We start from the raw sequence: 56,855 nt of genomic DNA, 5'->3' as shown, positions 1-56,855 counted from the left end.
TAACTAGCTAACTAGCTAACTAGCTAACTAGCTAACTAGCTAACTAGCTAACTAGCTAACTAGTTAGATCATGGTTGAAGCGATCAGGCGTCACCGGGCTTCTCACGTTTGCTGTTCCACCCCATAAAGTTGTAAAGGTTGTAACGAGCAAAACCCAATTGTTCATGCAATGCAAAGTCTGTAACTGCGAAGTTGTACCATAATGGTAACCATGAAATTTGAGCAGCCATGTAGTCGGCTCGTACTGGGACGACGTTTAATCCAAAATGATTAAAGTAGAGTTCACTACGACGAATATGTAGGCCTGATGAAACAAGAACAATGTTGTCGAACTGGTGATGCTTCATTAGGTCACTGGTGAGCTGCGCGTTTTTCCAAGTGTTGACGCTATTCGATTCTTGAATGATATCGGCTAGTGGAACGCCGAGTCTAAGCAACTGCTGTTGATAAACTTCCGCTTCGGTTACACCATTATTTTGTGCATCTCCACCACTAACAATCACTTTGCATATGGTTTGAGCCTCCGCACAGTTTTTATATTGGCTTGCCGTTTCATTGATGCGACCGAACGAGAAAAAGGTCGGCTCAAATTCTTGTGTACTTGCGATGAGTTGAGTACCAGCACCAAGCAAGACAATGGCATTGTGAGAGGTCCACTGAATGTCAGGTTTGCGCTCATAATTGGCTTGCAGGTCGTTTAGTAGATAGCGAGGGATTAAACCCGAACCAATCAATATAAATAAAGAGATAAGAAGAAGTTTGATAAAACTAGAGGTTTTTCGCCACTGAAATAAACGTGTAACGCCAACGAATACTAGAAGAAGTAATAATATAATAAAGCTCATGAGGATCCTGTTATCGAACGTGTGCCAGAATGATAGGCATGTTTGAAGCGTCGCGTAATATATCAGCTTTACCGATATTTCACAGTCAACCTATAGCGCTATTGAACAAAGATAGTGTTTTGCGTTATAGAATGTGGATGCTCGTAAAATAACAAACAAAAACGCTTTATTATTGTTCGATTATTGATTTCTAAATACAGGCTTAAAAATAATAAGGACATTTACATCTTGTTCATCTTTTATTCTATACCTATGAGCTTCTTCTATTATTTTAATCGAATATTGAAAACCTTGTTCTATGCGATTAAACAAAACAAGTAAGCAATAAAAAACCGACGCATGTGCATCGGTTTTTGTGTAACGAGACTCAAGTTATTGGATCAATCGAACCCATTAAGCGTTCGCTTGTTCCAAATCTTGCTGTTTGTCCTTTTTAGCCAATAGGCGGCTTGTGATTGTACCAGCTGTCATTGCACCAGATACGTTAAGCGCAGTACGTGCCATATCGATAAGTGGCTCGATAGAGATAAGCAGTGCTGCGATAGTCACAGGAAGACCCATCGCGGGTAGTACGATAAGTGCAGCGAAAGTTGCACCGCCACCAACGCCGGCAATACCAAATGAGCTCACTGTGATAATAGCAATCAGAGACAGAATGAAGTTAATGTCCATTGGGTCGATACCAACCGTAGGCGCAACCATAACTGCAAGCATTGCAGGGTAAATACCCGCACAACCATTTTGACCAATTGTTGCACCGAAAGACGCAGACAGGTTAGCAATCGCTGGTGGTACGTTTAACTTAGTGATTTGAGCTTCAACGTTCAGGGGAATAGTTGCTGCAGAGCTACGAGACGTGAAAGCGAACGTCAGTACTGGCCAGATCTTTTGGAAGTACTCTTTCGGGTTGACACCAACAAAAGAAACCAACACACCGTGAACGACGAACATCAGGATAATAGCGACGTAAGAAGCAACGATGAAGCCCAATAGGCTTAGGATGTCAGAAGCACTTGACGTTGCGACTACCTTCGCCATTAATGCTGCGATGCCGTATGGCGTTAGTGCCATGATCATCTTAACTAAGCGCATAACGATAGATTGAGCCGCTTCAACGAACGTACGGATTGGAGATTCTAATTCTTCTTTCTCTGCCATCACCTTACGAGCAGCAATACCCGTTAGCACGCCAAAGATAACTACCGCGATGATAGAAGTAGAGCGAGCCCCTGTTAGGTCTGCAAATGGGTTAGTCGGAATAAAGCTAACCAGCATTTGTGGAATAGTTAGATCTGAAACGCTGCCGATGCGGCTTTCTAGTGTTGCGATACGTGCTGTTTCACGAGCGCCTTCAGTTAAACCTTCAGCCGACAAGCCGAATGCTTGTGTTACAACAATACCAACAATCGCAGAAATTGCCGTTGTTGCTAGCAACACAGAAATGGTGATGCCGGAAATCTTACCTAGTGAGCCGCCTTTCTCAAGCTTCACTACTGCCGCAATCATTGAAACTAACACTAATGGCATGATGACCATTTTTAGTAGGCCAACGTAACCACGACCCACAATGTTTACCCAGTCGAGCGTCTCTTTGATAATAGGATTGCCTTCACCAAATAGCAGTTGAAGACCAAGGCCAAAAGCACTACCGAAAACTAAACCGAGTAAAACGAGGCGAGAAAGTGTGTTTTCTTTTTTCTGCTGTCCGTAGAGAAAAAAGAGGATACCAGTGAATACCGCTAAGGCAGCGATAGCTGAAAATGACATTGTTTTTCCTTATGAATAACCATGAATCGATAGGGCGCTTAGATATATGGGCGCAAATACTGTTAGCTAAAATAGCGACCTGTAACAAAACGTAAAATAAGGAAAAGTAATTTATTAGAACGATTAGTAATATCCACCCAATGGGTTGGATGGATATTCAACATTGTGGTGAATAGATAGACGTTTTAATGATATTTCGCTAATAAATTAAGCATGTCAGTCGAGGTGTAGATTTCGATACTTTGGAAATTATTTTCGAACAATCGGAATAATATTGCTTTCGCTACATCTTCCGATTGGATAGGGCGTAGGTTTTTGAATTTTCCAAACATTAACGGAGATATTAAAGGGAAGACTCTTTGTAGGAGCTTTTCATCAGTTCTGGGTTCGGCACGTTCACCCACCAGCGGGCCTGGACGAGCGATGAAGAGCTGCTTGAAGCCAATACGTTTTAGGTTTTGCTCCATTTGTCCCTTACAGCGCAGATAGTGTGAATAGGAGTCTGGCGAAGCGCCATAGCTAGAAACGACTGCGACACGTTGAACTCCAAGGAATTTCATCGACTGTGCCACTTGGCTAACCAGTTCTACATCGATCTTTCGCAGCGCTTCTTTTGAACCTGCTTTTTTCTTGGTTGTGCCTAAGCAGATAATGCCTAAGTTGGGCGTCGCTTTGGTGTCGTCCCAACTCGTTACTTGTAGATCGTTGTGGATGAGTGTATCGAGTTTGTTGGAGTGAAATTCTTCACCTAATGCTCTTCGTGACAAAGCATAGATGTGTTCTACAGCGGGCTCGTTAATGAGCAGTCTCAGGACATGATGACCAATTAGCCCTGTCGCACCAGCTATAACAACCGATGTTTTATCTCCATTAATACTCATTCTATTCCTTACTCGCTCTACAAGTGCTTGTTTAATATAAACAGTGTTTGAATTTTAAGCGAACAAAAGTTTCATGAATGAGCGTTAGGAAGATGGGGTTTGATGATGGGCTTTTATACGGAAGGTATGTGCTTAGCTAGGTAAACCTCAATTAAGGTGTTAAAGATAACAAAGCCCGCTGGGCGACGGGCTTTGTTACTTACTTTGCTAGTTTGCTACTTTACTACTTTGTTGTCTTATTGCTTCGATAGCTATTAGGTGAAGGAGAGTGGGATTTTCCTTACCTTTTTACTGGTTTTCTTACTCGATTTATTTGGTTTTCTTTTACTTGTGTTTGGAATCATTTCACCTCCTAAATCATTGTTTGGTTTTGTCTTTCAATCGATTGTTTTCTTTTAAAGCAACTGCGATGTGGGTATTCACAGTATGGGCACTCATCAATGGAGAGATTAACAAGTACTTTAGATAAAGCATAAACGATGCCAAAATGTAAGTTATTGATAAATCTATTATCAGTATTGTAGGTGTTTCGGGTTCGTCAATTTGACTGTCAATTTGAGAAAATACCAGTGTGATCTGTTCAAATTAAGAACACTCTCTACCGTTTCTGTTGATTAGGCATAGATACAGCATTGCTTAACACGTAAACTGAACCGTAATTCACATAGACCAAGGACGTGCTATGAACCTCAAGCTTGATACTCTTGCTCCCACTCAGATTTATCACTTGATGACACAAACCGTTGTTCCTCGCCCTATTGCGTGGGCATTGACGGAATCTTCTGACCAAGAGTACAACCTCGCGCCTTTCTCTTATTTCACGCCTGTTTCTAGTAATCCGCCGTTACTGATGTTATCGGTTGGGAAGAAGCCGTCCGGCGAAATCAAAGATACCACTCGTAATGCCCTAGAAACGGGTAAGCTAGTGATTCACATTGCTTCTTCAAGTTCTGCCGAAACCATGACGGCGACAGCAGCTACCCTTGAACATGGTGATTCGGAAGTCACCGCGAATAACATTGACCTGGTTGAATTTGAAGGCTTCTCTTTACCGAGATTGAAAGAGTGCGCGGTCGCTTTTGGATGCACCTTGTACGAAGTAAAAGAGGTTGGAGAAGTGCCACAAAGCCTTATCTTTGCTCAAGTCGAAACCGTGTACATTTCCGAAGACGTGATCGACAAAGAGAGTGAACGTCTTAAGATTGACGCGTTGGCATTGGACCCTTTATCTCGACTTGGTGGCGGTGAATACGCGACGCTTTCCAATGTGTTCTCTGTTGCACGCCCTAAATAGTGTTATCGATTTAGCTTAAGCAGAATCGCAGCCCTAGAAATCCATTACCTTAAATTTAAGTGTTCCTAAACTTATGTTAGATACCCAATACTCTCAGTACATCCAACACCGAATTGACCAAAAAACCAAGCCGCTCGGTGCGCTTGGCTTACTAGAAAAAGTCGCTCATCAATTGGCATTGATTCAGAGCCAAGGCAAAGAAACTGCGGTTGAACACATCGAATTGAACAAGCCAAGTATCATCATATTTGCTGGTGACCATGGCATAGCCGATGAAGGTGTGAGTATTGCTCCAAGTGCCGTGACACAACAGATGGTGTTGAACTTCTTGAGCGGTGGTGCGGCGATAAATTGCTTTTGTGCGGTAAACAACGTCGAAATTACAGTCGTGGACACTGGGATTTTGTTGCCTGTTGAATCTGACAGCGACATGTTGATTTCTCAGCGCTTAGGTACGCGAACCAATAACTTTGCCAATGAAGCGGCAATGAGTTTAGAAACGGTTGAACGTGGGATTGAACTGGGAACTGGTCTTGTATCTAGAACCATTTCGAATGGCACCAATATCATCATGTTTGGTGAAATGGGCATCGGTAATACCAGCAGTGCATCAGCGATCTTAAGTGCATTATCGAATCGGTCTGCGGATGAGTGTGTCGGCCTAGGCACTGGCATCAACAATGAACAGCTTGCACGTAAAGTGGCTGTGGTTGAGCAAGGTGTAGCTCGCTGCAAAGGCTTGGATCTTAAAGAAGTTAAAGATATTAAAGAGGTACTAGCACAAGTCGGTGGCTATGAAATCGTTCAAATGGTGGGTGGTTTCCTTGGCGCTTACGAAAACAGAACACCAGTATTGGTCGATGGCTTTATCGTGTCGGTTGCGGCGTATGTCGCGACTTTAATTGAACCGAATTGCTGTGATTACATGATCTTTGCTCATCGCTCTGAAGAGTCTGGTCACAAAATTCTATTAGAGCTGCTAGACGCTGAGCCACTGCTCGATCTTGGTTTGAGATTAGGCGAGGGCACAGGTGCTGCGCTAGCTATGCCAATAATTCGTGCGGCGGCCGAGTTTTATAACAACATGGCGAGTTTTGAGAGTGCTGGAGTCACGGTTTAATGAGTGATGCATCAGAAAGATCGTTGAAAGATAGCATCACATACCAATGGGAACTTTTTTCGTTGGCGATGGGTTTCTTTTCTCGTTTGCCGATGCCGAAGAATACGCCTTATTCAGAAGAGCGAATGAACCGTTCTGGTCGCTACTTTTCAACGGTTGGTTTGTTACTTGGTGTTCTGTGTGGCGGTGTGTTCTTGCTACTCGATGCCATACTGCCGAGTGCAGTGGCCATCTTTTTGATGATGAGCTTTAGCTTGATGCTAACCGGTGCTTTCCATGAAGACGGCTTAACCGATATGGCGGATGGTATTGGCGGCGGTATGACCTTAGAACGCCGTTTGACCATCATGAAAGACAGTCGAATTGGTACTTATGGCGCGTCTGCACTGGTTATGGCTCTGCTTGGCAAGTGGGTTCTATTAAACGAACTAGCGAATATGACAAATTTGTTTATGGCTATCGTGACCAGTTATACGTTTAGCCGCGCGATTGCCGCATCACTTATTTTTGATATGCCTTATGTCAGTGATTTAGATACCAGTAAAAGTAAGCCATTGGCGAACAAGCAAACTAAAGGTGAACTTGTCTTTTTATTGTTTGTAGGTGTGTTGCCTAGCCTGTGGTTTGGTCTTGAGCTCGCTTTGGTTTTATCTTTCTTCGCCTATCTGTTCAGAGTAGGTTTCAAAAAATGGTTAACGGCTCGAATTGGTGGCTTTACTGGCGACTGTTTGGGTGCGGCTCAACAGTTGATGGAGTTACTGATTTACCTTGTGTTCATTACTGCTTTTTACAATGGTTTTTTATAACAGGTTCCTATGACAAACACGAATCAAGCTAATCAAATTAATCAAGTAAGTCAGCGAAATAGCCATCTGGTATTGGGTGGGGCTCGTTCTGGTAAGTCTAGTTTTGCAGAACAACAGGCATTATGTGCGCTTGAAGCATGTTCAAATGGACGCCTCAACTATATTGCGACGGCCACTTATTTGGACGACGAAATGCGTGAGAGAATTGCGCATCATCAACAACGTCGTGGTGAGCTGTGGATTGAGCATGAAGCCCCTGTTGAATTAGCCGAAAAACTGCAGTCTTTTGATCAAAACGATGTGGTGATGATTGACTGCTTAACTTTGTGGTTGAACAACATTATTTTTGAGTTGGGTGATGATGCGACCAATGAACAGGTTGAGGCCGTGGTCGAAGTTTTAGTGAAAAGCGTAGAGCAAAGCCCGGCGCAAATTATCATGGTGTCTAACGAAGTCGGTTTAGGTGTGGTGCCGTTAGGTAAAGTGTCGCGCCTATTTGTCGACAATGCGGGTCGCATGAACCAAGCGCTAGCTCGCGTAGTTGAACGCGTTACGCTGGTTGCTGCAGGATTACCATTGAGCTTAAAACCGTCGAGCCATTCGACTCAAAGCTCGACTCATAATTAGATTGGTATCAAAGGTTAGTTGAACAAATGGAAAATGGAACAACCAAAAACATCTATCTACTAAGACATGGCAAAGTCGAAGGCGAAGCGGCACTTAATGGTTCATCTGATGTGTTGGTTAATCCTGATCTTCAAGATCGGATATGTGGGGCGCTGATAAAACAAGATATTGCCTTTGATTGCGTGGTTTCCTCGCCACTCAGACGATGTGGTGATCTCGCGAGCTTGTTTGCACAACGCATGTCGGTGCCTCTGTCTGTTGCACCAGATTTCCAAGAAATGAATTTTGGTGAGGTTGACGGGGTCGCATTTGATGAACTTGAAGACAAGTGGGCGATGTTAGACACCTTCTGGCAAGATCCCGCAAACCATCAACTGACTGGCGCGGAAAGTTTACAGAGCTTCCATAACAGAGTAACTCAAGCTTGGTCGCAACTTTTGAATGATCCAAGTGACAATATATTGTTGGTTACCCATGGTGGTGTGATTCGCATTCTGTTAGCACATTGTCTTGATATTGATTGGAAAAATCCGAGTTTGTACTCGAAGCTATCGATAGAAAACGCGTCGATAACTCATATTCAAATCACTCAGTTTGCGCAGAGTTTTATCAGTGTCAAATCGATAGGGCTACCTGTTCTCTGAGTGTTCAAAAAACACAGTTTAAGAGTTAACAATCTATTGGACCTGTAAATTGAAACAAAAACAGAAACAGAAATAGAACCAGAAATAGAAGCATAAAGCGGCGTTTACAGCCGCTATACCAGATTGGTATTACTACCTACGTGAAAGGAATTTAGTCATGACAACACCGAGTTGGGATCTAAGCATTGCTTATCGCGATCTTAATGATGCAAAAATCGAACAGGACATTGAACTCATTCAACAATGTATTGAGCTGTTGTACCTACACGTTGAAAAGCGTCATATTATCCTAGCGATGCAAAACGCCATTCAAACTTCTGAAGCGGCAGGCACGTTACTGAGCACAATCAACACCTTCGCTAATTGCCACGCATCGGTAGACGCGACGCACACAGAAGCCAAAGCACTGCTTGGTCGAGTTGCGAAACTGAATTCTGAAATGTCTCAAGCGTTCAGCCCTTATGAAGACACGCTAATCCACGCAGAACCAGAGTTTATTGATGCAGTTTTAGAGCATGACAGCGCAGATGTAGCAGGACAACGCTTTGCGATTGAAAGCTCGCGTAAGTTATCAAGCAGCCGCCTTAGTGTTGCTGAAGAGCAGTTATTGGCCGCGATGAAGGTTGATGGCCGTGATGGATGGGGTCGTTTGTACGATAACTTAACCGGTTCTTTAAAACTGTCGCTAAAGCTGAACGGTGAAGACGAAGCGCTAGGTTTTTCACAAGCTGCGAGCTTGTTGTACGGCAGCGAATTCGACAAACAAGAACCGGCATGGCGCGCAGTCCAAGGCGCAATGAAGACGCACCAAGAGTCTTTTGCTTCAATTCTAAATGCGCTTGCGGGTTGGCGACTGACAGAGAACAAAAAGCGCTCGAAAATAAGCGACGTACATTTCCTTGATCCAAGCCTACACGCCAGCCGCATCGTACCTGAAACGCTAGACACCATGATGTCGGTAGCAAAGGCAAATCGCGAAGTAGGCCAGAAAGCAGGTCTGTTAATGGCAAGAGTTCACGGGCTTGATGAAATGAAGCCTTGGAACCATTTAGCCGCGATGCCTCCGCTGGGTGACAGCGAATCTAAGGTTTATTCATTTGATGAAGCGATTGAAGTGATCAAAACCGCTTTTGCTGAAGTCAATCCAGAGATGGCTGATTTTGTCGCATTAATGGTTGAGAACGGTTGGATTGATGCCGCTCCGGCTGCGAACAAACGTTTAGGCGCGTACTGCACCAAGTTTGCTGCGACACGTACACCTCTTGTGTTCATGACATGGAGCGGTAGCCGCTCAGACTTAATGACATTGGCACACGAACTAGGCCATGCGTTCCATAACTGGGTGATGAAAGACATGCCTTTGTGTCAGACGCGCTACCCAATGACGCTAGCAGAAACCGCTTCAATCTTTGCTGAAAACATCGTCCGTGACCACTTGTTAAAACAAGCACAAACACGCAATGAGAAACTTGAAATGTTGTGGGAAGAGCTTTCTTCTTCACTCGCTTTGATGGTAAACATTCCAGTACGTTTCGAGTTTGAGAAAGCCTTCTATGAGCAGCGTGAAAAAGGTGAGCTAACGGCTCAGCAGCTGTGTGACTTGATGGAAACCACTTGGAAGGAGTGGTATGGCGATGCAATGACAGAAGCCGACCCTTACTTCTGGGCAAGCAAACTGCACTTCAGCATCTCTCAAGTGAGCTTCTACAACTACCCATACCTGTTCGGTTACCTGTTCAGTAAAGGTGTTTACGCTCAGCGCGATGCTAAGGGCGAACAATTCTACGGTGATTACGTTTCCTTGCTTCGTGATACGGGCAGCATGATGGCGGAAGAAGTCGTTCAAAAACACTTGGGAATGGACCTGACTCAAGCTGACTTTTGGCAACAAAGCATCGACATGGTCAAAGTTCAAATCGATGAATTTGAAAGATTGCTCGATCAGGAAGATTAATTGATCTCAATCTGTTCATGGTAGGTAAGAGCTGTGTTAGCTTACGTGGCTCTTATCTTGCTGATATAAACAGAGATAACCAAAAGTTGTTCTAAATAGGTGAAATTATTTGGAACAGATGTCGGTTAGTAAAGTCAGCAGGTAATACAAAAATATATGGGTAGTATTTGTGAGTGATAACGGAGTTTCTATTGATAAGTGCGATCCTAGCAACACAATTTCTATGTACAATTTATTAACATACGGCCGTGCAATTAAGGAGTAGCGCATGACGAAGACCCTCTTTCGCCAATCATTTCTTTTTGACAGCCTAGATCTTGAGCAAGAAGTGGTTGCAGGACAGACCGTACTGAGTAACGGTGTTCAAATTAAGCTTCATCAACGCGGTGTATTGGAAGTGATTCCCGCAGAGTATAATCCTGAGACCAAGAACATCATATTTTCAACAGGTGTTCATGGCGACGAAACTTCACCAATGGAGCTGATTGATAAGCTCATTGAGGATATTGAAACCGGCTTCCAAGTCGTGACAGCAAGATGTTTGTTCATCATTGCTCACCCAGAAGCGACCAATGCGCATACGCGTTTTCTTGATGTGAATATGAACCGTCTGTTTGATGAAAAACAGTACGAGAGTAATCGAGAAGTGGACATCGCGAAGAACCTTAAGTTCTTGGTTACTGAGTTTTACAAGGAAACGGTGCCTGCCACTCGTTGGCACTTAGATCTGCACTGCGCGATCCGTTTGTCTAAGCATTACTCTTTCGCCGTAAGCCCTAAGGTTCGCCACGAAGTTCGCAGTAAAGCCTTGTTCGATTTCATTAACAGTGCTCACGTTGAAGCGGTGTTGTTATCCAATGCGCCAACGAGCACCTTCAGTTGGTACAGCGCTGAAAACTTTGAAGCCCAAGCACTGACAATGGAGCTAGGGCAGGTAGCAAGAATTGGTGAGAACCAGCTTGATAAGTTAACGGCTTTCGATTTGGCAATGCGCAATTTGATTGCTGAAATAGAACCAGAGCATTTGCCAAAGAAAACCATTACTTATCGCGTAAGCCGAACCATTGTTCGTTTGCATGATGATTTTGATTTCATGTTCTCTGATGCCGTTGAAAACTTTACGGCGTTCAAGCACGGTGAAGTGTTTGGTCATGATGGTGATAAGCCATTGATGGCGAAGAATGAAAACGAAGCGGTGGTATTTCCAAATCGTAACGTTGCTATCGGTCAACGAGCTGCCTTAATGGTGTGCGAAGTTGAAACGCGATTCGACCATGGTCAGCTTGTGTACGATTAATATCCAGTTAGGTTTAATCGACCAAAACAACCGCCCAACTGCTTGAAATATCAAGGTTCACATTACGGTGTGAGCCTTGAGTTTATTTGGGGATACAGGTAAGGTTACGCGAACAATTTCAAAGTAGCTTGATATGGATTTCCAACAACTTCTTCACCAAAAACAGCGAAAATGGACCCGAGCCATTTATCTGATGGCTGCACTGCTTGTCACGCTGAGTGCGATTTATCTAATGGTTGGCGATCTCTTCATTTCCCCTCTGGGCACATTGTCCACGTTAGAACAAAAACTACTGATTGATTTACGCTTACCTCGACTATTGGCGGCTATTGCTATCGGGGCAGGGTTAGCCGTATCTGGCGCAAGCTTACAAGTCTTATTGGGTAACGTATTAGCAGAGCCCGGTGTGCTCGGCATTTCTGGTGGTGCAAGCTTAGCGATGGTGATCGTGCTGTTCTTCTTACCGTTTGCTCCTACACCAGAACTGTTCATGATTGCCGCCGTTTTAGGGTCACTCTGTTTTACCGTGATTCTAGTGAGCATGGTTAAAACGATGCGACTGACTACGGCCAAGTTATTGCTGGTGGGTGTTGCGTTAGGCATTCTTTCTGGCGCGATGGTGACGTGGGCGTTCTATTTTAGTGATGACCTCAGCCTACGCTTATTGATGTATTGGCTGATGGGCAGCTTAGGTGGCGTCACTTGGTACCAACACTCGCTCACCTTAGTAATGATCCCCGTGATTATCTGGCTGTGCCTGCAAGGTAGCAAGCTAGACAAACTCATGATTGGCGAGACCCATGCTGCGCAGTTAGGCGTGAACGTTCCGAGATTACGTTGGCGTCTAATCTTCGCTGTGTCTATTTTAGTCGGCTGCGCAGTAGCGTTAGGTGGCGTGATCAGCTTTGTGGGTTTGGTGGTGCCACACTTACTCCGTTTAGCGATTGGTACCGACAACCGATACCTTCTTCCTTTGTCTGCCGTTGCAGGTGCCGCGTTACTGGTGTTTGCTGATATTTGCGCACGTACATTACTCGATTCTGCAGAATTACCCTTGGGTGTGATGACAACCAGTATCGGTGCACCAATCTTCATTTGGATGTTAATTAAAAATCATGATTCAAATTAAGAGCCTGAGCGTCGGCGCTCGCTTATTACCTCTATCGTTTGAGCTCAAGCAAGGACAGGTGACTCATGTCATCGGTCCTAATGGCAGTGGGAAAAGTACCTTATTAGAAGCGATATCTGGCGTTGGTGATGGCTACAAAGGTGATATAAAGCTCGACGGTCAAGACTTGTCAGCATTATCACTACAAGATCTATCATTGCATCGCGCTTATCTTTGTCAAAGTGCAAGACCCGCCTTCAACTTGGAAGTGTTCCAATACCTTGCGTTATCACTGCCAAGTTCATCGCATGGCCTTGATACTGAAATAAACACGGCTTTGGAAGATATAAGCCAGATGTTGGACATCACAGACAAACTTCATCGTTCAATTCAGACACTGTCTGGTGGTGAATGGCAACGCGTTCGTTTGGCGGGAATGTGCCTGCAAATTTGGCCGACGCTCAATCCTTACGCAAAGCTCCTGATCCTAGACGAACCTGCAGCGCCGTTGGATATTGCTCAAGAAGCGTTGCTGTATAAGCTTATCGAACGAGTGGCTGAGAAGGGCATTGCGGTTATTATGGCTAACCACGACCTGAACCGAACCTTGAGGCATGCCGACCAAGTACTGCTGCTCGAAAAGGGCGTACTACAAGCATCAGGCAGTGCAGAGCAAGTGCTTGTGCCTGAACAGCTAGAATCCGTATTTAACACGCAAGTAAAAAGCATCTCGGTCGACAATCAAACTTACCTGCTGTTTGGTTAACTTAGGCTCAACAATACAAGGCAATCTATATGTTTAGATATATTCAACGACGACGAATCAAGAAAGTAATCAAATCACTTTCTGCAAAGTTGGTGAAAGCGTACGGAAGCAGTGACTTTTTCTCTATTGGGCAAGTAGAAACGAGTTCATGTGAATTGAGTAAGCGCCAACAACTGGTTGCCTTAGCATTGTTTGCTGATCCACAAGACCTTGCTGCTGAAATTGCTCCAGCCATTCAACTGCTGCGTAATGATGTGTCTAATGACTTCTTCGGTGGTGAGGAATATAACGCGCGTGATGTACTTAATTTGTTGGGCGGTGGCGGTTGGAAGGGCGGTCGTATGGACGATGATATGTCGAATCGATTTGGCATGAATAGCCGCTATTAGTTTAGCTCGTTCAAATTAACGTTTAATGATTTATCCATTTATAAACGTATACGCTCAGTAGCTTAGTAACTTAGCGACTTTACAGCAGTCTCAACAACGTAATAATAATGAAGATAAAAAGCACTCAATATCATTATTTATGCGAGCGTTTCACTCCAATTAATTCAATGAAAAAATACCTTCCTAGCGATCTATTTTCTTAGGGAATGCGTAATTTTTGTCGGTAAAAATTGATAATTCGAACCAATATCATCTATCTCTAACGCATTTCTTTGAGTTGTGTGATTCTGATTCCTTTCAAAATAAATCCCACTTTTATTGATAGTTATGACGTATATATTTTCCGTGTTCTTTAAGTCAGAAACTATAAACCCTCGAACTGCAATATTGATTAGTAAATGTCCAATCAATATTTCATACGGGGGTAAAATAATAGAGAGTGGGAAAGTGAAAACAGCAAATAATAATATTCTAAAAATAGCAGTGGGGATGGCTATGCTATCCAGCGTACCATCAGTAGCAAACGCTCATGGCTGGTCTGAATTTCCAAGTGCACGTCAGAATACGTGCTATGAACAAGGCGGGGTTTGGTCGGGTACGCCACCAAATGCAGCATGTGCTCAAGCAAAAGAGATTTCAGGGTCATATCCTTTCGTTCAACGCAACGAGTATGCGAAAAACATTCAAGACTTCAACAACATCAATGCAGTGAAAGCGGCGATTCCAGACGGCACGTTATGTTACGCCAATGATTCGCAAAAACGTGGCATGGGCGCACCTCATACAGGTTGGACTCGCACCGAGTTAAGCACTGGTACATTTGAATATGTATTCAACGCGACTGCACCACACAACCCGTCATTCTGGGAGTTCTATCTAACAAAACCAAACGCCGACCTAAGCAAAGGCCTAGCGTGGGGTGATTTAGATCTTATCCAAGAAGTTGGGAATGTTCCTGTAAGTGGTGGCAAATACCGTATCAACGTAACGATTCCTTCAGACCGATCTGGCGACGCAATCTTATACGTTCGTTGGCAACGTGACGATGCCGCCGGTGAAGGTTTCTACAACTGTTCAGACATCACTATCGCGGGGGGAACAACTCCACCACCAGATCCTACACCTCAACCTGATCTAGTCCGTGGCGACCTGTTTGTTTCTGACCAGTTTGGTACGCCAGAAATTGGTGATACGGTTAAGTACGACATCATCAACAAGTACGGTGAAGTCGCGCGTAGCTTCGACATCGTTATCGACGCTTCAAACGTTAACGATTGGGCTCGCTTGTTGGCTTCAGAGATTAACGGCTGGCACGAAGAGTTTAAAGATGGCGCGATCTTCATTGGTGATTGGCACGCTGAAATGCAGCACTACATGTACTTCCAAAACGACCCTTCACGTAACTTCTTCAACTCAAAAGATAGCCGTGCTTCTGGTCAGTTAACGCTGATTGATGGTGGCGACGGTGGTGTTGAACCATTGAAAGGCGACATCTACGAGCTAGTGAAGAGTGACAACGTAGTGAATGCTGGCGACAAAGTTGTGATTGCAACAAGCGAAGCGGCGACATTGACTCAAACTCAAGGCTCTTCAGTAAGCATTCAAAATAACGGCACGGCTTCTATCGTAGTTGATACCACTGGCATCACTGCAAACGAAACTCTATCGTTTATGGCTAGCTCGATTGAAAGCGAAAGTGTTGAAAGCTTCACTTTTGAAGTAATTGCTGATGACGGTGGCGTGACACCAGACCCAGATCCAACGCCGGATCCTGATCCGACTCCTGACCCAGGCACATGGGATTCATCAGCGACTTACCTTGGTGGCGAAGTCGTGACTTACTCGAACCAGTCTTGGAAAGCACAGTGGTGGGTTCAAGGTGGTACAAACCCTAAAGCGACCTACGAAAATGATCAATGGGGCGTGTGGCGTCCAGCTAACTAGTCGGCTAGTTAATCTAAACTAAGTAGCTAAGCAGCTCAGTAATTAAGGCACCACACTCGATTGATGAGTGTGGTGTCTTTTCTTATGGGAGAGATAAACAAGTCGACCGTGAAGGTAATTGGGTTTAGGGTAGGGCTTTGTTATACCTGAATGTCTGAGTACTTTGAATATTCACGGTTTAGTAATATTTTACACATTAGATAGAAAAGACTTTTTGATGAAAAAATCTCAGATACTCGCCAATACAATCAAGAATCAGATAGAACAAAACATCTGGCTTAGTGGTGAGAAGATCCCATCAATAAGAGACGCGTGTAAGCGCTACAAACTCAGTATCGAGACGGTACTTCAGGCCTATCAACAGCTTGAAGACCAAGGCTATGTGCGCTCAAAGCCTAAGTCTGGCTATTTCGTGTTACCGCGTAGAAATGTATTCACCTCAGAACACACGCAACAAAAAGCCATCAAGCCGTATCCCGTTAAAATCAGTGACCTGCTTTACGATGTGCTTCAACGAGCCAAAGACCCTAGCATCATTCCACTCAGCTCGGCATTTCCAGACTCTGCCTTGTTTCCGCATCAAGCGTTGTCGCGCAGTTTAGCCAATGCCAGTCGCCAAATGCCCGATAACAGCATGCTTACTAATCTTCCTCCGGGCAGTGAAACACTTCGCAGGCAAATCGCTCAACGTTATCAAACTGGTGGGCTAGATGTATTGCCAGACGATATTGTGATCACATCTGGGGCAATGGAAGCACTTAACTTATGCCTGCAATCCTGTACCGAACCGGGTGACTTAGTCGCGATAGAGTACCCTGCGTTTTACGGTGTGTTACAGACCATTGAAAGGCTTAATCTTACCGCTGTTGAGATCCCGATCGATCCTGAAACCGGTATCGATTTAGATGTATTGGAGTCGGTGTTCGCTTCAATGGACATCAAAGCATGTTGGTTCATGACAGAATCGCAAAACCCTGTTGGCTATTCGATGAGTGATAACAACAAGCAGCGACTCGCCGAGTTAGTGAATGACCATAAGATCCCGATGATCGAAGACGATGTGTATCGAGAACTTCATGTCGGCAACCAAAGCTCATTGCCTGCTAAAGCCTATGACACCGGCGAGCAAATCATGCTGTGCGGTTCGTTTTCCAAATCATTGTCGCCCGGCTTTCGAATCGGTTGGGTAGTTGCAAGGAAACAAGCGTTAAAGATTCAGAGATTGCAGCACCTTTCGACGCTCTCAAGCAGTATTCCTATCCAACTTGGACTGTCTCATTACCTGACGTTTTATAGTTATGACAACCATCTTAAAAAACTTCGCAAGCTTTTGAATGAAAGGAAGAAGGCGCATATTGCATTGTTAGAATCTAGCTTACCTTCAAGTGCGATGGTGCATAAAAGCCAAGGTGGTTACTTCCTTTGGATAGAGTTGCCTCATTCTGTTTGTGTTGAGAAGCTTTATGAGCAAGCACTTGAACACAACATCTCTGTTGCGCCGGGCATCATCTTCAGCAGTGACAAACAGTTCTCCCATCATATTCGCCTGAATTGTTCATACGCTTGCGACGACAAAATCGCAGGCGCCATTCAAACGCTAGGCAATCTAATCAGAGCCACGGAATCGCAAGCTTAAACCGTTAGCTAATTACCGACTGGTTTTACTAAACTGAGTCATTTATTGACTGGGTAAACAATCTGTTCTGTTTTTTAACAGCTAATCTGTTCTAGTTTGGTTTGTTCGAACTGTGCTGAAATACGCTCCAATTCTTAATATGAAAGCCATCATTATGATGTTTGGAGCTTAAATGTTTGATGTAGTTGAATTGTCGCGTTTACAGTTTGCGCTAACCGCTATGTTTCACTTTCTCTTCGTCCCGTTAACTATTGGTATGTCTTGCTTACTGGCGATCATGGAGTCGATCTATGTGCTTACCGGTAAGCAAATCTATCAGGACATGACTCGCTTTTGGGGCAAACTTTTTGGTATTAACTTCGCCTTAGGTGTCACGACCGGTTTAACCATGGAGTTCCAGTTCGGTACTAACTGGTCTTACTATTCTCACTATGTCGGCGATATCTTTGGTGCTCCTCTTGCGATCGAAGCCCTTGTTGCATTCTTCCTAGAATCTACCTTTGTTGGACTGTTCTTCTTCGGTTGGGAAAGGCTATCCAAACGCCAACACCTTGTCGTGACTTGGTTGGTGGCGTTGGGCTCTAGCTTCTCTGCGTTATGGATTCTGGTTGCTAACGGTTGGATGCAAAATCCGATTGGATCGGAGTTTAATTACCAAACCATGCGTATGGAAATGACTAGCTTCGCCGAAGTGGTGCTCAACCCAGTTGCTCAGGTTAAGTTCTTACACACAGTCGCTTCAGCTTATACCTGCGGTGCGATGTTTATCCTTGGCGTGAGTTCATACTACTTGCTGAAAGGTCGAGATATTGCCTTTGCCAAGCGTTCTTTCGCTGTAGCGGCATCTTTTGGTATCGCATCGATTATCTCCGTAATCGTACTTGGCGATGAATCTGGTTATGAACTGGGTGACGTCCAGAAAGTGAAACTTGCGGCGATTGAAGCTGAATGGCACACCGAACCGGCACCTGCGGCGTTTACTTTGTTTGGATTACCAAATCAAGAAGAAGGCAAAACCGACTTTGCTGTGAAAATTCCCTATGTGATGGGGATTATTGCAACGCGATCTTTGGACGAGCAAGTGACAGGGCTTCATGACTTGCGTGACCAACATTTAGTGCGTATTCGAAACGGTATTATTGCTTATGAATTGCTAGAGCGTTTGCGATCTGGCGATACCTCACATGAGACAGAGCAAGCTTTCGATCAAACCAAGCACGATCTCGGCTATGGCTTATTACTTAAGCGTTACACCGATACAGTGACTGACGCGACTGAACAACAAATCCAACAAGCAGCCGATGATTCAATCCCAACTGTGTGGCCTCTGTTCTGGTCATTCAGAATCATGGTGGGTTGTGGCTTCGTTATGTTGTTTGTTTTTGGCGCGGCTTTCTTACAAACCTACCGTAAAAACATTACTCAAAAGCCTTGGTTATTGAAGGCGGCACTTTGGTCAATTCCATTACCTTGGGTGGCAATCGAAGCAGGTTGGTTTGTTGCGGAGTATGGTCGTCAGCCATGGGCGGTGGGTGAAATCCTCCCTGTTGCGGTCGCGGCATCGTCGCAAACCGTTGAGAACTTGCTGACGTCTCTCGCGCTAATTATTGGCCTCTACACGGTGTTCATCATTGTTGAAAGTTACTTGATGATTACCGTCGCTAAAAAAGGCCCAAGCAGTTTGAAAACGGGGCGTTATCACTATGAACAAACAACAACATCACTTGAAGCCAAATTGGCACAACAAGTTCAACAATAAGGTGACTGACTCATGTTTGAATATGACACATTGCGTTTAATTTGGTGGGTGCTAATCGGTGTACTGCTGATTGGTTTTATGATCACCGATGGTTTCGATATGGGAGTTGGAGCGTTGTTACCGTTTATCGGTAAAACCAATTCTGAAAGACGAGTGATGATTAACTCCATTGCACCCCATTGGGACGGAAACCAGGTGTGGTTAATTACCGCAGGTGGCGCGTTGTTTGCGGCTTGGCCTCTGGTTTATGCGACATCGTTTTCAAGCCTTTATGTGGCGATGTATTTGGTGCTTAATTCATTGTGGTTGCGTCCTTTGGCGCTTGAGTATCGAGCAAAGATCGACAGCGATCAGTGGCGACAAGTATGTGACTTAGCAATCTCGTTCTCAGGCTTCTTCCCTCCTATCTTGTTTGGGGTGGCGTTTGGCAATTTGATGCAAGGCTTACCTTTTACGCTCAATAGCTTCTTGATGGTTGAGTACCACGGATCGTTTGTTGATTTGCTTAATCCGTTTGCTCTGTTGTGTGGCTTCGTTGGTTTATTGATGGCGTTGTTGCAAGGCAGTGCTTGGCTGATGATGAAAACGACAGATGCGCTATACAACAAGGTAAGATTGGTTGCTCAGGTGAGTGCGGTACTTATCGCTTTCCTTATGGTGATTGGCTGTATGGCGATAAACCATATTGACGGGTATCTGATAGTCAGTGCGATGGATCATAGCTCGGCTTCGAATCCCTTGAACAAAGAAGTCGTCACACAAGCAGGCGCTTGGTTAACCAACTTCGATACGTACCCTTGGATGTGGTTTGCACCGATCGGCAGCGTGACCATTCCATTGCTGGCTTTGATTGGCGCAAGGTTGAAATGGGATGCGATTGCTTTTATTAGTTCAAGCCTGACTAACGCTTGCATCATCTTAACGGCGGGTTTCTCGATGTTCCCGTTCATTATCCCGTCGAGTGTTAATCCAAACCATAGCTTAACCCTTTGGGATTCAACCTCTAGCGAACTGACCTTGAACATCATGACAGGTGTCGCGTTTGTGATGGTGCCTATCATTCTTTGTTATACCGCGTTCAGCTACCGAACCATGTTTGGACGACTCGATAACGAGTATGTCGAACGCAACGGCCATTCACTGTATTAAGGAGTTTCTCATGTGGTATTTTATTTGGATATTAGGCTTATTTCTAGCCTCTGCATTTGCAGTTTTGAATGTCATCAGCCTAGAGAAAAGTGACTCAGAAACTGAGTTCTGATTGACCTTTGATTCATAAAGAGACCAGAAGCATGATGCTCTGGTCTTTTTTATGAGCCTTCCTAAAGCGTAAGGTTTGGTTCTTTCTTCGTGGTACAAGATGGTAAGACTTAAATCGAGTTAGCTGCATTCTTTTAAGTACACCTATATCTCAACTCTATATAAGATTTAATCAAAACAATTTCATCTAACCTATTGTTAAATATTTACTATTTGATAGTGTGTCTAGGTGCACATTAAGGATGTGTTTCATATTTAGCGATGAAAATAGTAGGAGTTGCGATGAGTATTATAGTGAGACGGTCTGAACCGTCAGATGCAAAGGGAATCAAAGAAGTTTACGAATGCACAAACGCTTATACCGGTACGCTGCAACTCCCAAATCCATCTCTGGAAAGCTGGCAGAAACGAATCTCAAATATGCCCGACAACGTGTACTCGTATGTCGCGATGATCGACGATGAGATTGTTGGTAATTTGGGGATGGAAGTGTGTGTAAACCCGAGAAGGCGTCATGTTGCTTCATTCGGTATGGGTGTTAAAGACGATGTATTAGGCAAAGGTGTCGGTAGTCAACTGCTCGCGACCGCGATCGACTTGTGTGATAACTGGATTAACATCAAACGACTGGAGCTAACGGTGTACACCGATAACGAAAGAGCGATCAGTCTCTACAAGAAATTCGGTTTTGTTATTGAAGGAGAGTCGGCTGGGTTCGCTTTCAGAAATGGCGAATATGTGGCGGCTTATCACATGGCACGACTGGTATAGTGTTCTGCTTCTAATACAAGGCTCCAATTACCACAGCTAGGGTTTTCTAATAGATAATAAAACGCCACGTTAAAATAACGTGGCGTTTTCGATTTCAGTCAACTGCGGCTTTAAAGAGTGCTTCAGTTGTAGCCTTACTTAAGCCGTTAGAGACTCAAGGTTCGCAGGGCGGTAATGTACTGATTTTAGTACTTTACCTTGGCGAACTGTCTTGCCTTCCGATACGAAATCTTCCGCACACTTAGCGATGATGTATTCACCTTTTTGAACAGCCATCAGTTTGATTTTCTGCTCAGCATAGAAAGCTTCAGTTTCTGCGTATTCTGTTTCGTTACGGCACACTTTACTCATGTTGCTTGAGTGTACTTCGTCCCAACAAGGCAGAAAGTCGATTGAGCGGTTTTTAGAAACATTCAACAGTAGGTCGATCAGGTAGCTGATTGCTAGGTTGTCTTCTACCTTAGCTTGGCCAAGGTGAACTAAACGTCCCATCAAAACATAAACGCTGTCTACAATAGCGTCCGCTTGTTCGATTTTAGAGTCAGCTTCTGCAAGTTCTGTTAGTTCTTCGATCGCTAGAGATGTGTGTAGCGTATCGCCTTTTTCGTCCATTGTTTCAGGAGCAGCAACAGGCAGATCAAAAGTACTGCGGAACTCTTCAATGTCGCGGTAAAGGTGATCGTAGATTTCTTGGCTTAGTTGAGAAAGGTTCATTTTCCTATCCATTCTGTTTCGTTAATGGGGTATTTTACCAAAGCTGGGAATAGGGTGCTAACGCAAAGTCGACTTTTATTCATTGGTTTAATGAGGTATCTTGCATAAAAACTAATTGATTAATATATAATTTACAGTAGGCCACACGTAATATTGCCAATCAGTTCTCCGTCGTAGGATCACAGTTATGCACCAAGCTAATGAAAGTGAAGTTGTTATACGTCGTTTGTATCAAATCACCAATGATTATCGAAAAGGGTTCGATATTCAGATCGCTCAGCTGCTTATCATGGGGCTTGAACGCTTCAACCTTGATATTGGTATCTTATCTAAAGTCGAGGGTAATACTTACTTAGTTGAACACTCTGTCACACCTGAAGGGGTTGAGCTCAATAGTGGCGATATCTTCGACTATAGTTCGACCTATTGTGAGATTACGTGCAAATCTGTTAGCCCTATTTGTATTGAGCATTGCGGTAAACATGATAAGTATGCGACACATCCTGCCTACCAATCTTTTGGGCTAGAGTCTTATATTGGTATCCCGATTTTCGTCAATGATGAGCTTTATGGCACCTTAAACTTTTCAAGCCCAGCTCCCTATCATCGCGAGTTTAAAGAGTTCGATATCGACGTTATGCGGTTAATGGCCTCATGGATCGAAGTGGAACTGGTTAGAAGACAGCAAGAACGAAAACTCAAAGAGCTGAATGAGAAGTTAGAGTACCAAGCTATGTACGATCCTCTGACCCATTTGCCAAATAGACGTTGCTTGTTCAAAACGTTGAATGCAGAAGTGGAGCAGTTAAAAGGCTCTCTAGGTAAAGGGACACTAGCCGTCGTAGACATCGATTTCTTTAAGGTCGTTAATGACACTTACGGTCACCAAATGGGTGACGTTGTTTTAAAGAAAGTGGCAAACGTTCTGCGCAATAATATTCAAGATGGAGAGTTTGTAGCTCGCTTTGGTGGTGAAGAGTTCATTCTTTGGTATCCAAATAGTACACCAAGTGGTGTTGAAGATAAGTTCATGACTCTTTTACAAGAAATGAAGAAAATCACACTAGATAGTAAGCCTATCACCATATCAATTGGTGCGTGTCATTTTGAGTTGAGCACTGGAGATAGCAAAGGGGAGAGAATGTCGGCATTAGACTCGCTAATCAAAGTTGCCGATGAATGCCTGTACATTGCTAAACAAAATGGACGAGATCAGTTTATATCTCGCCCATATCATCAAGAACACTCAGACTCGTAAGTTGAAGCTGTCAGCTCTTAAAGCTCAAAGGTTAGTTCTTAACTGAATAGATAAGGGAACAACTTACGACGCTCTTCGGGTGTTAAAGATTCAACTCTCGCGATGTTGGTATCAGGAATCGTTTCAGGGTTGGGGTAGTGCTTCAACACTTTTTCCATACTCGCTTCACGAATCAAATGGTAAACCGGATACGGAGAGCGGTTAGTAAGATTTTCATCGTCTTCTGGATCCGCACCACCAAAGCAATAGTCTGGATGGAAGGTTGCCACTTGATAAACGCCTTCCCAATCTTCTTGCTTGATCAAGGCTTCAATCCAATCAATGAACATGTTGTAGTCGAAGAAATCTTGCAGCATGTTAGGCACAACCACCAAAGTCGTCTCTAATTCTGCGACTGGCGTGTTATCTAATTCTACAAAGTGCGTCATGATGTCTTCTAGTAACGCTTCTTCCGTTTTCGCTTCACTCACAAAGATCTTAATCTGTTTATTACGTTGTGGCTTAGCTGCAAATGGACACAGGTTTAGGCCAATAACGACATCGTCTAACCACTGTTTTACTTGGTCATGGATGGTTTGAAGATCTGAGCTTTGAGTGTTCGACATAACAGGTTCCGAAATGAAATTTTGCGTAGGATATCAGAACGGACGTTAATCAAAAGCAATAATTGAGTTACAACCTCAGTCGTACTTATGCTTGTGCGAGTTTAGAGGCTGACACTTGAAGTTGTTTTAACTGGTAGACCCAAGCAAATATCGCAACATAGAAGATAGAACCACCGGCGATAACACCATTCCAACCGAACAACTGCCAGCAATATAAGAGTAAGAAACCACCCAAGCTCCCGCCTATGTAATAGTGAACTAAGTAAAGTGCGGTTGCTGTCGCTTTCGCGCTCGATGCTTTTTGACTTACCCAAGAATAGGCTAGGGTATGGGCGAAAAAAGCTCCGCCACTGATCAATAACAACCCAGCTAACATGAATGGGACTTTGTCGACGGCAGAAACCAACATTCCGATTAAGCTAATACACACGCCCATCAATATACCGTTTAACGGATCAAAGCGAAGTGTCCATTTGTTGGAGAGCTTAGAGCTTACCGTACCGGCCAAGTAACATAGGAATATCAGTGAAGCTAAGCCCACTGGCACTGAGTGAGGTTCGGATACCAACCTAAAGCCCATTACTGAATACAGGTTAACGAATAGCGCGAAGTTAGCGCCACCAATCAACATCGCGAGCCACAAGGTACGGTTTCTTAAGTGCATCACAACCGAGCGGTTATGATGAAAGAACAACCCTTTTTGAGGTTTGAAGTTTTGTTGGTCAGGCAGACGATACGCAATATAGAGAGCGCCGATTAAGGAGCCGACCACGAAAAACAAAACCGTTGCGTGCCAGTCAAAATAATCCGTAATCAAGCCACCCAATACACGTCCGAAAATTCCACCCAATGAGTTGGCTGCAATATAACCACCGATCGCGACTGCAAATGCTTTGGGTGATAACTCTTCGACCATATAGGCAACCGCCACGCCTGCCAAAGCAGCGACTGCGATTCCCATTAATGCTCTGGCAATAACAAGTTGCAGTAGAGTGGTTGTGAACACCATGCTCAATCCAATCAAAGGAATAGCGAACAGACTCAATAGGATAATAGGTTTTCGACCAAAGGTTTCAGAAGCGATTGCCCAAGGCACCAAGCTGATGGAAAGCCCAAGTGTTGTCGCGGCAAACAGCCAGTTGATCTGAGTTTCAGATACTTGGAAGTGCTCCGCCATGTGCGGCAAGATAGGCTGAAAGAGGTAAAGGTTACAGAAAATGATAAATGAACCAATCGCCAATGATTGGGTGATGCGTTTGTATTGAGGACTGCCTTTATCAAACATTTACGTTGTGCCTGCGCGAGTAAGTAAGCTATTTGTGAACAAGTTATCAGCACAAGTGTGATTAAAGAAATATATTAAAAATATCACCTCTATATATTAAATATATCGCCATGCTTGAATCAAAACCTCTTCGACATTTTCTGGCCGTTGCTCAGTTTGGTAATTTTACCCAGGCTGCAAAAGCGCTGCATATCGCACAGCCTGCATTGAGTATCTCCATTAAAAAACTAGAACAGACGCTTGAGTTGATTCTATTTCGTCGAGGAGATAAATCCGTCACCTTAACGGAAGAGGGAAAGGTACTGTTTGAGCATGCAAAGCGAATCGCCCAGCAGTTTGATGATGCTCAACTCGCAATGAATGAGCTAAAGGGACTAGAAAAAGGCGAGGTTCGTTTAGGCGCTCCAAGCATGATGGGGAGCTACTTTTTCCCCCAAGTCGTGATGGCATTTAAAAGCCAATACCCAAACCTAAAGTTGACCTTGATTGATGCTGGCACCGCTTCGATTCGTGAAATGTTGTTAAACGGCGAACTCGATATTGGCGTAATCAACCATGAAAACGTGCCTGATGATTTGGAAACTGACCACCTGTTAAGCTCAGAAATGTTAGCGGTCGTTGGCAAAGATCACCCACTCGCAACGCAACCATCCATCACCTTTGAAGAATTTTTTGCTCAAGAGCTGATCATGTTCAAATCGGGCTATTTCCACCGCGATTTTATTGATGCGACCTGTAAGAAGTACGATCTTGATATGACCATTGCGTTTGAAACCAACTTGCTCCCGATGATTCTTTCTATCGTTAAACGAGAGTTTGCCATTACTGCGCTGCTTAGCTTGGTGACAGAATACGAGGAAGACGTAGTAGGCGTGCCATTTAAAGACCCTGTGAAACTCAATCTATCTTTGGCTTGGAGAAAGGAAGGGTACTTGTCGAAGGCGGACCGAACCTTTATTGATTTCGTTAAGCGGTATGTGTGATTTAGTAAGATCTAAATAAACAAAGCCCGAGTATCCTAGATTGGATATTCGGGCTTTGTTGTATAGAAGTATGACTGGCTCAGAGCACGTTAGGTGTTCTTTGAGTTATACATCTTATCGAAGTTTTTCTGATTCCAGCCGACCATCACTTGGTCACCGATCTTAAGCACAGGGATAGAGCGAGCACCCATCGCCTGTAATTCTTTACGGCCACGCTGCATTTTTGCATTCGTTAGGCGATATTCAATTTTCTTCGAATCCAAATAGCGTTGTGCATCTTTACAGTGCGGGCATTTGTCTGCGACGTACAATACAACACGTTTCATTTTTACAATCTCTTTTTGAGTGTAGCTCTTGATGAATCTCGCTAAAGTGTAACGAATCCTAGGTGATTAGAAAAGTGTGATCAGTTACACTATGCGGCTCAATTTTCAAGACCACAACATATTGTCGTGGTGTAACTTGTACGGTCTTTCAGCATGCATCCTTCTTTACGCTATATTCAAGGCTACCCGAAGCACATTCTCGACCCGGTAACTCAACTTGTTGAATCAGGTAAATTGGTGCCGTGGTTTGAAGCTCGCTACCCAAAGAATCATGAAATCAAAAGCGAGAAAGCCCTGTTTGACTATGCGATTGAGATTAAAAATCGCTACATGAAAAAAACGCCACCGATCAGTAAAGTGATTTATGACGGCAAGATACACCTAATTAATAATGCATTAGGTCTGCACTCTTACGTCGCGAAGAATCACGGTGGAAAGATCAAATCGAAGAACGAGATTCGCATCGCCAGTGTTTTTAAAAATGCACCAGAACCTTTGCTGAGAATGCTGGTGGTGCATGAACTGGCGCACATCAAAGAGAAAGAACACGACAAAGCCTTTTACCAACTATGCTGTCACATGGAGCCGGAATATCATCAACTTGAGTTAGATGCCCGTTTATTCATGATGTATTTAGACTTAAAGAAGTAGCCCAATGAGCCAATCACAAAATAGAACTACGCTAAGCCTGTCGAAAAACAGTACCTCATCAACAAAAACAAAAGACAACCAAGCTGATCAAGGTAACCGTAAGCACGGTGATATTAAGCCAAATGCAGGCAAGCCAAGCAGCGACAAGCGTATTTCTACAAAGAACACATCAGACCGCAAAAACAGTGCTCCCAAAGGTGCTGACAACAACAAAGCAAAGCGACCTTTTGCAAAAGATAGCAAAGGTAAACCGGGTGCGAATAAAGGGTCATCGAATAAGGGTTCTTTCAATAAAACTGCTTTTAACAAAAACGCAGCCCAGAAAAGACGCTCGACTGAAAAGCCTCAAAGTGGATTGCACCCAAGAAACCAACATACAGGTCGTTATGACTTCGAGTTATTGGTTGCAGCCTTGCCTGAGCTAAAAGAACACTTGATCAAGAACCCGGTGGGCGAAGACACCATTAATTTCTCTGATCCATTAGCCGTTAAGCTACTTAATAAGGCTTTACTGGCGCATCACTATGGCGTTAAGCATTGGGATATTCCTGCTGGTTACTTGTGCCCGCCAATTCCTGGCCGTGCAGATTATATTCACAGAGTGGCAGACATCCTTAATAGCGATGGCCAAGGTGAACCTTATAATCATGCTTCTGTGAAAGCATTAGATATCGGTGTTGGTGCAAACTGTATTTATCCAATCATTGGTGCGACAGAGTATAAGTGGCGCTGGACAGGTACTGATGTCGATTCAGTCTCCATCAAAACAGCGAACTTCATTGCGGAAAGTAACCCTAATCTAAAAGGTAAGATTCGAGCTCGCCTGCAAGCCGACTCAGAATCTATCTTTAAGGGCGTGATTAAGGATAATGAACGTTACGATGTCACAATTTGTAACCCTCCATTCCATAGCTCTCTAGAAGAGGCGGAAAAGGGATCACAACGTAAACTGGATAACCTAGCGGCAAACCGAGCTAAGAAAGCCGGTCAGTCATTCAAGCCAGAAACGAATAAGAAGCCAGCTAAGTTAGACAAATTAACCACGCAAAATAAACCAACTAAGCAAGATAAACCAACCTTAAACTTTGGTGGCCAAAAGTCTGAACTTTGGTGTCCGGGTGGTGAAGCAGCTTTCATCATGAAGATGGCGAGAGAGAGCCAGCTTTTTGCTACTCAAGTATTGTGGTTTACGACATTGATCTCTAAGAAAGACAACGTTGATATGGTTCGTTCAGAGCTTGGCAAGCTGAGAGCTAAACAAGTAAAAGTGGTTGAGATGTCACAAGGCCAGAAGGTGAGTCGCTTTATCGCATGGACCTTTATGGACGACGAACAAAGACAAGAGTGGATTGCGCTTAAATAACAGACTGTACTTAGTTAAGATATTAAGCTGAAATTACGAACGGGCTTGTTGTTAACGCAACAAGCCCGTTTTTATATTTATCGCAACGACTCTAAGCTCAGTTAGCCTTAAACGGAGAGCAGTTCGTCTAATTTACTTTGGTATTTCTGTTGAAGTGCTCGGTTACCCGCTTTCTTTTCGAGTTCGACCAAGATTTGAAGCGATGGAATTTGATAGCCATAACGTTGGTGGAATTTGAATAAGCGGAGCCTAGCGTCATTGTATTCGGCCTCACTGACTTCAATTTTAGAAAGCTGTAGTACGGATCTAGCTCGATTCGGGTCGTGGTCAATCGCACGAGAGAAGTAGTATTTTGCTTGCTCGACCTCTCCGGCTTTAAACGCGCAGAATGCCGCATTTTCATAACTGGCAGAGACGAGATAATAATAGGGTTGGTCGATGGCACGGTTAAAGTATTTATCGGCTTGCTCGTATTCGCCCTGTTTACACAAGAATGTACCGTAGTTGTTCAATACGTTGCCGTTTCTTGCGTCTAACCTCAGCGCTTTTTTATAGGCATCTCTTGCTTCGTCAACTTCCCCAACTTGTTCGTAATAGTGCGCAATGGAAAGGCGAGCTCGATAGTAGCTAGGTGCGTGTTTGATGGCGATCTCTAGGTTCTCACGTGCTCTCACCATATTCCCTTGCCCCATATAACCCAAACCTAATTCAATACGAGATTCAGACATCGCAATAGGGTCACTTTCAATCTTTGGCGGTCCTTCAGTGACAGAAACGCAACCGACCAACGAAAGAGAGGCGAGTAGTATCAGACTCGATAACGAAAGGGGGCGGGATAATGAAATAGGTTTAGATAATAACGACTTGGCGGGCATGTGAAGCTCCTTATGAACACCAACCCATCATATGAAATCAAACCCATTGAAGTGGTAAATCTATTATGGAATGCGACTCAAACACCATAAAAAAACCGCGTCCAATTTGGCGTTTTATCAACAACCTACTGAACACGGCTTTATGTGTTTGTGAATCGGAAGAAAGAACTTAATCGTCTTTGGTAAAGTTGTCTTCGCTGAAGTGATCCAAATCGTAAGGCGTTTGTTGGTAAACGCAGTAGTTCAACCAGTTTGAGAATAACAAGTGCCCATGACTACGCCAGCTTGCGACAGGCTTATTATCTGGATTGTTGTTCGGGTAGTAGTTGATTGGAATCACGGGTTCCATGCCTTCGCCTAAATCACGAACGTACTCACCGTGTAATGTATGCGCATCGTATTCAGGGTGACCCGTTACAAACACGTTTCGCTTATCTTTGGTCGCCGCCAGATATACGCCAGCCACATCAGAAGTCGCAAGAACATCAAGGTCGGTATGCTCGGCTAAGTATTCCTGAGAGAAATCTGCGTAGCGAGAGTGCGGTGCTAAAAAGGTATCGTCAAAACCACGCAGAAGCGGGTGGTAAGGGTGATGAATCTCGTGATTATAAACACCAGAAAGCTTCTCTTTGCGAGTGCGCTTTGGCAAATCATACAGTAATTTCAAACCCGCCTGAGCCGCCCAACACACATACAAGGTTGAGGTCACGTGCTTGTTTGCCCATTCCATGATGGTTTTTAGGTGGTCCCAGTAGATCACATCTTCAAATTGAACCAAGCCAAGCGGTGCACCAGTAATGATCAATCCATCAAAGTTTCTCCCTTTGACCATTTCAAATTGGCGGTAGAAGTTATCAAGGTGTTCAGTCGGTGTGTTTTTGCTTGGTCGGTCATCAATGCGCAGCAGCTCTACATCCACTTGCAATGGACTGTTCGATAGTAGGCGTAAGAATTGAGTTTCAGTTTCAATCTTCTTCGGCATCAGGTTGAGGATCAAGACTCGAAGTGGACGAATTTCCTGTGTCGATGCTCTTGATAACGGCATCACGAAGATGTTTTCTTCACGAAGAACATCAGATGCTGGCAATTGGTCTGGAATGCGAATAGGCAAAGCTTTCTCCCTAAGCTAGATATGTAGACGTCTATACATCTAAATCTATAGTAGTTTGATACGCTTGTCGATATCCAAAATGGATAGATGTAAATTATTTGTGTTTTCTATCAGAAGCCACCTTCCGACGTCGAGGGCGTCTTATAATGTTTAACGACTACCCGAGTAAGGCATAAGTGCTTGGTTCTGTTATGTAGAACTAGGCAGTTATCAGAGCAAGCGGTTAGCATTTACGATAAACTCATGTTTTCGAATTAGCCTGTAAAGTGACAGATGAAGTTAATACTCATTCGAGGGTTGCCCGGTTCTGGCAAGTCAACAAAAGCAAAAGCCTACGATGCATTGCATGTTGAAGCCGATATGTATTACGTGAATGAGCAAGGTGACTACTATTTTGATCCAAGGCAGCTACAGCAAGCGCATGAGTGGTGTCAGAACACGGCTGAAAATGGCTTGAAGCAAGGGTTGGATGTTGTTGTTTCGAATACCTTTATTAAGCATTGGGAAATGAAGGCTTACCGTCAACTTGCACGCAAATATAAAGCAGAATTGATTATCGAAGTGTGCCGAGAGCAATTTGGTAGCATTCACGACATCGAACCGTCTGTGATTAAGCGCATGGCGAAAGATTGGCAAGAATAGCCTCGTGCTTATCCAGCTTGGCTGAATGGCAAATAGAATTAAATTAATAGAACAACTCCAAGGTAACGATTGAAATGGCAAAGCGCTCTGTTGTGGTCGACATGACTTCTTATGGTATCTATTCCACGTGGGATTCCAAATCTAAAGATCTACCAAAAATCCAAGAGTTCACCACTACCGTTGATGCCGAAATCGATGTGGAATTTGGCTATATCTTGAATATCAAGAAAGCCAAAGGTGAAAAGATCCGCTACTGCATCTATCACCCGGATATCACTACAGACAAGGGCGAAGTGCTCGAACCGTTCGATGGTGAAGAGCATGTCGGTAACAACGACTGGGATTTCTACTTAGGTGACACCATCTGGGCGCCAGTCTCGAACAAGTTAGGCAAGTGGCGCATGACCGTGGAGTTAAAAGGCAACATCATTGCCGATAAGACATTCGACCTTGTTGCAAAAGACGAAGGCCAATTCTGGAAGCGTAGGGGGTTTTAAGCTTAATCTTCTAGCTAAACTCAGACTACAAAAAAGCCGAGTCACGGATCATTCGTGAACTCGGCTTTTTGACATTAACTAGATGGCATTTTCTATTTCATTAACGAGTAAGGTTGTCTAGTTAACCAGTAAGATTATTGAGTTACGTAAGCCACAACAAACTCAGTGATAGCGACCATATCTTTCACTGCAATGTACTCTTCTGTGGTGTGAACTTTCGCCATACCAGTAGAAAGGTTAACCGTTGTTAGACCTTTCGCGTTGAAGTTGTTCGCATCGCTACCGCCGCCAGTGCGTTTAGTGTTTGCGGTTACGCCAAGCTTCTCAAACGCTGATTTGATAGAAAGAATGTGCGGGTGATCGTCTGCAATAACGAATGCATCGTAAGCGCGCGTTGATTCGATTTCTACTTCAGCGCCGAACTGCTTAGCACTTTCTTGGAATGTAGAGATCATGTGCTCAACTTGAGCCGTTAGCTTTTCGCCGTTTAGAGAACGTGCTTCAGCCACGACTTTAAGCTCTGGCATTACGATGTTAGTCGCTTGACCACCCTCAACAATACCAACGTTTGCTGTCGTTTCTTCATCGATGCGAAGTAGGTTCATCTTAGTGATAGCGTCTGCAGCAACTTGAATTGCGCTGATGCCTTCTTCTGGTGCTAAACCAGCGTGAGCAGGGCGACCTTTGATTTTAGCAACAATCTTCTGCTGACCCGGAGCTGCGTTTACGATGGTGCCAATTGGGCCGCCTGTATCCAGTACGATAGCGTGCTCAGATTGAATGTAAGACATATCGAAGTTCAAAGAGCCGAACAAGCCGCCTTCTTCGAATACAGTGAACGCAATCTCGATAGTTTTGTGCGCTTGGCCTTCAGCTTTGATGCAACGAACCGCTTCCATAATAGCTGCGATACCAGACTTGTCATCGCCACCGAGAATTGTGTTACCTTTTGAACGGATGATGCCGTCTTCAATGATTGGCTCAATGCCGATACCTGGCGTTACTGTGTCCATGTGGCAACTGAATACTGTGCTGCCTGGAAGAGTGCCATCTAGACGAGCGTAGATGTTGAAACCGTTAGACACTTCTGTAGGGACAGCCAGTTTGTGAACTTCAAAGCCTAGTTCACCAAGTTGTTCAGCCAACGCTTCAGCAATCGCTTTTTCATTACGAGATTCACTATCAATTTTCACTAGATTGCAGAAATGTTCTACAAGACGTTGTTCATTAATTTGGGTCATTGTTAATTCTCATTATGCTTCCGCTTGTTCTAAAGAAGCCGCGGAGGTAGGAACAGGAAAATTACTATAACGCCAATGAGGTAGATGATTATCTGAGTTAAATCAAGAAAGTTGCCTGATTGTTCTAATTAGTGAGAATAACCTTGTTCAGTTCGTCGAGATGACAACATTTTAATCTGTGTAGGGCTCGGGTATAATAAGTTTCTAATATAGATAAACAGCAGTGATATGGTCATTCAATTTGTAACGGTCTTAATACATGAATAAAAACAACGTTTTAGGTTCGTTTCTACTCGTTGTAACAATGAGTGCCGTACTCGGGCTTTATTTACTGTATCCGCTCAATGATGTGGACTTGAGCCCTCCTCAAGCCGACAACATTTCTGTCTACACCCCAGAAAAAGAACTCTCTCAAACTGAATATGGAAAAAAGTTAATTCATATTCTCGGTTTATCTCGCAGTGACCCCTCAGTTGCAAAACATCAGCTTGTTCTACTACGGCCGCCCACTGGCGTTAATGACAAAGCAATATACCAAGCTTATCGACTTATGATTTTGTCGAATGTCGCTCAACATCAACGAGATGCCGATGCCGTGATGGCCTACGTAGAACAAATAAAAGCGTTGTCTGAGCATGAAGGTATGTTGTGGTTGAAGTCAGAATCATTGGTCGAATCTGCGATTGAATACCTAAAGGAAGGCGAACTCGCAATTGCTGAAATTGAAATTCGGTCCGCGATAGGCATTGCTGAATCTATTCGTTACGACAAGCTATTGGTTAAAGCGTATAACACCGCGGGAGCGATCAATAACGTGCGGAACGACTTGCAAGACGCTCAGTACTTTTTCTATAAAGGGCTGCAACTTGGCAAGCACTATCCAACGCACATTTATAACAGCAAGCTGATGTCGAACATGGCGTTGCTCTATATCTATTTAGAGGATTGGCCTAAAGCCCTGCGTATTATTGAGAAAGCAAAAAAACTCTACTTTAAAAGTGGCTTACTTGAAGATGACGCGATTGGCATTCTTTACATTAACGAGTCATTTCTGCATTTGAGCAGTGGTGACGTGACTAATGGCCGAATTGCTTATGAGAAGGCAAAAGCACTCGATAGCAAAAGAGTCAGTGCTCGATACAAAATCTTATTACTGAGAACCTACAGTGATGTACTGCTATCAGAGGGCAATTTCAGCAAAGCATTACAAGTGGCTAATCAATGCCTTCAAGCGCCGAATATTAAGAAATACACGCTTCAAAACGGGCAGTGTTACCTAAACCGAGCATTAGCTAACATTGGACTGGATCAAGATGACGCCATATTGAATGATCTTGAACGAGCACTTGCAATCTTTGAAGTGGTTGGGAGCAGAAGTTGGAAGGTACTAGGCTTAAAAACACTGGCTGAATATTACGAATCTCAGGGTGACCTTGATACTGCACTGAGTTACTACAAACAATACTATCATGGCAACAAAGCGTTATTGTTTGATAAAAGGCAGAGTGATATTTTCTTGCTAGAACAAGACTATGCAAAACAGACACTTGCTAACGAAAACGAATTACTCAATACAGAAAAAGACCTCAACGAGTTGCTGCTTCAAAAGGAACAACTGAGAAACAGAATCGTGGTGGCATTGATCATAATGGTCAGCATTAGTGCTGTATTACTGGCGATTCGGCTTCGTAGCATTCAAAGTAAAAATAAAGCGCTGGTCACTCAATCTACAACGTGTGCGCTAACGGGTTTGTACAACCGACGCTATCTAGAGCAGTTGTTAACTCAGCCAATGCCATTTAGTACTTCACGGTTTGGGATCAGTCTCGTCATTCTAGATCTTGACCACTTTAAGCGCGTTAATGACACCTTTGGGCATGATATTGGTGATGAGGTTTTAGTGGAAGTCGCAACGCGAGTAAAGCAGCACTTATTCCCAAATGATGTAGTGGCTCGTTGGGGTGGTGAAGAGTTTGTTATGCTGCTGTCCGGTTCCATTGATCCTGAGCAACAGTTGAACGTTATCCGTTTAGCTATTTCCGAAACACCCATTGATACGCACTCCGGCGCTTTAGACCTCACCACATCGATAGGGGCGTCGATTGGTATTGCTCATGAGCAACTCAATCAAGATACTTACAAGAAGTACCTCAAAGCCGCGGATGATGCATTATATCAAGCGAAAGAGTCGGGTAGGAATCAAGTCATCATCGCTGAAAGTTAATCGCTAATCTGGAAATAAAAAGCCATTCTGATCTTCGTGAGATAAGAATGGCTTCTGGAACACTCTGAGATCGCTAATATCAAAATTTGAGTGAGAAGTAGAGTTTACTTAGCGATATGTCGAGTTTATCTATATCAACATTTTTTATATGAGTTATTTAGCGGCACCCTGAAGCATTTCAACCAGTTCGCCCTCTGTAGCCGGTTCTCTTGCCAGTTCAATCACCGCGGAAGCACCACCTTTTAACATATAAGCTCGAGTTCCGCAGTGGTCATAGTGGAACCATTTACCGTCTACACATACGTCCGTATAACATCTTGGGTCTTGTTTGAGTTCCATATCAATTTCCTTATTAACATTTGCCTAACGTTTTTCAGACTAGTTGATCACAAATTTAGGTAAATTGATCTGAATCAATCTAGAGTGTAATTGATGATTTGATTATCAAATAGGAGAGGTGTGTCTAGCGTATGAGCGACCACTTGTTGATTACAGCATCCAAAGGTCGTGATTCTGGTTGGCTACTCTTGCTCTTTTGCTTGCCACGTGAGGCTTTTCTACATACGCTAGCCACTCTTTTAATCCCTATACAGACGTGATTGTGTTGGAAAATGACTAATATCTTTATCGTTGTAATTGTTCTGGTTGTGTTCTTTTACTTTATCCAAAAGTATCTAGTGAAGCATGACGACACCAAAGATCATGCTTACCAGAAAAAAGGGTCGTTGATGTCGGCGCAACAGGCGACATTTTATAACGCACTTAAATCCGCGGTGGGCAACCATGGCGAAGTGTTTGCCAAGGTCAGCATGTCGAACGTTCTTGTTCCTGCTAAGGCGAACAACAAGAAGAATTGGTTTATCGCCAACAACAAAATCTCACGTAGCTACTTTGATTTTGTCGTCTGCGACCCGCGAACGTTAGAGCCCCGCGTGATCATCGAACTTGATAACGGCAAAGAGCTCAACAAGGGAAAGGCCGATCGAGAAAAGCTACTGATCCACGTGTGTAAATCGGCAGGCTTGCCACTGATTGGTGCATCTATTAAACACAGCTACCAAGTGAGCCGTTTGAAGAGGTTACTGGCAGCACACATCGATTTAATCGAGCCATCAAAAGAAGTTCGATTCTGTAAGAAGTGTGGCAGCCCAATGATCATCAAACTGGCCAGCCAAGGCGATTACAAAGGCCGACGATTCTTCACTTGTAGCCGTCAACCAAACTGTACGTATACAGAGAACTACAACGTTGTATTCGATGTGGATGAAGATTCTAACTAATATCTTGAGTTAAAATGCTTTATTAGAGGGGTAAGACACGAAACAGGCAGATGTATATAGCTATTGAACTAGAGACGAAATGTGATCTACTTCAAGCCATTGATCTGCTTTGTGTTTAAAATTTATTCTGATTGTTGTTTTTAAAAGCAAACGAACCGTTTTGTGCAAATTTATCCTTGCACGCTACCCATTCACTCGCTATTATCCATCTCGTTCTGAAGCGTTAGCCACTTAGTAAAGCGGTTAGTTAAGTTTCACAGCATTGCCCGCTTAGCTCAGTTGGTTAGAGTACTTGCATGACATGCAAGGTGTCACTGGTTCGAGTCCAGTAGCGGGCACCAAATTCGTTCTTTATGAACAAGCAAAAAAGCCCACCTAGTGTGGGCTTTTTTGTGTCTGTCGTATTTCAGCTAAAGCAACCGCTTTAGCTGAAATACTCGATAGAGCTCTAACCTCGAATGATCATTTGCTCACGCTCAGGGCCTACCGATACCATTACAATTGGAACACCCATCAACTCTTCGATACGCGTAACGTAATCTTGTGCTGCTTGAGGAAGGCTCTCAAACGTGCGGCAGCCAGTGATGTCTTCATCCCAGCCAGCCATATCTTCATATACAGGCTTTAGTTCAGCCGTTTGTGGCCAAATCGGGTTTTCAGTGTGCTCACCAGAGTAAGCGGTACAGATCTTAAGTTCAGACAAACCAGACAGGCAGTCAATCTTAGTCAGTGCGATTTCCGTTGCAGCTTGTAGGTCAACGCCGTTGCGAGTTGCTACCGCATCAAAGTAACCCATATCACGTGGGCGGCCTGTTGTTGCGCCGTATTCGTTAGAGCTTTCGCGGAAGCTGTCTTGCTCTTCCATTGCAGTCACTAGCGTACCAGTACCTACAGATGAGCTGAACGATTTAGCCACAGCAATAACGCGTTCGGGGCGAAGGGCAGGTAAGCCACTACCGATACCCGCGTATGCAGCGGTTACATTTGAAGATGTCGTCCAAGGGTATTCACCGTAAACAAGGTCGCGACCTGCACCTAACTGAGCTTCGAACAGTAAGTTCGCGTCTTGCGATTGCAGTGCTTTAAGCGGCTCAGTTACGTTGCAAATGAATGGGCGCCAAGCTTTAGTCACTTCAAGTAGCCATTCTGTCATTTCAGAAGCAGTCTGAGTGAAGTCACATTGAGGGTATAGAGCTTTAAGTTGAGGCATCTTCCAATCAAGTAAGAATTGAATGCGTTGCTCTAAAATCTCAGGTTGATTCAGCCAACCGACAAGAATGCCTTTCTTCATCACACGATCGCCGTACGCTGGTGCAATACCTTGACGTGTTGAGCCATAAGCGCCATCGCCTAAACGTTCTTCTTCAAGCGTGTCTTCAAGGGCGTGTAAAGGTAGACACAGTGTCGCACGGTCTGATATCGCCATTTTCACTTTGATGCCAGCTGCTTGTACTTCTGCAATTTCTTCAGTTAGCGCAGCAGGGCTGATCACCATGCCAGGGCCAAGAACAGCCGTACAATCAGGATTAAATATACCACTAGGCAGTTGATGCAGTTTGAATGTACCGAAGTCGTTTACTACGGTATGGCCGGCATTGTTTCCGCCTTGAAAGCGAATGCTAGCAGAAGCTTGGTCTGCTAAAAAATCAACGATACGGCCTTTGCCTTCGTCGCCCCAGTTTGCGCCTACAACAACAATAGATGGCATAATTTTTCTCCTGACTGATTGAGAAATCATGTTAGGCCTACAAAGTGGATAAGAGAAATTAATTATCTTTATTATCTTGATAAGGATTTCATATATCATGTAAAAAACCTGGGAGGGATATGATGCTCGATATTAATTTGTTGAAGACGTTTGTGACGCTCGCGGAGTATAAACATTTCGGGAAAGCGGCCAACGCGCTTCATATGACGCAACCCAATGTGAGTTTGCACCTGAAACAACTAGAACAACAAACACGCATCAAGTTGATAGAGCGAAGTCCGTTTCAACTGACTCAAGCAGGTGAAAGGTTATTAGAGACAAGCCAAAGAACGTTACTCGAACTGCAGATTTGTCAGGCCGATCTCAACGCTATTAACGATCTCAAAATTGGTACTTTGACTATTGCTGTCAGCGACATCATTTCCCGGTTCTTGTTGATTCGTCCTTTCCAAAAGTTCAAAGCGCAGTATCCGGGTATCGATCTCACGTTGCTGAATACCACGTCATCTCAAGCATCGAGCTTAGTTAAGAACGCTCAGGCGGATATTGGATTTGTTATCGCCAAAGAACAGCACAACGAGTCATTGTATTTCACTAAGCTGCAGGAGCTTTCTTGGTGTGCGCTAGGTGATGGGTTTGATATCCAAGACTCTGATAGCAAGACAGAAAACGAGGTCAAAGGCGACGATGTAGATACTGAACTCACCTTGATTCTACTTGGCCACGATACGAGAACCCGTGACTTCATTGATGAAGGTTTACCAAGCCTTAATCTACCCAATCATAGAGTCATGGAAGTAGGGAGTGTCGATGCTCAAATCGACTGGGCAGAAGCTGGGTTTGGTGTCGCCATCATTCCTGAGTTTGCGATATCCACCAAGCAGCATTTGAATTCAAAGGTTACGCCATTGACCAATTTCTCTAGCACCAGCCTTGGCTATATCGTGAGGCAGAACCAAGTCTTATCTAAAGCGACTAAGCAGTTATTAGGCTGGGTGAATGATGAGATTACTCTGCTACAAAGCAAATAAACGCCATCACTGACTTAGAGTTACCTGAGCCTGCCAAGTGTGGGCTTTTTGTGTTCTGTTAATCATCGTTTCTAGCATGTTAATTCGTAGGTGACTTCCCAAAATAAAAGGGTCGCTAATGAAGTGCTTGGTTGATACGGTATAATTCAATGATATGAAAGTTAATTTAGTACGCGAGTTTGGTAAATAGAACATGAAAAACACTGATTTTAGTCTGATCCCGTATTTTGTTGTCATGATGGAAGAGCTCTCTATCTCGAATACCGCGAAACGTTTTGGCGTTACTCAGCCCGCAATTAGTAAGGCGCTTAACCGACTAAAAGAAACCTATGATGATCCGTTGTTTGTGAAAACAAAGGAAGGTTATAGACCGAGCAGTTTTTGTTATGACATCTACCCTCAGATAAAACAGGCCTACGATGCCTTTGAATCGACTTTTCCAAGTAAGCGAAAGTTCGACCCAACAAAAATTGAAAGGTCGTTTAATGTCGCTTGTATTAGTGGTGCAACTTATTCATTGATGAAGCGTGTATCCGATATCCTCTATGCGGAAACGCCAGATATAGGTCTTCATATTGACCCTTACTATACCGCAGACATCGTTCTAGACCTTCGCCAACACCGATATGATTTGTGTATAGTCCATACGCCTATCAACGATCCGGCAATGGAATGTATTCAGCTCTCTAACGAACCTATGGTGGTTGCTTATGATAAAAACCACCCTAGATTAGGGAACGAGATTACGTTGGAAGAATACCTTGAAGAGAAGCATGTTCTTCATAGTATGTGGGATACCAAAGAATCGCCGTTAACCAAAACCAGTAAGTATGCGAAAAGTAGAAAGGTTGCACGAAAGGCGCCTGGCCCATTTGAAATGCTTGATATGGTAAGAGGGACGGATTGGCTTTGTATTAGTCAGAAATCGATACTTGAAAGGTATGGCTTGCTGGATGATTTTAAGCTGTCGCCTTTACCGTTTGAATCGGATCTTGGTACTGAATATCTGGTGTGGCACAAGAGTCGTAATGCAGATATGGCGCATTCATGGTTTAGAAAAAAGATTGTTGATGCCTCACAAAAAAAGCCCCAGTGGGGCTTTAATTAGTCAGTTATCTTTAATGGTCGGTAGCCGGGTTATCTAGCTGTTGCTTCGCTGTTTAACCCTTGCTCCGCTATTTCGCGTTTTGTGCTTGCATCTGCTGAATTAGCTTTTGCATTTTTAGCGTGTTGTAATTGATGTCTGCGGCACTGAAGCCTTGGCCTTGTTGCATTGGGTAATCGTTTAGAGAGCCCATAAACTTAATCACTTCTTGAGACATTGGTACGAATAACCACATGTTGTCTACCATCCAACGAGTGTACATGCCAGATTCTTTCGCTGCGGTTTCAAACGGGTCCATACGTAGGTTTGTAATTGAAGCCCAAGCAGGAGCTTGACGGATAGCCGATTGCATTGTGCCTTCCATCATAGCGAAGCTTGCTTTCCAATCGTTCCAACGAAGCGCATTGAAGTCACCGTTTGCAGAGAAGTAGAAGATAGTTTCACGGGGTGACTTTTCAGCCTCTCCTTCAAAATATGGCATAAAGTTCGAGCCATCTAAGTGAACACGCCAATCTGTATTATTTAGAGAAACACCTTCTTTAAGGTCTTCAACGATAGAGTCATTACCGGCAGCAGCAGCTAGTGTCGGTAACCAGTCTTCTTGAGACATTAGCGCATTAACCGCAGAGCCAGGTTCGATTACACCAGGCCATTTCACGATTTGTGGAACACGCATGCCGCCTTCGTAAGTTGTGCCTTTCTCACCGTGGAAAGGAGATGTACCGCCGTCAGGCCATGTAAACTTTTCTGCACCGTTATCGGTAGAAAGGATGACAATCGTGTTGTCTGCAACTTCTAAGCGTTCAAGAGTATCAAGCAACGCGCCCACGTTGTCGTCTAATTGAGCCATACCATCAGCGTAGATGCCTTGACCTGAAATGCCGCTGTAATGTTCGTTCAGACGAGTCCAAACGTGCATACGAGTCGAGTTGTACCAGATAAAGAACGGCTTATCTTCTTTTACAGATTTCTCCATGAACGTGATAGCCGCTTCGGTAAAGTCCTCATCGATGTTTTCCATACGAGCACGAGTCAGTGGACCCGTATCTTCGATTTTGCCATCAGAGGTTGCTTTAATAACGCCACGAGGCCCGTAGTTCTTTCTGAATTCTGGGTCTTTTGGGTAAAAGTAGGTTTCAGGCTCTTCTTCCGCGTTTAAGTGGTAAAGGTTACCAAAGAACTCATCAAAACCATGGTTTGTAGGAAGGTGTTTGTCTTGATCGCCTAAGTGATTTTTACCGAATTGTGCCGTCGCGTAACCTTCTTCTTTAAGAGCATCACCAATGGTAGGAGCCCAGTCAGGAATACCATGCGAAGAACCTGGCATACCGATAGTAAGTAGGCCGGTACGGAATGGGTGTTGACCTGTCACGAACGAAGCACGGCCAGCCGTACAAGATTGTTGTGCGTACATATCCGTAAAAATAGCACCCTCATTAGCGATACGATCGATGTTCGGCGTTTCGTAGCCCATCATTCCACGGTTGTATGCGCTAGTGTTGTAGTAACCAAGATCATCTGCCCAGATAGCAAGAATGTTCGGTTGGTCTGCCGCAGCGACGCCTTGAGCAACGCTGAGTGCGCTCATTGCTAACACGGTTTTGGTTAATTTAGTCAAGGTAATGTCCTTTCTTTAGTTTCTATTTGTTTAGAAAGAAAATACCAATTTTGTATTAACTCAGAGGACTACTGGGTATGAATTCTAGTTACTTAGAGGAATAGTGGAGCCGTGATTAGGGCTAGTGTTTTACTCAAAATCAGAGACCTGCCCAGAGTTTATTTCTTGATTAAGTGAGCCTTATTCATTTTCGTCCCATTTCGAAAATCAAATTCGCCGTTGACAAAGTTTGATGATCAAACTAAATTTCAACCAATTGATTTGATTGTCAAATTACTTGTCAATCAAAGGGCTTTTATTAACAACGATCATCTAACCGCAAACATCAGCTAAGGACGCCATTTTGAGTTTTACAACACGTCACCAACACAACTTTTCTTCACATAACAGCCAAGGTGAGAAACGCACGTTCTATGTCCTGTTATTGACCGTCGTTACCATGGTTGTCGAAATCGTTGCGGGTACCATTTATGGTTCAATGGCATTGCTTGCCGATGGTTGGCACATGGGAACGCATGCTGCAGCGTTTGGTATCACCTTATTTGCATACCGATATGCGAAGAAACATGCCGAGAGTGAACGTTTCTCGTTTGGTACTGGCAAAGTCAGCGTGTTAGGGGGCTACACCAGCGCGATTGCATTGGGTATTGTGTCATTATTGATGCTGGTGGAATCAGTGCATCGTTTATTTAACCCACAAGCGATTCAGTTCAATGAAGCGATCATCGTTGCCTGTATTGGTTTAACTGTGAATGTGGTGAGTATGTTTTTACTCGGCGATCACCATCATGATCACGGACACGAGCATGGCCACGATCATAGTAACAATCATAGTAAGAATCACGGTCATTCACATAGCCATGATCACGACAGCGACCATAATCATAAGCATGGTGAGCACCATCATGACCATAACCTACGCGCAGCCTACATGCATGTGTTGGCGGATACGTTGACTTCACTGTTGGCCATTGTTGCGCTGCTGTTTGGTAAGTTTTACGGTTGGAACTGGTTAGATGCAGCAATGGGAATGGTTGGCGCATTTGTGATTGCTAAGTGGACGATGAACCTTATGAAACAAACCAGTCCAATCCTGCTTGATGAGAATATCCACCAAGATTATCGCGACTCAGTGACCGAAACCTTAACGCCTTATGCGTCGGTCACCGATTTCCATATGTGGAAGGTGAGTGGGCATCACTATTCAGCAGCAATTACTCTTGAATCAAACAGTGATAAAACCGTGTCTGAATATAAACAAATGCTCTCCAAGTTTGATAAGATTAATCATCTTACTCTTGAAGTGCATTCAAACGACCATGCGAAATATAGAACAGCTTAACCAAATACTGACTGAGTTCTACGATAAAATGTCTTCGTGGGAGCAGTCTGTTGTCAAAGAGACGGGTTACTCCCTGGCTCAAGTACACACTATTGAAGTACTTGGTATGCATGGCGCGTTAAGAATGAAAGAGCTCGCTGAAAAGCTGGGCATCACCACGGGTACATTGACCGTTCAAATCGAAAAGCTGGTTAAAGCCGAATTGATTGAACGCCATGAACACCCAACGGATCGTCGTGCAATCGTGGTTGCTCTAACTGATGAGGGGCAGAAGATTCATGTTCACCACAATCAGCTTCACTTGAACCTAGTTAATGAATTAACGCAAGACATCGAAGAAGATGAGAAAGTGGTATTACTGAAGTGCCTATCTAAGATGGTAAAAGCGTTTTAGTCAGCCTTAAGTTCGAACCCTAGCTTATTAGCTGAAAAGCGATTGATTAAGAAATCTAAAAATGGGCCTGACTCGAATTGAGTAGGTTCATTTTTTCGCCGTTTTCTCTCGACTATACAATCACTAATCGATGGACTCACCGTTTCAAAAACAAGTCAAAACCTCCCAATATTGCTCTTCGTTCTTGCTCCGCTGATGAGCCAAAAAAATGTCATTCACAGCCGTCAGAACAATAATTGCCCAAACTGTTTTAATTCAAAGCCTTAATAGCAAGGCGTTCAGCTATTTATACCCCGTCAAATATCTGTCTCTCAGTTTTATAATTCTATTAATGTACATGTAGCGAAAATGTGTTATTGATTAATCTGTCGTTAATGGGTTGGATCTTCTTTGTTTGAATGTATTGATGATGTCACTACTGGCGGGCAGGGCCGCTGCAAAAACTCAACCCCATTACTGATAAAAAATCATAACAATAACTCGATCGCACTAGCCGTATATCCATGCTTTGATGCGATCAATTAGATACTTATAGTTAATTTAGTAAAGACGAGCCATGTATATGAATATAAAGAAAAAGCTCTATTCGTTGGGGGTGTTCTCCATCTTCGGCATGATTTCATTGTTGTTTACCACATCTCAATTTGCGGACACCACCGCTAAAATGAGCGAAGCCAAACAAATTACCAAAGAACTTGAAGTGCGACTGCTCAACCTTCGTCGTAACGAGAAAGATTTCTTACTTCGCAGTGATCTGAAATACCTCGACAAGTTCGACGTAAATTACAAAAAATTCTTAGCGTCTGAATCTGAGCTTAATGCTGTGCTGAATGGTCTGGGTTTGGCCAACAGTACGCATTTGCGTGAAGATATCGAAACGTACCACACAAGCTTTGTTAACCTTGTTAAAGCCAGCCAAGTGTATGGACTAGCACGAGACAAAGGATTGTTAGGGGAATTTCATGCTGTACTCGATAACATCAGTGCCACCGCGAGTGCTGAACAAAAAATTGAGCTGTATCTCTTCAATGATCTGATCGAGAAGGGTGAGTTCGACCCAAGTGTTCTGTCTATTACTTCTAATGCGGGTGGCTCAGCTGCTTTGATAGAAGCAGCTCGTCAAGTCGTAGATCAGAAACGAGTGATAGGGTTAAAACATAACGAAGGGTTACTAGGGCAAGCGCGCACAGGTTCGCACGTTATCGAGACTCAATTCAAAGAATTCTCGGCCGTGTTAGATCAACAGGCACAGCAAGAGATGGATAAACTATCGCTGATCAACAACACACTTTGCGTCACACTGTTAGTGGCGATCATTCTATTCAGCTGGTTAATCGTACGTTCAATCATCGGTAAGATTGAATCTCTACTTACTGTGATCCGTAATATTGTCGACTCGAACGACGTGTCTATTCGTGCGACGGAGAATGGCAAAGACGAACTCGGTAAGCTAGGCGAATACTTCAATCAACTGCTAGATCAGCTTGAAGGGTTGATAGCAACGTCTCAATCTAAGTCGCATCAGTTGACACAAAGTACGTCGAGCATGCATGACGAGCTTGAATCGGTCATCAAACAGTTTGAAGTTCAAGCAAATCACACCTCAACAATGACAACTTCAGTGCAAGAGATGGTACTGACTATTGGGGAAATATCAGAAAGTACATCGGTTGCCGCTGAAGGCGTTCATCAAGCGAAAGTGAATGCCGACAAAGGTCGTGAAGTGGTGGTTGATACCATCAATAACATTACCCAGTTGTCTGAACGCCTTTCAAGTAGCCAAGATTCGATTAGTTCTTTGAATCACCATGTCGATCAAATTGGTAGTGCCGTTAACATTATCCAAGGTATTGCGGAACAGACTAATTTATTGGCATTAAACGCAGCCATTGAAGCCGCTCGTGCTGGTGAGCAAGGTCGTGGCTTCGCAGTTGTTGCGGATGAAGTCCGAGCGTTAGCAAGCAGAACGCACCAATCAACCACTGAAATCACCAGTGTAGTCACTGCAATCCAGAGCCAAATGAATGCTTCTATGACAGAGATTGGCGAGTGTAACCAACAAGGCCAGCTGACACTTAAAGATTCAGAAGAATTGGATGCAAGCTTGCAACTGATCTTGAGTGATATGGAAAGCATTCAAGGCAACTCAGAACGTATTGCTTCAGCGATTGAAGAACAGGGTGCCGTAATGACACAAGTGAGTGACTCAATTACTGAGTTGAATACCATCTCGAATGATAACAACGCTTCGGCGCAGCATTGCTTGGTCGAAGTCGATAAAGTAGCCGAGCAAGCGAACGATATGGATCAAGCGGTAGCGCAGTTTAAGACGTCATAAGACTTCTAGAGCAAGCTATAAACCAAAGACGTGAGTTCATAGAAAACAAAGGCGTGAATTATTCGCGCCTTTTTTGTGCCTGAAGAATAGGCAAGTGCCTGAATCGATAGAAATAAGAATAAGGCATTACAAAATAGACTTAAGTATCTGTGGAATAAAACTAAAATAATGACAGACTAACGATGAACGAACGCATTGACGTGAGCCATATCTTTGGCGCGTTTCAAATAAACGTTAAATCTTACGGAAGAGGAACAGCATGCACTACGACGTATTCAATGGAGACGCAGACGGTATCATCGCGTTGCTACAACTGCGATTAAGTGAACCGAGAAAAAGCGTACTCGTTACCGGTGTAAAGCGTGATATTAAGTTGGTTTCTCAAGTTGCCAGTCAAATCATAGAGCCGGGCAATCCAAATGATGTCTCTTCCGTTACCGTTCTTGATGTGTCGATGGAGAAGAACCTGCCAGCATTGCACTCACTGTTAGATGCCAACATCGATGTGTTTTACTGCGATCACCATCGAACAGGGGACGTGCCAATCTCTGAGCATTTAGACACTCTGATAGACACCTCGCCAGAGAGCTGCACGAGTTTACTGATTAACCAGAAGCTAAATGGTGCACACGTAGCTTGGGCAATCGCGGCGGCCTTTGGTGATAATTTAAAAGTAGTGGCCGCACAGTTAGCTGATGAAAATGGATTCGAACAATCACAAATTGAGTTCTTAGAAGAGCTAGGCACCTTGGTTAATTACAACGGCTACGGTACATCACTGAGCGATTTGCACTTCACGCCAGTTGAGCTCTACCAAACCCTTTATCAATATCCGAACCCGTTTGATCTTTTGGATGACACAGACTCGGTGTTTTATCGACTACGAGCTGCTTACCAAAATGACCGCCAGCAACTATCAAACCTTGCCCCTGTTTATGAAAGTAAAGTCGCACGTGTGTTTGAACTGCCCGGCGAGACTTGGGCAAGACGTATCAGCGGTGTATTTGGCAATGAGATCGTGAATCAAGATCCAAACCGAGCGCAAGCAGTATTAACGAAAAACCAAGATGGCGAATCTTATACTGTTAGCCTAAGAGCACCACTATCCAATAGAACAGGCGCAGATGAAATTTGCTCTAGCTTTGTAACTGGTGGAGGAAGAAAAGCAGCGGCTGGCATTAATCAACTTAGCGAACTTGATAGAGGGAATTTCATTTCACTGTTGGACGCTTATTATTCGCCAAGTGTTGAGCGCTAACGAAAATAGCAGCGAGAGTGAATAGGGGAAAGAGAGGCCATTTGGCTTCTTTTTTTGTGTCTAAAGTCACCCAAATAAGCCTTTCAAAAACTTAGTTAGCATCAAATTCGGCACTTCACATTGTATGACATCAAAGTAAGAGTGATTATCAATTGTATTAATTCTGGGGAAATAGCACTATACGCATATTGAATCTTCAGTATTTTGAATATCCTTATAATGAATCTTGCCCAGGTCGACCTTAACCTACTCGTTATTCTTAAACACCTTCTTGAAGAGAAGCACGTATCAAACACAGCCTTGGCGCTAGACATGAGCCAACCGACGGTGAGTCGTTCACTACAAAAACTACGAACGGTATTCAACGATGACTTGTTAGTCCGCGCAGCCTATGGTTATGAGTTAACCCCGAAAGCAGAAGTCATTAAGCAAGACCTCAACTCTGTGCTCACACGCCTTGAGAAATTGGTCCATGGAGACGTATTTGAACCGCAGACGAGCAATAGTACCGTTCGGTTCTTTGGCTTGGTTCCGCAAGTCTCGCATTTGTTACCAAAAGTCGTGGCACAAATCCGCAAGCAAGCGCCGAATATGGTTGTCGATATCGACTCGATTCCTAAACGACACTTTGAACCTCTGTTATCAGGTGATGCGCACTTTGTATTGTCGACGCATGAACCATTAAGTTCTGAACAAAACTTGTATCGAATGTTCGTAATCAGTCGCGATTATCGGTTATTGATGAGCAAAGACCACCCTCTGGCAGATAAAGAGATCACCGTTGATGATTTATTGAGTAGCCAACTCGGCCAGATCTCACTGCAAGGGGATAAGAAGCTCTCGATTGAAAGTCGTTTCAAAGATTTGGGCTTGATCGATAAGCAGCGTCAGCTATCGATACCGATTCAACTGTCTAACTTTAACGTCGCTCCAGATATGGCTGAAGCGACCGATATCATCTTTCACCTGCCGACACCTTTTGCTCAACAAGCAGCAAAACAGAGAAACCTTGTTTGTAAACGCGTACCCAAAGCGATCAGGAGCCCATCAGAAGACGTATATCTCTACTGGCATAAACGTTTCCACAATGACCCTATGTGTCGTTGGATTCGTGAACTGTTTAAAGAGACATACTCCTAAGTTATCTGGCACATGAATGTTACGGGCTCAATGCTAATGAATTGAATATATTTTGTCTGCATTATTTGATAAATGAATAATCATAATGAATTTTCAGCATGAAACTTTCGTTGATTGGAGTGATAACTGGCTGTTTAATGCAAACCATTATCATTGCTAATTACATGTAAGAATAAATATCATGTCTGAGAAATCTCTTTTGATTCGCAAGCCTCTTTTAGTTCGCAAACCTCTTATGATTCGTAAACCTCTTTCGGTCGCAGTAGCTATTATTTGCACCTCACTATCGGCTAACGTGTTAGCGCAAAAAGAAGCGCAAGCAACAGATGAGCAAATGGTTGTTACGGCAACTCGTACTGAAATGGCTCTAAAACAAGCGCCAGCTTCAATGTCGGTTATCACCGCTCAAGACATCGAAGACAGCCCTGGAATCACTTTGGCTGACATCGTTGCAGAATCAACGAGTGTGGAATCTGATTTTGATAGCACACGTGCTGGCCGTCAGATGATCTCTATTCGTGGTATGGATTCAGACTATACGCTTATCATGGTGAATGGCCGTCGCTTAAGCTCTGCAAGTGCCATCATTCGTGGTAACGATTTCGATCTCTCGACTATTCCAGCTGAGTCAATCGAACGTGTTGAAATCATCCGCGGCCCAATGTCTGCACTTTACGGTTCAGATGGTATGGGTGGCACAATCAACATCATCACCAAAGCTCCAGAAAATGATTGGAGCTCAACGATTAACATGGACACTTCATCTCCATTAGACGGAGATGGTGGCGAAGAATATTCTGTTGGTTTTACTACGTCCGGTGCATTGATTGATGATGAGTTGTTTGCGCGTTTTTCTTTAAATCAAACCTCGCGTGACGCATGGCAACCATATACAGGTAATGGTCGTGAAAATATTACCGCTCTAGAGGAACGCGACACTTTAAGTTTGCTTGCCAACCTGACATGGAATATGACAGACAATCAGACGATTGATTTAGACCTTGGCTATAGTGACGATAAACGTGATGGTTTAGCAGAACACGCTACAGGTTCGAACCTAGTGGATAGTAATGTTGTACGTAACAGTCAAGCGATTACACACAGCGGTTTTTGGAACTGGGGTGACACACAAGTTCGTTACTCTCGTGAAAACGTGACAGACAACGATGCCGCTGATCTAGGTAACAATTACAGTAGCGATGTAGAAGAGCTAACTCAAATAGTAGAAGCGTCAGCAACGACTTATCTCGGTGATAGTCACACCGTAACTTTTGGTATGGACTACCAGTTGAGCGAATTAACCAACAAAGAAAACTTGATCAACGGTACATCAGAAGCGTATCAAGGTGCTTTGTTTGTTCAAGACCAGTGGTTGATGACTGAACAACTCACCGCAACCATTGGTGGACGTTTAGACAAGCACGAATTGTACGGTGAAGAATTCAGCCCGCGTGTGTACTTAGTTCACCAAACGACTAATGACCTCATCATCAAAGGTGGTGTGGGTAAGGCTTTCAAAGCACCTTCGTTGACTCAAAACCAAGCCGACTACACAGTTAATAGCTGTAAGGGAGCGTGCGACTTATATGGCAACGAAAACCTGCAGCCTGAAACGAGCTTGAACTATGAAATTGCAGCAATATACAACCAACCACGTTGGAATGTTGAAGGAGCCTTGTTCCGCAACGAAATCAATGATCTTATTGATCGCGATGAAACGTACTGCGAGAACGGCGGAGTGTTTGAATCGGGTAAAGGGTGCGCAGACACTTCTAGCTCTACTGGCTATGTGAAAGGGAAGCGTACTTATACCAATGTATCTGAGGCGGTGGTTCAAGGTGCTGAACTTACGGGTCAATTCCAGATTACCGATGAGTGGGGCGTGTCTGGTAACTACACGTTCTTAGACACAGAAGATAAGTCAACGGGTGAAGAACTGCTTGAGCGTTACAAGCATTCAGGTTTAGTTAAACTGAACTGGAGCCCAACTTTCGATCTGAATGCCTTTATTAGTGCGCGTTACCGTGGAGAGCGCAATATCGAAAGCGACTTAACGCAAGACGCATACACAACACTGAACATCGGTACGGTGTACAACGTTAATGATTCTGTTCGACTGCGCGCTGGTATCACTAACTTGACTGATGAAGCTGTATCACAAGAGCTAGAGAGTATGGGTTATGTTGAAGAGCCACGTACTTACTACGTAGGTATGACAGCGGACTTCTAATCAATCTGTGTTTGATTTGGTAGCAAGATACATATAAAAACGAAGAACCCACATTGGCTCGATACTCTATAAAGAGAACGGCGAGTGTGGGTTCTTTTTTGTGTGCTTGTATCGGTTTAATTCGTTTGGAATTAGCTTACCTAGATTTTTACACAAGTGACCAAAGCATTACCTGATTTGGTATCCCAAGGCAGCAGCTTGTCATAATCGTGCTCAAAAATATGAACCTCAAAGTAGGGCTTCAATATCTCGATCAATTCCTTAAACGAGAATGCCACCATAGGGTGTTCGTCATTCCATACTTGAGTTTCACCGGCAGTCGTTTTTTCGATGCTTAGCTTTAACGTTTGCTTGCTACCTTCGCCGGAGTAATACCAACCTGAGCGAAAGGTAAAGTCATCATGTTCTTTGTTGGCTGTATGTCGAACAAACAAGTCATTGCTTATCTTCTCTTTATCAACCACGTTGAAGCAGAAGACACCTTCGTGTTTCAAAGCTCGGTGCACGCTTGCAATGCACTCTTTTAGTCTCTCAATACCGTCGTTGTAATGGATGGAATACAAGAAACAAGTGATAAGATCGAGCGGTTCTGAGACCTCAAAGTTACTCATGTTTTGTACTGAAAAGTTAGCTTCAGGGCAACGAACTTGAGCAATGTCGAGCATTGGTTTATTCAGATCAAGGCCACTACTTTGATAGCCGTAATCAATAAAATGGCGAACGTGTGGTCCAGTGCCACATCCAAGGTCGAGGTGTGTTTTTCCTTCATTTCCAAAAATCTGATGTAACCTACGAACGCAGTCACTCTGCGCTTGGTAGTCAATATCGACACACATTAAATCATAGTAACCGGATAGGTCGGTATAGAGTGCGTTGGCGGACATGTTTGCCTGCAGCATTTGCTGAAAAAATTGGGGTGGCGCATAGTAAACTAGAACTTAAAAATAACAAGAAAATCTTGGGTCAACTTATAGGCTTAAATGACCTTTTCTTGATGCTTAGCAATTGTTTCACGAGCCACACTCTATACATGCACCTTCGTGGTTTACTGAGACTCTATTTTTTCCGTTGGATTTAGCACGATAGAGCGCGTCGTCTGTAACTCGAATCAACGTATCTAGGGAGTTGTTGGTACGAACGATGCAGCTGTCGGTAATGCCAATACTGACGCTTGATTGAAACTTGGTGCGATTAAATCCCAAGAATTGATGGGTTCGAAATTCTTCGCAAATACGTTGACCAACAATTTTTGCTTGTGAGTATGCCGTGTTGAGAATGGTTCCATGAGTCGTTCGGTTTTTTGGAAAGAAGACGATAAACTCTTCACCTCCCCAGCGGCCAACCACGCCGTTCAAGGCTTTGACGTGCTTCTTAATGGTATTCGCGAGAGTGCGAATCACTTCGTCACCAACACTGTGTCCAAATTGGTCATTAATCTTTTTGAAGTCATCAATATCCAACAGTAAACAAGACATCTCAGTTTGTTCTTTTAACGGCTTTTTTAACCAATCGTAAATGGCACTGCGGCTGAACACTTGTGTTAGATCGTCGTGAAGTGCGCGGTGCAATAGCTCTTGTTCTAATATCACCTTGTCGGAAACGTCTTCTATCACCACTTGAATCGCTTTCTCGCCTTCCCAATTAATGATGTTGTCGTAGATGTTGAAGTGTTTTTTACTCCCATCAAAGCATTGGTTTTCAACCACAGAACTGAAGCTTGGTGTATCACCGGCAAGAATACTCTGGCTGCGTCTCATGGCATTGATACGACTGTCCGGCGGAATAATTGAAATGATTGAGTCCATGGCAAGCACTGCTTCTATCGATTTGGCACCTTGCATTTCAACCCAGGCTTGATTAACCATTAGAGGCTTGAAATTTTGGTGGACGAGCACGCCCTGTTTCGAACTATTGAGTAAAGTCCGGTACATACGATCTTTTTCTTGATGTTTACGCTCTGAAGCAACAACTGAGGTAATATCTATGATCATTACACGAAGAGCGGGGCGGTCGTTGACTCTGACCGCTTGAGCAAGGCTAAACAGCGAGAGAAGGCGGTTATTCACCGGAATATCTTTATAGAGCTTTCCCTTTCCCAGTTGGCCTTTAATCGCAGAAAGGTAACGTTCACGGACAGAGCCGTGATAATCTTTGGGTATTAATGAGTAGACAAAATCGACGTTGTTGAGAAGTGCTTCACGGCAACTGTAACCGAAGATTTTTGCAATGTTTTCGTCGACATCGATGACACGGTGGTCTTGCAGCGTAATATAGCCCTGTGCAGAGTCGAAATTCTGCCTAGGGGTGGCTGTGGTTAAATCTAGTTGGATGCTCATATAGATCTGACTACATATCCTCTCACCAAAAACAGGTGCTTTAAATAAATGGTGGTGTCGTAAATAAATTGTGACTGCTGTATATCGACAAAGCTATCAGATACCTAACACGGCAAGCGTCACGAGACTATGTGATTAAAGTGTGCCGTACGCAACTTTTTGAGGGTAGCGTAATTTTACTGTATCTAAAACGGATAAAAAAATTATTAAGGATAATTAAAGAGTTATGGAAATAAAAATTGATGATTTGTCGGGTGGAGAGGTTATTGAGCTACTCGAAGAGCATTTAGCTGATATGTATGCGACATCGCCAGTCGAAAGCGTTCATGCACTGGATCTAGATGGGCTCAAGTCGCCAGAGATTACTTTTTTCAGTGCTTGGAAAGACAGCCAACTGCTTGGGTGTGTCGCCATTAAAGAGCTTGATACACAACACGCTGAACTGAAGTCAATGAGAACCTCGCAGTTTGCAAGAAAGTCCGGTGTCGCAAGCAAGCTATTGCAGCACGTTTTGGATACGGCAACCGCTCGCCAATATCGACGTATTAGCCTAGAAACGGGATCGGAAGACTACTTTAAGCCAGCGCGTAATTTGTATCAAAAATTTGGCTTTGGTTACTGTGAACCTTTTGCTAATTATGTGTTAGACCCGCACAGTCATTTCATGAGTATTGAGTTACGTTAAGAGGCTAACCTTTGATGCCGACTTATTTTGCAGGTTTTACTCTCGGGCTTTCGCTTATTCTCGCGATCGGTTCTCAAAATGCGTTCGTTCTTAAACAGGGCTTAAAGAATCAGCATGTGTTTGCTATTTGTGCTGTCTGCGCGATTTCAGATGCATTACTGATCAGCTTTGGTGTGATGGGCTTTGGTGCGATCGTTGAGCAGTTCCCTCAAATTGAGCAGTTTGCTCGTTACGGTGGGGCTATCTTTTTAGGGGTTTACTCATTCTTGAGCTTTCGCTCAGCATTTACCGAAAATCATGCCTTAGAAGCCGGTGTCGAAACCAAAAACTCTTTAACCAAAGCAGTTACCATGTGTTTAGCGTTTACTTGGCTTAATCCGCATGTGTATCTGGATACTGTGGTATTGCTTGGTTCTATCTCTACACAATATCAACCAAATCAAATGTTGTTTGGTGCAGGTGCAGTATCGGCTTCATTCGTGTTCTTTTTTTTACTTGGCTATGGTGCACGATTCTTAGCTCCAATGTTTAAGAACCCGAAATCATGGAAGATGTTGGAGTTTGTTGTAGGAGTGATCATGGCATCTATTGCACTATCTTTGGTTGTTTAGTTTTACTCTGCTTTCGTTAACTTCTCCTCATCAGTTAACGCTGGTGGGGAAAGTACGGCTTGTTAGCTTGTTAGCTCGTTAATTAGTAATTAGTAATTAGTACTGTATCCCTCCGTCTCGCCTCCCTAGCTATTAACTATTCTTTGCAAAGATTTCGCATTTCTTTGTTGGTTTTAAACGTCTTGATAACAACAAATTAAATTATTTCGTGAAATAACGAATTATTCTTCGTCTTTTGGATTTTGGGTTCGTCTTAGGGGGTAACAAGAAATTATTAACCCGATTCGGAGCCAAAAATGATTAAATTGATTAGCTTTAAAAACTGCCCATTTGTTCAACGTGTAATGGGTTCACTAGTAATGAAAAACGTCCCGTTTGAAATTGAGTACATTGAGCTGAATAACAAACCACAGTGGTTTTTGGATATCTCACCGAACGGGCAGGTTCCTGTATTGATTACAGAAAATGACACGGTCCTTTTTGAATCTGATGCAATTGTTGAATACCTAGACGATAAATATGCCCCTATTGAAGAGGTTTCACCCGAGCAGAAAGCACTCGACCGTGCTTGGTCTTATCAAGCGAGCAAACATTACATGCCACAGTGCGGCACCATGGCGAGTAAAGACAAAGAGACTTTTGAAACACGCTTAGCCAATTTACAAAAGGCGTTCCTAAAGGCAGAGAAAAAACTGGGTGATACTGAGTTCTTTAAAGGGGACTACATCTCTAACGTCGACATCGCTTGGTTACCACTGTTACACCGAGCATTTGTAATTAAAGGGCGTTCAGGCTTCGATATGCTAGAAAGCTTCCCGAAAGTACAGAGGTGGCAAGCGGCTCTGATTGAATCTGGGTTGACCGATAAAACCGTTCCAGCGGACTTTATTGACAAGTTCAGCGGCTTTTATTTAACGAATAACTACCTGGCAAGCCTAGCAGAAGCTCGCTAAATAAAGATTAAGTAATTTATGGCGTATAGTTTAGGCCACAGACAATTAAAACCGCTCTAACGTTGAGCGGTTTTTTTATGTCAAAAATAATGATTGGTTACGCTATGGGCATAGTTGATCCAAAGCCTGAAATTAGTTGGTTTTCACAAGCTTATAAAAGGGTATTTTGTCGACTATTTTGGTAAATTAAAGCTATTACCGACTTCCAGTGAGCAGCAATGAAGATTCTTCACACGTCCGATTGGCACCTTGGCCAAAACTTCTACAATAAAAGCCGTAAGAATGAACATGAACGGTTTTTACAATGGTTACTTGAGCAAGTTACTGAGCACAACATCGACGCGATCATTGTTGCTGGCGATATTTTTGATACCAGCACACCGCCGAGTTACGCTCGTGAGATGTATAACAAGTTTGTGGTCGACTCGAGCAAGATCGGCTGCCAATTGGTGTTGTTAGGTGGAAATCACGATTCGGTGTCTGTGCTTAAAGAGACACAACAGCTGCTCAAATACATGGGTGCCGATGTGATTCCTAATACCAATGAAGATCATGCGACTCAGGTTGTCGAACTAAAAGGCAAGAACGGCGATGTAGAAGCGCTGGTTTGTGCCATTCCCTTTATTCGCCCTCGCGATGTGTTGACCAGCCAGGCGGGTGTTACTGGTGTAGAGCGTCAGAAGCAACTCGGCGATGCAATCAAACAGCACTACCAAAGTGTTTATGATGCCGCTTTAGAAAAACGTGCGACGTTTGAAAACAGCGAGCACATGCCGATTATCGCTACTGGTCATTTAACAGCGATGGGTGTCCAACAATCGGATTCGGTGCGTGATATCTATGTTGGCAACCTTGATGGTTTCGCCGCTGATGGCTTCCCAGATGCAGACTATATCGCACTTGGTCATATCCATCGCCCACAAGTGGTGGCAAAGCGTGAATACATTCGTTATTCAGGCTCTCCAATCCCACTAAGCTTTGATGAACTTAAATCTCAGAAACAAGTGTGTGTTGTTGAGTTTGTTGAAGGTGAGCGCACCATTTCTCAATTGCCTGTTCCTACATTCCAACCTCTAGCTGAAATCAAAGGCGACTTGAGCGAGATCGAATCTCAGCTGAACCAATACATAGGTTTAGATAGCGAACAAAGCGTGTGGTTATCGATAGAAGTGCAAGCGCAAGATTACTTGTCGGATCTACAAGAACGTATGCGTTCATTGACTGACGGTTTGAATGTGGAAGTACTTCAACTGCGCAGAGCAAGAGAGCGTCGCAATCAAGCATTAGAGCAAGAGTCGGCAGAAACCTTATCTGAACTGAGCCCGATGGACGTGTTTACGAAGCGTATTGCCTTAGAAGAGTTTGAAACCGATTCTGAAAAAGCGCGTTTAGAGCGCATGACGGTGAAGTTTAAACAAGTGATGGTTGAAGTCTCTTACGGTGCGGATAGCCAAGAAGAAATAGAAGCGCAAAAAGGGACAGGTGAGTAACGAATATGAAGATTTTAAGCCTAGAATTTGAAAACCTGAACTCTCTGAAAGGTCGTTGGAAGCTCGACTTTACTCAGTCACCGTTTGCAGAAAATGGTCTGTTTGCGATCACCGGCCCAACGGGTGCGGGTAAGACAACGATTCTTGATGCGATTTGTTTGGCACTGTTCCACCGAACACCACGTTTGAAAAGTATCGCTAAAGGCACCAACGAGCTAATGACGCGCGGTACCGGTGAGTGTTTCGCTGAGATTGAATTTGAAGTGAAGGGTAAAACTTACCGTTCTAATTTTCATCATAAGAGAGCGCGCGGAAAACACGACGGTGCGCTGCAGACACCAACCTGTGAATTTGCGGATGCTGATAGTGATGCTGTATTAGAAACGCAGCTCACTAAGAAAATTAAGATGGTTGAGACCGTGACCGGTTTGGACTTTTCACGATTTACTAAATCTATCATGCTGTCGCAAGGTGAGTTTGCTGCTTTCTTGAATGCCAACGCTAACGACCGTGCCGAGTTATTGGAAGAGCTTACGGGTACCGAAATTTATAGCCTGATTTCAGAGCGTATATACGACCACTTCAAATCGAGCGAAGAATCACTCAACCACCTAAAAGCGAAAGCTGAAGGGGTTAGCTTACTGTCTGAAGAGCAAATCCAAGAGCTAACCGCAGAGCGTGAAACGTTAGAAA

At 43.8% G+C, this 56,855-nt stretch carries 52 protein-coding genes and 1 tRNA gene (1 of these 53 cut by a window edge); 38 read left to right on the top strand and 15 right to left on the bottom strand.

All coding sequences use genetic code 11. The annotated features are described in order from the left end of the window. Positions 1 to 83: 83 nt before the first annotated feature. From ACED53_RS03025 to ACED53_RS03015, 3 genes are all read right to left on the bottom strand, one after another. A complete protein-coding gene (locus ACED53_RS03025) occupies positions 84 to 845 on the bottom strand; it encodes a YdcF family protein (protein WP_017099716.1) in 762 nt (253 codons plus the stop codon). Between the two features lie 393 nt (positions 846 to 1,238). Then, positions 1,239 to 2,612: an L-cystine transporter gene (locus tag ACED53_RS03020; protein ID WP_009846939.1), complete on the bottom strand. Its 1,374-nt coding sequence runs from the start codon at positions 2,610 to 2,612 to the stop codon at positions 1,239 to 1,241. Between the two features lie 185 nt (positions 2,613 to 2,797). Continuing rightward, positions 2,798 to 3,493, bottom strand: coding sequence for an NAD-dependent epimerase/dehydratase family protein (locus ACED53_RS03015; protein WP_017099715.1), 696 nt, complete (start codon positions 3,491 to 3,493; stop codon positions 2,798 to 2,800). Positions 3,494 to 4,175: 682 nt separating this feature from the next. On the opposite strand from ACED53_RS03015, the gene ACED53_RS03010 reads away from it, so the two are divergent. From ACED53_RS03010 to ACED53_RS02935, 16 genes are all read left to right on the top strand, one after another. Continuing rightward, entirely contained in the window at positions 4,176 to 4,787 is a 612-nt protein-coding gene (locus tag ACED53_RS03010; protein ID WP_017099714.1) for a flavin reductase family protein, read from the top strand. A gap of 73 nt (positions 4,788 to 4,860) precedes the next feature. Next, positions 4,861 to 5,907, top strand: coding sequence for a nicotinate-nucleotide--dimethylbenzimidazole phosphoribosyltransferase (cobT, locus tag ACED53_RS03005; RefSeq protein ID WP_017099713.1), 1,047 nt, complete (start codon positions 4,861 to 4,863; stop codon positions 5,905 to 5,907). Then, on the top strand, positions 5,907 to 6,713 hold the full coding sequence (locus tag ACED53_RS03000) for an adenosylcobinamide-GDP ribazoletransferase (protein WP_017099712.1): 807 nt from the start codon (positions 5,907 to 5,909) through the stop codon (positions 6,711 to 6,713). Before cobT ends, ACED53_RS03000 begins: the two co-directional genes overlap by 1 nt. A gap of 9 nt (positions 6,714 to 6,722) precedes the next feature. Further along, the gene (gene cobU, locus ACED53_RS02995) at positions 6,723 to 7,340 is read left to right on the top strand and encodes a bifunctional adenosylcobinamide kinase/adenosylcobinamide-phosphate guanylyltransferase (RefSeq protein ID WP_017099711.1); all 618 of its coding nucleotides are present in this window, start codon (positions 6,723 to 6,725) and stop codon (positions 7,338 to 7,340) included. Positions 7,341 to 7,366: 26 nt separating this feature from the next. Beyond that, positions 7,367 to 7,984 (top strand): alpha-ribazole phosphatase family protein, encoded by a 618-nt coding sequence (cobC, locus tag ACED53_RS02990; RefSeq protein ID WP_017099710.1) that lies wholly within the window; start codon positions 7,367 to 7,369, stop codon positions 7,982 to 7,984. Between the two features lie 157 nt (positions 7,985 to 8,141). Next, a complete protein-coding gene (locus tag ACED53_RS02985; protein WP_017099709.1) occupies positions 8,142 to 9,938 on the top strand; it encodes a M3 family oligoendopeptidase in 1,797 nt (598 codons plus the stop codon). A gap of 268 nt (positions 9,939 to 10,206) precedes the next feature. Further along, on the top strand, positions 10,207 to 11,235 hold the full coding sequence (locus ACED53_RS02980; protein WP_009846931.1) for a succinylglutamate desuccinylase: 1,029 nt from the start codon (positions 10,207 to 10,209) through the stop codon (positions 11,233 to 11,235). Positions 11,236 to 11,368: 133 nt separating this feature from the next. Then, on the top strand, positions 11,369 to 12,364 hold the full coding sequence (gene btuC, locus ACED53_RS02975) for a vitamin B12 ABC transporter permease BtuC (protein ID WP_009846930.1): 996 nt from the start codon (positions 11,369 to 11,371) through the stop codon (positions 12,362 to 12,364). Beyond that, a complete protein-coding gene (gene btuD / locus ACED53_RS02970) occupies positions 12,351 to 13,109 on the top strand; it encodes a vitamin B12 ABC transporter ATP-binding protein BtuD (protein ID WP_017099708.1) in 759 nt (252 codons plus the stop codon). The genes btuC and btuD overlap by 14 nt, the downstream gene beginning before the upstream one ends. A 29-nt stretch (positions 13,110 to 13,138) precedes the next feature. After that, positions 13,139 to 13,498, top strand: coding sequence for a DUF6559 family protein (locus ACED53_RS02965; RefSeq protein WP_009846928.1), 360 nt, complete (start codon positions 13,139 to 13,141; stop codon positions 13,496 to 13,498). Positions 13,499 to 13,993: 495 nt separating this feature from the next. Further along, complete coding sequence (locus ACED53_RS02960; RefSeq protein ID WP_029225332.1) at positions 13,994 to 15,442, top strand: lytic polysaccharide monooxygenase; 1,449 nt, start codon at positions 13,994 to 13,996, stop codon at positions 15,440 to 15,442. A 217-nt stretch (positions 15,443 to 15,659) separates the two neighbouring features. Further along, positions 15,660 to 17,078 (top strand): PLP-dependent aminotransferase family protein, encoded by a 1,419-nt coding sequence (locus ACED53_RS02955; RefSeq protein WP_029225331.1) that lies wholly within the window; start codon positions 15,660 to 15,662, stop codon positions 17,076 to 17,078. Positions 17,079 to 17,250: 172 nt separating this feature from the next. Further along, positions 17,251 to 18,837, top strand: coding sequence for a cytochrome ubiquinol oxidase subunit I (locus ACED53_RS02950; RefSeq protein ID WP_017099705.1), 1,587 nt, complete (start codon positions 17,251 to 17,253; stop codon positions 18,835 to 18,837). Between the two features lie 12 nt (positions 18,838 to 18,849). Next, positions 18,850 to 19,986: a cytochrome d ubiquinol oxidase subunit II gene (cydB, locus tag ACED53_RS02945; RefSeq protein WP_017099704.1), complete on the top strand. Its 1,137-nt coding sequence runs from the start codon at positions 18,850 to 18,852 to the stop codon at positions 19,984 to 19,986. Between the two features lie 10 nt (positions 19,987 to 19,996). Next, positions 19,997 to 20,098 (top strand): cytochrome bd-I oxidase subunit CydX, encoded by a 102-nt coding sequence (gene cydX, locus ACED53_RS02940; protein ID WP_017099703.1) that lies wholly within the window; start codon positions 19,997 to 19,999, stop codon positions 20,096 to 20,098. A 281-nt stretch (positions 20,099 to 20,379) separates the two neighbouring features. After that, on the top strand, positions 20,380 to 20,868 hold the full coding sequence (locus tag ACED53_RS02935; protein ID WP_017109820.1) for a GNAT family N-acetyltransferase: 489 nt from the start codon (positions 20,380 to 20,382) through the stop codon (positions 20,866 to 20,868). Between the two features lie 138 nt (positions 20,869 to 21,006). On the opposite strand, the gene ACED53_RS02930 is transcribed toward ACED53_RS02935, so the two are convergent. After that, a complete protein-coding gene (locus tag ACED53_RS02930) occupies positions 21,007 to 21,582 on the bottom strand; it encodes a nucleoside triphosphate pyrophosphohydrolase family protein (protein WP_017100690.1) in 576 nt (191 codons plus the stop codon). A gap of 187 nt (positions 21,583 to 21,769) precedes the next feature. Between ACED53_RS02930 and ACED53_RS02925 the strand changes: the two genes are divergently transcribed. Further along, positions 21,770 to 22,840: a diguanylate cyclase gene (locus ACED53_RS02925; RefSeq protein ID WP_017100691.1), complete on the top strand. Its 1,071-nt coding sequence runs from the start codon at positions 21,770 to 21,772 to the stop codon at positions 22,838 to 22,840. Positions 22,841 to 22,878: 38 nt separating this feature from the next. Here ACED53_RS02925 and ACED53_RS02920 read toward each other — a convergent pair whose 3' ends face one another. Both ACED53_RS02920 and ACED53_RS02915 read right to left on the bottom strand, forming a co-directional pair. Beyond that, entirely contained in the window at positions 22,879 to 23,445 is a 567-nt protein-coding gene (locus ACED53_RS02920; RefSeq protein WP_012604112.1) for a DUF1415 domain-containing protein, read from the bottom strand. Between the two features lie 85 nt (positions 23,446 to 23,530). Then, a complete protein-coding gene (locus tag ACED53_RS02915; protein ID WP_017100692.1) occupies positions 23,531 to 24,730 on the bottom strand; it encodes an MFS transporter in 1,200 nt (399 codons plus the stop codon). A gap of 110 nt (positions 24,731 to 24,840) precedes the next feature. Here ACED53_RS02915 and ACED53_RS02910 point away from each other — a divergent pair, with 110 nt between their 5' ends. Next, positions 24,841 to 25,713, top strand: coding sequence for a LysR family transcriptional regulator (locus ACED53_RS02910; RefSeq protein ID WP_017100693.1), 873 nt, complete (start codon positions 24,841 to 24,843; stop codon positions 25,711 to 25,713). Between the two features lie 89 nt (positions 25,714 to 25,802). On the opposite strand, the gene ACED53_RS02905 is transcribed toward ACED53_RS02910, so the two are convergent. Next, positions 25,803 to 26,039: a glutaredoxin family protein gene (locus ACED53_RS02905; RefSeq protein ID WP_004734934.1), complete on the bottom strand. Its 237-nt coding sequence runs from the start codon at positions 26,037 to 26,039 to the stop codon at positions 25,803 to 25,805. Between the two features lie 153 nt (positions 26,040 to 26,192). Here ACED53_RS02905 and ACED53_RS02900 point away from each other — a divergent pair, with 153 nt between their 5' ends. Then, positions 26,193 to 26,690, top strand: a complete 498-nt coding sequence (locus ACED53_RS02900) for a YgjP-like metallopeptidase domain-containing protein (RefSeq protein ID WP_004734935.1) — start codon at positions 26,193 to 26,195, stop codon at positions 26,688 to 26,690. Between the two features lie 4 nt (positions 26,691 to 26,694). After that, positions 26,695 to 28,053 (top strand): 23S rRNA (adenine(1618)-N(6))-methyltransferase RlmF, encoded by a 1,359-nt coding sequence (gene rlmF / locus ACED53_RS02895; protein ID WP_017100694.1) that lies wholly within the window; start codon positions 26,695 to 26,697, stop codon positions 28,051 to 28,053. A 107-nt stretch (positions 28,054 to 28,160) separates the two neighbouring features. Here the strand turns inward: rlmF and pilW are convergent, their stop codons facing one another. Both pilW and metA read right to left on the bottom strand, forming a co-directional pair. Continuing rightward, entirely contained in the window at positions 28,161 to 28,928 is a 768-nt protein-coding gene (pilW, locus tag ACED53_RS02890) for a type IV pilus biogenesis/stability protein PilW (RefSeq protein ID WP_017100326.1), read from the bottom strand. A 169-nt stretch (positions 28,929 to 29,097) separates the two neighbouring features. Further along, complete coding sequence (gene metA, locus ACED53_RS02885) at positions 29,098 to 30,039, bottom strand: homoserine O-succinyltransferase (RefSeq protein WP_004734938.1); 942 nt, start codon at positions 30,037 to 30,039, stop codon at positions 29,098 to 29,100. 273 nt (positions 30,040 to 30,312) lie between these two features. Between metA and ACED53_RS02880 the strand changes: the two genes are divergently transcribed. Both ACED53_RS02880 and ACED53_RS02875 read left to right on the top strand, forming a co-directional pair. Further along, positions 30,313 to 30,681 (top strand): ATP-binding protein, encoded by a 369-nt coding sequence (locus ACED53_RS02880; RefSeq protein WP_017100325.1) that lies wholly within the window; start codon positions 30,313 to 30,315, stop codon positions 30,679 to 30,681. Between the two features lie 74 nt (positions 30,682 to 30,755). After that, entirely contained in the window at positions 30,756 to 31,178 is a 423-nt protein-coding gene (locus ACED53_RS02875; protein WP_009846913.1) for a DUF3859 domain-containing protein, read from the top strand. Between the two features lie 134 nt (positions 31,179 to 31,312). On the opposite strand, the gene ACED53_RS02870 is transcribed toward ACED53_RS02875, so the two are convergent. After that, positions 31,313 to 32,419 (bottom strand): M20/M25/M40 family metallo-hydrolase, encoded by a 1,107-nt coding sequence (locus ACED53_RS02870; RefSeq protein WP_017083494.1) that lies wholly within the window; start codon positions 32,417 to 32,419, stop codon positions 31,313 to 31,315. 259 nt (positions 32,420 to 32,678) lie between these two features. On the opposite strand from ACED53_RS02870, the gene ACED53_RS02865 reads away from it, so the two are divergent. Beyond that, positions 32,679 to 34,643, top strand: coding sequence for a GGDEF domain-containing protein (locus ACED53_RS02865; RefSeq protein WP_017100324.1), 1,965 nt, complete (start codon positions 32,679 to 32,681; stop codon positions 34,641 to 34,643). A 153-nt stretch (positions 34,644 to 34,796) separates the two neighbouring features. Here the strand turns inward: ACED53_RS02865 and ACED53_RS02860 are convergent, their stop codons facing one another. Continuing rightward, positions 34,797 to 34,982 (bottom strand): hypothetical protein, encoded by a 186-nt coding sequence (locus ACED53_RS02860; protein WP_004734943.1) that lies wholly within the window; start codon positions 34,980 to 34,982, stop codon positions 34,797 to 34,799. Between the two features lie 272 nt (positions 34,983 to 35,254). Between ACED53_RS02860 and ACED53_RS02855 the strand changes: the two genes are divergently transcribed. Both ACED53_RS02855 and ACED53_RS02850 read left to right on the top strand, forming a co-directional pair. Next, positions 35,255 to 35,923, top strand: a complete 669-nt coding sequence (locus tag ACED53_RS02855) for a DUF2726 domain-containing protein (RefSeq protein ID WP_004734944.1) — start codon at positions 35,255 to 35,257, stop codon at positions 35,921 to 35,923. A gap of 264 nt (positions 35,924 to 36,187) precedes the next feature. Beyond that, a tRNA-Val gene (locus ACED53_RS02850) sits at positions 36,188 to 36,264 on the top strand. 107 nt (positions 36,265 to 36,371) lie between these two features. On the opposite strand, the gene ACED53_RS02845 is transcribed toward ACED53_RS02850, so the two are convergent. Continuing rightward, complete coding sequence (locus ACED53_RS02845) at positions 36,372 to 37,631, bottom strand: adenylosuccinate synthase (RefSeq protein ID WP_017099849.1); 1,260 nt, start codon at positions 37,629 to 37,631, stop codon at positions 36,372 to 36,374. Positions 37,632 to 37,750: 119 nt separating this feature from the next. On the opposite strand from ACED53_RS02845, the gene ACED53_RS02840 reads away from it, so the two are divergent. Next, a complete protein-coding gene (locus tag ACED53_RS02840) occupies positions 37,751 to 38,662 on the top strand; it encodes a LysR family transcriptional regulator (protein WP_017099850.1) in 912 nt (303 codons plus the stop codon). Positions 38,663 to 38,855: 193 nt separating this feature from the next. Continuing rightward, positions 38,856 to 39,770, top strand: a complete 915-nt coding sequence (locus ACED53_RS02835) for a LysR family transcriptional regulator (RefSeq protein WP_009846875.1) — start codon at positions 38,856 to 38,858, stop codon at positions 39,768 to 39,770. A gap of 67 nt (positions 39,771 to 39,837) precedes the next feature. Here ACED53_RS02835 and ACED53_RS02830 read toward each other — a convergent pair whose 3' ends face one another. Further along, positions 39,838 to 41,355 (bottom strand): arylsulfatase, encoded by a 1,518-nt coding sequence (locus ACED53_RS02830; RefSeq protein ID WP_032499010.1) that lies wholly within the window; start codon positions 41,353 to 41,355, stop codon positions 39,838 to 39,840. A 373-nt stretch (positions 41,356 to 41,728) separates the two neighbouring features. Here ACED53_RS02830 and dmeF point away from each other — a divergent pair, with 373 nt between their 5' ends. From dmeF to ACED53_RS02800, 6 genes are all read left to right on the top strand, one after another. Then, a complete protein-coding gene (dmeF, locus tag ACED53_RS02825) occupies positions 41,729 to 42,727 on the top strand; it encodes a CDF family Co(II)/Ni(II) efflux transporter DmeF (RefSeq protein ID WP_017099852.1) in 999 nt (332 codons plus the stop codon). Further along, a complete protein-coding gene (locus tag ACED53_RS02820; protein WP_017099853.1) occupies positions 42,705 to 43,121 on the top strand; it encodes a MarR family winged helix-turn-helix transcriptional regulator in 417 nt (138 codons plus the stop codon). The genes dmeF and ACED53_RS02820 overlap by 23 nt, the downstream gene beginning before the upstream one ends. A gap of 613 nt (positions 43,122 to 43,734) precedes the next feature. Beyond that, positions 43,735 to 45,459, top strand: a complete 1,725-nt coding sequence (locus ACED53_RS02815) for a methyl-accepting chemotaxis protein (protein WP_102579985.1) — start codon at positions 43,735 to 43,737, stop codon at positions 45,457 to 45,459. 259 nt (positions 45,460 to 45,718) lie between these two features. Then, complete coding sequence (locus ACED53_RS02810) at positions 45,719 to 46,717, top strand: hypothetical protein (protein ID WP_017099855.1); 999 nt, start codon at positions 45,719 to 45,721, stop codon at positions 46,715 to 46,717. 219 nt (positions 46,718 to 46,936) lie between these two features. Continuing rightward, positions 46,937 to 47,857, top strand: coding sequence for a LysR family transcriptional regulator (locus ACED53_RS02805; protein WP_009846869.1), 921 nt, complete (start codon positions 46,937 to 46,939; stop codon positions 47,855 to 47,857). 181 nt (positions 47,858 to 48,038) lie between these two features. Then, positions 48,039 to 50,087 (top strand): TonB-dependent receptor domain-containing protein, encoded by a 2,049-nt coding sequence (locus ACED53_RS02800; RefSeq protein ID WP_017099856.1) that lies wholly within the window; start codon positions 48,039 to 48,041, stop codon positions 50,085 to 50,087. A gap of 140 nt (positions 50,088 to 50,227) precedes the next feature. On the opposite strand, the gene ACED53_RS02795 is transcribed toward ACED53_RS02800, so the two are convergent. After that, entirely contained in the window at positions 50,228 to 50,971 is a 744-nt protein-coding gene (locus ACED53_RS02795) for a class I SAM-dependent methyltransferase (RefSeq protein WP_017099857.1), read from the bottom strand. A gap of 126 nt (positions 50,972 to 51,097) precedes the next feature. Beyond that, positions 51,098 to 52,423, bottom strand: coding sequence for a sensor domain-containing diguanylate cyclase (locus ACED53_RS02790; protein WP_017099858.1), 1,326 nt, complete (start codon positions 52,421 to 52,423; stop codon positions 51,098 to 51,100). A gap of 226 nt (positions 52,424 to 52,649) precedes the next feature. Between ACED53_RS02790 and ACED53_RS02785 the strand changes: the two genes are divergently transcribed. The 5 genes from ACED53_RS02785 to ACED53_RS02765 all read left to right on the top strand — a co-directional run. Then, on the top strand, positions 52,650 to 53,108 hold the full coding sequence (locus tag ACED53_RS02785; RefSeq protein ID WP_012604063.1) for a GNAT family N-acetyltransferase: 459 nt from the start codon (positions 52,650 to 52,652) through the stop codon (positions 53,106 to 53,108). A gap of 14 nt (positions 53,109 to 53,122) precedes the next feature. Then, on the top strand, positions 53,123 to 53,719 hold the full coding sequence (locus ACED53_RS02780; RefSeq protein ID WP_102579979.1) for a LysE/ArgO family amino acid transporter: 597 nt from the start codon (positions 53,123 to 53,125) through the stop codon (positions 53,717 to 53,719). A gap of 296 nt (positions 53,720 to 54,015) precedes the next feature. Continuing rightward, entirely contained in the window at positions 54,016 to 54,672 is a 657-nt protein-coding gene (locus ACED53_RS02775; protein WP_017099860.1) for a glutathione S-transferase family protein, read from the top strand. Between the two features lie 218 nt (positions 54,673 to 54,890). Continuing rightward, complete coding sequence (gene sbcD, locus ACED53_RS02770; protein WP_017099861.1) at positions 54,891 to 56,162, top strand: exonuclease subunit SbcD; 1,272 nt, start codon at positions 54,891 to 54,893, stop codon at positions 56,160 to 56,162. A 5-nt stretch (positions 56,163 to 56,167) separates the two neighbouring features. Then, positions 56,168 to 56,855: the 5' portion of an AAA family ATPase gene (locus tag ACED53_RS02765; RefSeq protein WP_017099862.1), read on the top strand. 3,029 nt of this gene lie beyond the right edge of the window; 688 of the gene's 3,717 nt are visible here — the first part of the coding sequence; it begins with the start codon at positions 56,168 to 56,170; the stop codon falls past the right edge of the window.

The sequence above is a fragment of the Vibrio sp. 1F169 genome (assembly GCF_041439605.1).
GTDB lineage: Bacteria > Pseudomonadota > Gammaproteobacteria > Enterobacterales > Vibrionaceae > Vibrio > Vibrio tasmaniensis_A.
Note: the sequence above shows the minus strand (reverse complement) of the source record. Positions and strands in the feature narration are given on the sequence as shown.

Coding starts and splice junctions, on each gene's coding strand:
- ACED53_RS03025 (WP_017099716.1), bottom strand. CDS start 845: ATGAGCTTTATTATATTATTACTTCTTCTAGTATTCGTTGGCGTTACA.
- ACED53_RS03020 (WP_009846939.1), bottom strand. CDS start 2,612: ATGTCATTTTCAGCTATCGCTGCCTTAGCGGTATTCACTGGTATCCTC.
- ACED53_RS03015 (WP_017099715.1), bottom strand. CDS start 3,493: ATGAGTATTAATGGAGATAAAACATCGGTTGTTATAGCTGGTGCGACA.
- ACED53_RS03010 (WP_017099714.1), top strand. CDS start 4,176: ATGAACCTCAAGCTTGATACTCTTGCTCCCACTCAGATTTATCACTTG.
- cobT (WP_017099713.1), top strand. CDS start 4,861: ATGTTAGATACCCAATACTCTCAGTACATCCAACACCGAATTGACCAA.
- ACED53_RS03000 (WP_017099712.1), top strand. CDS start 5,907: ATGAGTGATGCATCAGAAAGATCGTTGAAAGATAGCATCACATACCAA.
- cobU (WP_017099711.1), top strand. CDS start 6,723: ATGACAAACACGAATCAAGCTAATCAAATTAATCAAGTAAGTCAGCGA.
- cobC (WP_017099710.1), top strand. CDS start 7,367: ATGGAAAATGGAACAACCAAAAACATCTATCTACTAAGACATGGCAAA.
- ACED53_RS02985 (WP_017099709.1), top strand. CDS start 8,142: ATGACAACACCGAGTTGGGATCTAAGCATTGCTTATCGCGATCTTAAT.
- ACED53_RS02980 (WP_009846931.1), top strand. CDS start 10,207: ATGACGAAGACCCTCTTTCGCCAATCATTTCTTTTTGACAGCCTAGAT.
- btuC (WP_009846930.1), top strand. CDS start 11,369: ATGGATTTCCAACAACTTCTTCACCAAAAACAGCGAAAATGGACCCGA.
- btuD (WP_017099708.1), top strand. CDS start 12,351: ATGATTCAAATTAAGAGCCTGAGCGTCGGCGCTCGCTTATTACCTCTA.
- ACED53_RS02965 (WP_009846928.1), top strand. CDS start 13,139: ATGTTTAGATATATTCAACGACGACGAATCAAGAAAGTAATCAAATCA.
- ACED53_RS02960 (WP_029225332.1), top strand. CDS start 13,994: ATGCTATCCAGCGTACCATCAGTAGCAAACGCTCATGGCTGGTCTGAA.
- ACED53_RS02955 (WP_029225331.1), top strand. CDS start 15,660: ATGAAAAAATCTCAGATACTCGCCAATACAATCAAGAATCAGATAGAA.
- ACED53_RS02950 (WP_017099705.1), top strand. CDS start 17,251: ATGTTTGATGTAGTTGAATTGTCGCGTTTACAGTTTGCGCTAACCGCT.
- cydB (WP_017099704.1), top strand. CDS start 18,850: ATGTTTGAATATGACACATTGCGTTTAATTTGGTGGGTGCTAATCGGT.
- cydX (WP_017099703.1), top strand. CDS start 19,997: ATGTGGTATTTTATTTGGATATTAGGCTTATTTCTAGCCTCTGCATTT.
- ACED53_RS02935 (WP_017109820.1), top strand. CDS start 20,380: ATGAGTATTATAGTGAGACGGTCTGAACCGTCAGATGCAAAGGGAATC.
- ACED53_RS02930 (WP_017100690.1), bottom strand. CDS start 21,582: ATGAACCTTTCTCAACTAAGCCAAGAAATCTACGATCACCTTTACCGC.
- ACED53_RS02925 (WP_017100691.1), top strand. CDS start 21,770: ATGCACCAAGCTAATGAAAGTGAAGTTGTTATACGTCGTTTGTATCAA.
- ACED53_RS02920 (WP_012604112.1), bottom strand. CDS start 23,445: ATGTCGAACACTCAAAGCTCAGATCTTCAAACCATCCATGACCAAGTA.
- ACED53_RS02915 (WP_017100692.1), bottom strand. CDS start 24,730: ATGTTTGATAAAGGCAGTCCTCAATACAAACGCATCACCCAATCATTG.
- ACED53_RS02910 (WP_017100693.1), top strand. CDS start 24,841: ATGCTTGAATCAAAACCTCTTCGACATTTTCTGGCCGTTGCTCAGTTT.
- ACED53_RS02905 (WP_004734934.1), bottom strand. CDS start 26,039: ATGAAACGTGTTGTATTGTACGTCGCAGACAAATGCCCGCACTGTAAA.
- ACED53_RS02900 (WP_004734935.1), top strand. CDS start 26,193: ATGCATCCTTCTTTACGCTATATTCAAGGCTACCCGAAGCACATTCTC.
- rlmF (WP_017100694.1), top strand. CDS start 26,695: ATGAGCCAATCACAAAATAGAACTACGCTAAGCCTGTCGAAAAACAGT.
- pilW (WP_017100326.1), bottom strand. CDS start 28,928: ATGCCCGCCAAGTCGTTATTATCTAAACCTATTTCATTATCCCGCCCC.
- ACED53_RS02880 (WP_017100325.1), top strand. CDS start 30,313: ATGAAGTTAATACTCATTCGAGGGTTGCCCGGTTCTGGCAAGTCAACA.
- ACED53_RS02875 (WP_009846913.1), top strand. CDS start 30,756: ATGGCAAAGCGCTCTGTTGTGGTCGACATGACTTCTTATGGTATCTAT.
- ACED53_RS02870 (WP_017083494.1), bottom strand. CDS start 32,419: ATGACCCAAATTAATGAACAACGTCTTGTAGAACATTTCTGCAATCTA.
- ACED53_RS02865 (WP_017100324.1), top strand. CDS start 32,679: ATGAATAAAAACAACGTTTTAGGTTCGTTTCTACTCGTTGTAACAATG.
- ACED53_RS02860 (WP_004734943.1), bottom strand. CDS start 34,982: ATGGAACTCAAACAAGACCCAAGATGTTATACGGACGTATGTGTAGAC.
- ACED53_RS02855 (WP_004734944.1), top strand. CDS start 35,255: ATGACTAATATCTTTATCGTTGTAATTGTTCTGGTTGTGTTCTTTTAC.
- ACED53_RS02845 (WP_017099849.1), bottom strand. CDS start 37,631: ATGCCATCTATTGTTGTTGTAGGCGCAAACTGGGGCGACGAAGGCAAA.
- ACED53_RS02840 (WP_017099850.1), top strand. CDS start 37,751: ATGATGCTCGATATTAATTTGTTGAAGACGTTTGTGACGCTCGCGGAG.
- ACED53_RS02835 (WP_009846875.1), top strand. CDS start 38,856: ATGAAAAACACTGATTTTAGTCTGATCCCGTATTTTGTTGTCATGATG.
- ACED53_RS02830 (WP_032499010.1), bottom strand. CDS start 41,355: ATGAGCGCACTCAGCGTTGCTCAAGGCGTCGCTGCGGCAGACCAACCG.
- ACED53_RS02820 (WP_017099853.1), top strand. CDS start 42,705: ATGCGAAATATAGAACAGCTTAACCAAATACTGACTGAGTTCTACGAT.
- ACED53_RS02815 (WP_102579985.1), top strand. CDS start 43,735: ATGATTTCATTGTTGTTTACCACATCTCAATTTGCGGACACCACCGCT.
- ACED53_RS02810 (WP_017099855.1), top strand. CDS start 45,719: ATGCACTACGACGTATTCAATGGAGACGCAGACGGTATCATCGCGTTG.
- ACED53_RS02805 (WP_009846869.1), top strand. CDS start 46,937: ATGAATCTTGCCCAGGTCGACCTTAACCTACTCGTTATTCTTAAACAC.
- ACED53_RS02800 (WP_017099856.1), top strand. CDS start 48,039: ATGTCTGAGAAATCTCTTTTGATTCGCAAGCCTCTTTTAGTTCGCAAA.
- ACED53_RS02795 (WP_017099857.1), bottom strand. CDS start 50,971: ATGTCCGCCAACGCACTCTATACCGACCTATCCGGTTACTATGATTTA.
- ACED53_RS02790 (WP_017099858.1), bottom strand. CDS start 52,423: ATGAGCATCCAACTAGATTTAACCACAGCCACCCCTAGGCAGAATTTC.
- ACED53_RS02785 (WP_012604063.1), top strand. CDS start 52,650: ATGGAAATAAAAATTGATGATTTGTCGGGTGGAGAGGTTATTGAGCTA.
- ACED53_RS02780 (WP_102579979.1), top strand. CDS start 53,123: ATGCCGACTTATTTTGCAGGTTTTACTCTCGGGCTTTCGCTTATTCTC.
- ACED53_RS02775 (WP_017099860.1), top strand. CDS start 54,016: ATGATTAAATTGATTAGCTTTAAAAACTGCCCATTTGTTCAACGTGTA.
- sbcD (WP_017099861.1), top strand. CDS start 54,891: ATGAAGATTCTTCACACGTCCGATTGGCACCTTGGCCAAAACTTCTAC.